Source organism: Phyllobacterium trifolii, from assembly GCF_014192095.1.
GTDB classification, from domain to species: domain Bacteria; phylum Pseudomonadota; class Alphaproteobacteria; order Rhizobiales; family Rhizobiaceae; genus Phyllobacterium; species Phyllobacterium trifolii.
In genome coordinates this window covers 1-57,191 of the sequence record NZ_JACHXN010000016.1, presented here as the reverse complement: position 1 = coordinate 57,191, position 57,191 = coordinate 1, and the positions used below count along the sequence as shown (strand labels likewise).

Genomic DNA, 57,191 nt, shown 5'->3' with positions numbered 1-57,191 from the left:
GAAGCCAGATTGTCTGGTGATCATCGATAGCCCTGATTTTACCCATCGCGTTGCACGCAAGGTGAGGGCGGCTGATCCTTTGATCCCGATCATCAATTACATCAGTCCTTCCGTGTGGGCCTGGAGGCCGGAACGCGCCAAGGCAATGCGCGCCTATATCGATCATGTGCTGGCGATCCTGCCGTTTGAGGTACAGGCTCTGAAGGATCTGGATGGCCCGCCTGCGACCTATGTCGGGCACAGGCTGGTATCGCATGCGCCGTTGCTGGAAGCCGCAAAACAAAATCGCGCGCGCGACGCTAGCCTGGGGGACCGGGCTGAGAAGAACCTTGTTGTGCTGCCGGGTTCTCGGCGCTCCGAAATCATCAGTCTTGCGGAACCATTCGGCGAGACCATCGATCTTTTGGCAAACCGTGGCAATCGCATCAACGTCGTTCTGCCGACGCTGCCGAAGGTCGAGCCACTTGTCCGGCAATTGACTGCAAGCTGGACAGTGAAGCCTCGCATCGTTGTGGGTGAAGCGGAGAGATTGAAAGCCTTCGCCGAGGCCGACGCTGCGCTTGCAGCATCCGGAACTGTTTCGCTGGAACTGGCGCTGGCGCGTATTCCCACAGTCCTTTCCTACAAGCCGGACTGGCTGGCGCGGACATTTATTGCGCCAAGGATCAAGGTATGGAGTGCGGCGCTTCCAAATATCATCGCAGACGAGCCGGTTGTTCCAGAATATTTCAATATTTTTGTCCGATCCGGCCCCATTGCCCGTCAAATCGAGCAATTGCTGGTTCCGGGTCACCGGCGCGCCGCACAGCTTGAAAGTTTCGACAAGGTTGCGAGGCTGATGCAGACCGAGCGTCCCGCAGGGGAGATTGCCGCAGAAAAAGTGCTGGAATTTGCTTCACACAAATGACCAATAAAAAAGCGCCGGGTGGGCGCCTTTTTTTTGACCATATGATGGTGACTATTTGCGATCTTCGACGCTCACATAATCGCGCGGCGTCGCACCTGTGTAAAGCTGGCGCGGGCGGCCAATCTTTTGATGCGGGTCTTCGATCATCTCTTTCCACTGGGCAATCCAGCCGACGGTGCGCGCAACAGCGAACAGCACGGTAAACATGGTGGTGGGGAAGCCAAGCGCCTTCAATGTGATACCGGAATAAAAGTCGACGTTTGGATAAAGCTTCTTTTCGATGAAGTATTCATCGGTTAGCGCAATACGCTCAAGTTCCATGGCAACGTCAAGCAGCGGGTCATCCTTGATGCCGAGTTCGGCGAGCACTTCGCGCGTCGTCTGCTGCATGATCTTCGCGCGCGGATCGTAATTCTTGTAGACGCGATGACCAAAGCCCATCAGGCGGAACGGATCGTTCTTGTCCTTGGCGCGATTGATGAACTCGGGAATGCGATCCATGGTGCCGATCTCACCGAGCATTTGCAGCGCTGCTTCATTGGCGCCGCCATGAGCCGGACCCCAGAGGCAGGCGATACCCGCAGCGATACAAGCGAAGGGGTTAGCGCCCGACGAACCGGCCAGGCGAACTGTGGACGTCGATGCATTCTGCTCGTGATCGGCGTGCAGGATGAAAATGCGATCCATTGCGCGTGCAAGAACCGGATTTGGTACGTAGTCCTCACAGGGAACAGCGAAGCACATGTGAAGGAAGTTCGTCGCGAAATCGAGATTGTTCTTCGGGTAAACGAAAGGCTGACCGATATGATACTTATAAGCCATCGCGGCGAGGGTCGGGATTTTCGCGATCATACGGATCGAAGCAACCATGCGCTGATGCGGATCGGAAATGTCCGTCGAGTCGTGATAAAACGCGGACAGGGCGCCGACGCAGCCGACCATGACGGCCATTGGATGCGCATCGCGGCGGAAACCACTGAAAAAGCGAGACATCTGCTCGTGCACCATAGTGTGCCGGGTTACGCGGAAGTCGAAGTCTGCCTTTTGGCTCTTCGTCGGCAATTCGCCGTAGAGCAAGAGATAGCAGGCTTCTAGAAAATCGCCGTGTTCAGCCAGTTGTTCGATCGGGTAACCCCGATGCAGCAAGATGCCTTCATCGCCATCGATATAGGTGATCTGCGACTCGCAAGCAGCAGTGGACGTGAACCCCGGATCATACGTGAAGGCGCCGGTGTTCTTGTATAATGTCCCAATGTCCACGACATCCGGTCCAATGGTCCCCTTTTTGATTGGCAAGGAGAATTCGTGACCATTCAGGTCGATGTTGACGCTGTTTTCAGACATTGCCGTTCCTTTCTTGCTTCGACTTGCGCTGATCCAGCGCAAAAGCATCTACCTCGAATGAGGCCACAATCTTATCTTGTCAGGCACGACACCGTACTCGAAAGGTACGATGTTGCAATGCAAAAATGCGCTCAAATTTGCGTGCTATTGCCCTTTTGCCTGATCCTCTATGCGGCCAAGGGATTCTTCTCTTCCCAAGACTGCCAATACATCGAAAACACCCGGAGACGTTGCTCTTCCCGTCAAAGCTGCGCGCAAGGGTTGCGCGATTTTACCGAGTTTCAGCCCCGTTTTTTCCGCGTACGCCCGCACTGCAGCATCGAGCGGCTCAGCGCTCCATCCATCAACTGCGGCAAGGTCCGGAAGTACGCCGGAAAGAATGCTCCGACCCTCCTCGTTAAGCAAGGCGTACGCTTTTTCATCCAGTGCAAGCGGCCGCTTTGCGAAAAGATACTTTGCGCTGTCCGCGAGCTCGACCAATGTCTTCGCGCGCTCCTTCAGGCCGGGCATCGCGGCGAGCAATTGCTTTTGCATGTTGTCATCCAAGCGCGACAGCATCTCCGCGCCACCCTCGATCTCCGGCAGGATGTCGATCATGGCATTGACCAGGTCCGCATCATCCGAGATGCGCATGTAGTGGCCGTTGATTGCCTCGAGCTTCTGGAAATCGAAGCGCGATGCGCCTCGGTTGATATCCGAGATTTCAAACCACTGGATCATCTGTTCATCGGACATAATCTCGTCGTCACCATGGCTCCAGCCGAGACGAACGAGATAATTGCGCAACGCTGCGGGCAGATAGCCCATGGCGCGATAAGCCTCCACCCCAAGCGCACCATGCCGCTTCGACAATTTTGCGCCATCCGCGCCATGAATGAGCGGTATGTGGCCCATCACCGGTACATCCCAGCCCATAGCATCGTAGATAACCGTCTGTCGCGCCGCATTGGTCAAATGATCGTCGCCACGAATGATGTGGGTGACCCCCATGTCATGATCATCTACCACGACAGCGTGCATATAGGTCGGATTGCCATCGGAGCGCAGGATGATGAAATCGTCGAGATCCTTGTTGGGGAACCGGACATCGCCCTGAACCTGGTCGCGAACGAGTGTTTCACCCGTCTGAGGCGCCTTGATGCGGATGACCGGCTTGATACCTTCGGGTGCTTCCTTGGGATCGCGATCCCTCCAGCGGCCGTCATACCGCGGTGGGCGGCCTTCAGAACGTGCTTTCTCGCGCATTTCCTCAAGCTCGGCCTGTGAAGCATAGCAATAATAGGCCTTACCCCTGGTGACAAGCTCCTCTGCAACTTCGCGGTGACGGGGCGCGCGCTCATATTGCGACACGGCATCGCCATCCCAATCAAGACCCAGCCATTTTAGACCGTCGAGAATGGCAGTTACGGCTGCTTCCGAAGAGCGTTCCCGATCCGTGTCCTCGATACGCAGCAGCATCTTGCCGCCCGTATGTTTGGCATAAAGCCAATTGAACAGGGCAGTGCGGGCGCCGCCGATATGCAAATAACCGGTCGGAGAGGGTGCGAAACGGGTGACAACGGAAGATGACATAAGTTCTCCAGCAGGTGCCCGGCGTATTAGCCGAACGTCCAATCGAATTGATCTGGCGTTCATGTAGCATAGCACCGCTGCTGTGCAAGGGCACTGGCAGAACCGGAAAGCAAATGGAAGGTCCTGCTACCAGAACAAAGACCAGAGAACAGCAGTTTTTTCTCCGTCCCGACAGCGGCGGTTATGAAATCGCGACTCAAACGCGGACCAGTGATTTAGTCGTTGAAAAGGAGAGCTGGCCTACCAAGTTACGTGGACTTCGCAATTCTGCACGAACGCAACTTCACTCCGTGCCTCTCGCGATTCCCAAGGCATTCAACTGCGAGGTGGATCGCGGCACGTTGTTTCTGTTCTTACCTGTCTTTGCGGGTATCGGTGCGATTTTCTATTTTAACGCAGCTGTCGAACCGAGGCTGAGTGCCATTCTTTCAGGGATGACTTTTCTCGTCGGTTGTCATGCCTTGGCGCAGGCGCGACCCGTGATGCGGCTTGTTCTTTTATTCGCGATCGCACTTGTCGCCGGCATGCTCTTTGGCAAAGTCGAAACGATCCGGGCCGGAACCCGGATGCTTGGCTCGGAAGTCACAACTCGGATGACGGGCCGTGTCAAAGCGATGTCACGAGATGCGCTATTGCCATGACATCGGTGGTAGCCGGGACTGCGAGCTCAATCTTTGCGGCTTATCATTTCAACAATACGGCACCATTCGGCCTTATCGGTAACGCTCTCGCGCTGCCGGTCATTTCAGTTGCTGTCATGCCATTTGCCGTGCTCGGTTTGCTAGCCATGCCATTCGATCTGGATTGGCTACCGTTTACGGTCATGGGACAGGGCATCGAGGTCGTCATCGCTCTTGCAAAAATGGTCGCTTCGCGCTCCCCCAGCGGCAATCTCGGCCTTATGCCGCAAGGCACCTTGATCCTCATGAGCATTGGTCTTGTGATGTTGCTGTTCCTGTCGACGCGTCTTCGGCTGTGCGGCATACCCTTATTGTTAGGTGCGGCCTTGCTGATGATGCGAGTGCAGGAGCCGCAGATCATTGTTTCAGAGGACGGAAAACTGGTCGCATTGCGCAATGATGACGGCAATCTGGCGGTCAATCGAGCATCCGGCAGTGCGTTCACTCTAAACAATTGGCAGCAGGGCTATGGTATAGACGAGGTGGTAAAGCCGTTGAAGGCTGGCGCAATTTCTAAAGAAATGCAGTTTGAATGTATTGAAAACGTTTGTACCGCACGCGAGCCGGGCGGATTGATAATCGCCTATACGGACCAAGCTGCACAGAGGTCATCCGCCTGCCAGGAGGGAGATATCGTTGTTCTGGCATACTCGGCCGGACCCACGACGTGCGAGGACAAGAACATACTCGTACTTACCAAGCGCGATCTTGCACTGCACGGTACCGCAGAGATTAGTTTAAAGTCGCGCGATCCTATTCGCCCATCCAACACAAACAACGAGAATAATCCGCCGGACATCATCCTTGCCGAGGCCAACGCTTCTCGCGCTCGGCGCCTTCAGTCCGCTGCCATCAATTACGCCGTAGGACCACCGGTCCGGCCTTGGAACGCCTATCGAGTGTATTCGCGTGCCGCGCGCAATATCGCAGACTACAAATCCCGCAAGCGTGTGAATGCTGATAGCGGTGAGGCATCAGGCTGCGAAAAGCCGGGCGACTGCTAGTATCGCCGTATCAGACCGACAAGCTTTCCTTGAACCTGAACGCGATCCGGGCCGAAAATCCGCGTCTCATAGGCCGGATTTGCCGCTTCGAGCGCAATTGACGCTCCTTTACGGCGGAACCGCTTCAGCGTCGCCTCTTCGTCGTCGACCAGTGCGACAACGATCTCGCCCGGATTGGCAGTATCACCACGCTTGATCACGACCGTATCGCCATCGAAAATCCCGGCCTCGATCATGGAATCGCCTTTGACTTCGAGCGCGTAGTGTTCGCCGCTCCCTATCATGTCCGGGGGCAGGCCGATCATATGGGTCTGGTTCTGGATTGCGGAAATCGGCACACCAGCGGCGATGCGGCCCATGACCGGGATGCTGACGACCGTCGACGCGCTTATATCGTCGGAGGATCGCGCCTGTGGCCGGGCGGGGGCGACATTTCGGCCAAGGCTTCCCTCGATGACACTTGGCGAGAATTTCCGTTGGGCGTTGAGGCCGGGAGCGATGGAGTCCGGCAGGCGCAAAACCTCCAGCGCTCTTGCACGGTTTGCAAGCCGGCGAATGAAACCGCGCTCTTCGAGGGCAGTGATCAACCGGTGTATGCCGGATTTCGACGCAAGATCCAATGCATCCTTCATCTCGTCGAACGAAGGTGGGATGCCTGTCTCCTTCAAACGCTCGTGGATGAAGAGCAGGAGTTCATGTTGTTTACGCGTGAGCATCGGCGATCCTTTGCGTGGAATCGGAAAAAACAAAACCAGAACAAACACTATCTGTTCCAGTTGTGTTCCACAAGGATTAATATGAGGTGTACGGAAGCCGAGAAACACGGGTTAGCTGTTACTTAGCCGGAATAACCGGGGGGCCGCTGGATTGGCGCAGAATCAGTTCAACCGGCCAAACTTCGTGGATGGTTTCCGGTGGTTCGCCATCGAGCAAGCGGACAAGCATTTCTGCAATCCGGGTACCTGCCGATCTTATCGAAGAACGTGTCGTCGTCATCGCCGGAACCATGTTGCTGGCATTGAGGTAGGGAAAGACGTCATCATGGGCGATGATTGAAACTTCCTTGCCAAGCTGGTAGCCCTTGGCGCGGATCGCCCGGGAAACGCCCAACGCTGTCATCATCGATCCTGCGAGAATGGCGGTTGGATGAGGCTTTAGGGACAGGAAGCGTTGTGTTTCGCGGAAACCGATCTCGTCGGAAAAACAATCATGCACGATAAAATTGGGGTCAATCGAAATGCCGCGTTCCGTCAGCGCATCACGATAGCCTTCCTCGCGGTGCTCGGAGAAGGTGAAACCTTTGAGACCATCGATCATGGCAATGTGCTTGTGGCCAAGATCGAGCAGATGCGACGTTGCTTGATAGAAGGCACCCTTGTTGTCGATATCTAGCCAGGCGTGCGGTGTATCTATGTTTGTCCGCCCGTGAAGCACAAACGGAAATTGCGCTTCTGCAAGCATGGCAACACGTTCATCGACAAGGGAAGGGTGCGAGACAATCATCGCGTCGACGCGCTTGCTGGAAATCAGGCGCTTGTAGGCGGAAATCTCGTCATTGTTGATCAGGGGGGTGATCAGAAAATCGATTTCGTCACGAGAGAGACGCTCTGCAAGGCCGGACAAAAACTCGCTGGTATGCGGGCCGAAACGCTCGCTGCTGTGAATAGGCACGACAATTCCAATCGCGCCGACACGCCCCATTGCCAGGCGGCGCGCATTGGCGTTGGCGCTATAGCCAAACTTGAGGGCGGCCTTGTTAACCCGCTCCCTTGTTGCCTCGTTGACCTCCGGGTAGCCATTGAGTGCGCGGCTGACCGTCGTTTGCGAGAGCCCAAGTTGTTCGGCCAGTTCCTTGAGTTTCATATCAGACGATCCAAGAGTGCTAATTTCAGTTTATCAGACGACGTTTAGAGCCTAACTATAGCGCAATTTCGAAGCGCTTTGGAAGTAATTTCAACTCAAGATGGAAGCGGGTAGAAATAAGATCGCTGTTATCCGCTGGATTCTAACAGACATCGGATATTCCAACTTGACAGCAGGACTGGCCTTTGTCACCTTTTACCCAAAGCGCTTTGGATTTGTATTTTACGTTAATGCTTCAAAGTGTTTGAGGAGGAGTTTTCATAAATTGGAACAGCGCACCGCCAACGCGCGTTGTTCCATCTTGGATTTACGGGAGGAAATCATGAGAGCGAAATCAATCCTTGCGGGCCTTTTGGCTACAACCTTGATCTGTTCGGGCGCGTTCGCCGCCGACCTTTCAATCGTCTCCGGTGATACGGGTAACGGGCGCGAGTTCCTGCGCAAGCAGCTCGATCGTTTCGAAAAGGAAACGGGCAACAAGGTCAAAATTGTCGCCATGCCTGCAAACAGCTCCGACCAGTTTGGACAGTACCGGCTTTGGCTTGCCGCGGGGAATACGGACATCGATGTCTACCGCACGGATGTGATCTGGGCGCCGCAATTGGCCGACCAGTTTCTTGATCTGACTGAGGCCATGAAGGATGTCGTCGATCAACACTTTCCATCGATGATCCAAAGCCAGACGGTTGATGGCAAACTCGTTGCCATGCCGATGTACACGGACGCGCCGGCCTTCTACTACCGCAAGGATCTTCTGGAGAAATACAAGAAGCCGGTTCCCAAAACCTGGGACGAGATGGCTGCGACCGCCAAGGAAATCCAGGAGGGCGAGCGCCAAGCTGGTAACAAGTCGATGTATGGCTTTGTTTTCCAGGGCAACGCCTATGAGGGCCTGACTTGCAACGCGCTCGAATGGATCAAGTCTTCAGGTGGCGGCCAGATTATCGAGCCTGACGGGACGATCTCCATCAACAATCCGGAAGCAGTCGCCGCAGTCGACCGGGCAAAGGGCTGGATCGATACGATTACGCCAAAGGGTGTCCTAGCCTATACGGAAGAGGAGAGCCGCGGCGTCTGGCAGACGGGGAACGCCGTCTTCATGCGCAACTGGCCTTATGCCTATGCGCTGGGCAATGGCCTGGACAGCGCGATCAAGGGCAAGTTCGATGTGACGACCCTCCCAAGCTCGAAAGAGGGGCAGAGTTCTGCCGCGACGTTGGGCGGCTGGAATCTTGCGATCTCGAAATATACAAAATCACCGGAGGAAGCGATCAAACTGGTCAAATTCCTGGCCGCGCCTGAACAACAGAAGGAACGGGCGATCGAAATCGCCAATTTGCCTACGCTGAAGGCTCTCTATGACGACAAGGATATTGCCGCGGCTCAACCGGTAATCACGAACTGGAAGCCGGTATTCGAGACAGCCGTGCCTCGTCCATCCGCACCCACGAAGGTCAAATACAACGAAGTGTCGTCGATGTTCTGGAGCGCGGTCCACGACACCTTGTCCGGCAACGGAACTGCTGCAGATAATCTTGAACTTCTGGAAGCCAAGCTGACGGAACTTCAGGGTGGTAGCTGGTAATCCCTGCCAGTCGACGGCGCGGCGCGATTGGACCTACCATGGACCATCCGCATCGATTGCCTGATCAAACCTGAATGTAACCTTCGCGGGCAGGAATTTGATGACAGCGTCTCCCACTGTACGTTCGGAACTCTTGCGTCAGCGCTCGCGCTCCGCACGATTGTTTCTTCTTCCCATGATTTTGGCTTTGGCGGTTGTTGCGGGCTGGCCGCTGCTCCGAACGATCTATTTTTCCTTTACTGATGCCTCGCTGACCAACATCGATGCGGCCAAGTGGGTAGGCTTCAAGAACTATCTTTCGTGGATACAGCTCAAAAGCGGGCGGACGATTTATTCCGGTCTGCTGGTCGATCCGGCATGGTGGAATGCTGTCTGGAACACGGTTCGCTTCAGCGTTGTCTCGGTGGCGCTGGAGGCCGTTTTTGGAATGATCATAGCTCTCGTCCTCAATGCCGAATTCAAGGGCAGAGGCATCGTTCGAGCGGCTATCCTTATCCCTTGGGCGATCCCGACCATCGTATCGGCCCGCATGTGGGGATGGATGCTGAATGATCAGTTCGGCATCCTCAACGACCTCTTCATGCGCGTGGGGCTGATCGACCATCCGATTGCCTGGACCGCAAGTTCCGATACCGCAATGATCGCTGTGCTGATCGTCGATGTGTGGAAAACTACGCCATTCATGGCGCTTTTGATCCTTGCGGGTCTGCAGACGATCCCGGGTGACATTTATGAAGCGGCGCGTATCGATGGCGTTCATCCGGTCAAGCAGTTCTTTCGGATCACGTTGCCGCTGGTGAAACCAGCGCTGATGGTGGCGATCATTTTCCGGCTGCTCGATGCAATGCGAATCTTCGATCTGATCTATGTGCTGACGCCCAACAGCGCCCAGACCAAGACCATGTCGGTTCTGGCGCGCGAGAATCTGATCGACTTCGATAAGTTCGCCTACGGCTCGGCGCAGTCGACGCTGTTGTTTCTGGTTATAGCGCTCATGACCATGCTGGCGATCTGGATCGGCCGTGTAAAGCTGGACGGAGGAGAGCGCTGATGCCGATGTCCATCATCAAAAACACAGCGTTCTATGCGCTTGTCGCTGTGATCGTTGTTTGCGCGGTTTTCCCGTTTTACTACGCGATCATTACGAGTTTTAGGACCGGCAGTGCGATTTTCACGATCGAATATTGGCCGACTTCGTTCTCCGTAGCGAATTATGTGAACGTTATCGCTTCGGGAAGTTTTGCCCGCAACCTGTTGAATTCCATCATTGTATCGGCGTGCGTCGTGACCCTGTCCCTGCTGATGGCGGTTACGGCCGCCTTTGCCTTGTCCAGGGTTCGGTTTCGCGGGCGGTCGTTGTTGCTTTTGACGATTCTGTCAGTTTCCATGTTCCCGCAGATAGCCGTCCTGGCCGGGCTCTTCGAAGTTATCCGGCTTCTGGGTCTCTATAACACACTCGGCGGCTTGGTTTTTTCCTACATGATCTTCACGTTGCCATTTACGGTATGGGTACTCACGACGTTCATGCGTGATCTGCCCGTCGAGATTGAAGAGGCCGCGATCGTCGATGGCGCCACGCCCTGGGTGATCATAACAAGGGTGTTCCTGCCCCTCATGTGGCCTGCGCTGGTAACGACCGGATTGCTTGCTTTCATCGCGGCCTGGAACGAGTTCCTTTTCGCGTTGACTTTCACGTCCTCGACGGAAACCCGTACCGTGCCGGTCACCATCGCCCTCTTTACCGGCTCAAGCGCGCACGAGGTACCGTGGGGGATCGTCATGGCAGCCTCCGTGATCGTCACGGTGCCGTTGGTCGTCCTCGTCCTCATCTTTCAACGCAAGATTATTTCCGGCCTTACAGCCGGCGGTGTCAAAGGCTAAGGGGCTTCAAATGACTACTATTCGTATGCAAGATCTCCGAAAATCCTTTGGCAAATATGATGTCATCAAGGGTGTGGACCTCGAAATCGAGGCCGGCGAGTTCATGGTTTTCGTTGGCCCGTCGGGTTGCGGAAAATCGACGCTGCTGCGACTTATCGCGGGGCTTGAAGATATCACGTCCGGGACGCTCGCGTTCGATGAGAAGATCGTCAACAGTCTGACGCCGTCCCAGCGCGGTATCGCCATGGTGTTTCAATCCTATGCGCTGTATCCGCATATGACCGTCTATGACAACATGGCATTCGGCCTGAAGTTGGCCAAGGGCAGCGCGGACGACGTCAAGCGGCGAGTGCATAAGGCCGCGGAAATGCTGCAGATTACGGATTATCTCGACCGGCTTCCCAAGCAGCTTTCCGGCGGCCAACGGCAGAGGGTTGCCATCGGCCGGGCAATTGTTCGCGACCCCAAGGTCTTTCTCTTCGATGAGCCGCTGTCCAACCTCGATGCCGCGCTACGTGTCGCAACCCGTCTTGAAATAGCCAAGCTCCACGCCAAAATGCATGAGACGACGATGATCTATGTAACCCACGATCAGGTGGAAGCGATGACGCTGGCAGACCGGATTTGTGTTCTGCGGGATGGCAATGTCGAGCAAGTTGGCACGCCATTGGAGCTTTATGAAAAGCCGCAATCGATCTTTGTTGCCGGCTTCATAGGCTCACCCAAGATGAATTTCCTCACTGAGCAATTCGCGGATGCCTACAAGACCGACATTTTGGGGGTGCGACCGGAACATCTGGAAATCAAGGACAAGGACGGTCTCTGGAAAGGCAAGCTTCTTTTGGCGGAAAACCTTGGATCCGAGAGCTTCCTTTATATCGATATCGGCGCCAAGGAGCCCTTGGTGGTACGGCAGGACGGCTCGGCACACCAACAGCCGGGGGAACTGCTTTGCGTTGCGCCCGTTAACAACAACATCCACCGTTTCGACCAATCAGGCCGCCCGGCGGCAAATTGATAAAACCTCCACACCAAAGATAAGGAAAGACCAATGGCAATTCGCACGCTTATCTGGGGCGAGAACGTCCATGAACAGATCAATAAAACAGTTGCCGAGATCTATCCGGAAGGCATGCACAACCAGATCGCCAAGCTTTTGAAGAGCGATACCAACCTCAGCGTCAAGACCACGACCCTGCAGGAGCCGGAGCATGGCCTGACGGACAAGGTGCTGGAAGAGACCGACGTCCTTGTCTGGTGGGGGCACCGCGCTCATGGCGACGTTGCCGACGAAATAGTCGAGCGTGTGGCCCAGCGGGTCTGGGAAGGGATGGGACTGATCGTTCTGCATTCGGGGCATTTTTCGAAGATTTTCAAAAGATTGATGGGTTCACCCTGCGCTTTGAACTGGCGCGAGGCGGGCGAACGGGAACGTCTCTGGGTCGTTAACCCCGGACATCCTATCGCCAGAGGATTGCCGGCATTTTTCGAGCTGGAAAACGAGGAAATGTACGGCGAACCATTCTCTGTGCCGGAACCATTGGAAACAATATTCGTATCGTGGTTCCAGGGCGGCGAAGTCTTTCGCTCGGGGCTTACCTATCGCAGGGGCGCAGGCAATGTTTTCTACTTCCGTCCGGGACATGAAACCTATCCGACGTATCATGACGAAACTGTGGGGCTAGTGCTGCGCAACGCGGTGAACTGGGCGTATAATCCACCGCGTTTTCCGGATATTACAGAGGCGCCGAATGTGCCGATTGAGAAAGCTTTGGAACCGATCACGGCACGCGGCGGCAGTTTGCACGAGTCCGGCGAGGAAGGCTTTCGTTAATGCGTCTATTAATCCTGGGGACTGGCCACATGGCGAGCGCCCACGCCAGAAACTTTATCGACATTGAAGGTGTCTCGTTTGCCGGTGCGGTTGACGTCGACAAGGGCAGGGCGGAAGCGTTCCGTGACAAATACTCGTTCGAACGGGCGTTCACGTCACTTGAGGATGCGCTTGCCTGGGGAGAGTTCGATGCCGTCGCCAACGTAACCCCTGACAGCGCGCATCATTCCACGACAATGAAATGTCTTGCCGCCGGCAAGCACGTCTTTTGCGAAAAGCCTCTGGCAACCAACTATCACGATGCCATGGAAATGGCCGAGACCGCAGAAAGGGCCAATCTCGTCGGCATGGTCAACCTGACTTACCGCAACGTAGCACAGTTACAAACAGCCCGCAGATTGGTGACAAGCGGTCAGATTGGTAAAATCAGGCATGTCGAGGCGTCCTATCTCCAAAGCTGGCTCGTATCAAAAGTCTGGGGCGATTGGCGCACGGAAAGCCAGTGGCTGTGGCGCTTGTCGAAACAGCATGGGTCCAACGGCACTCTCGGCGATGTAGGCGTCCACATTCTCGATTTTGTCGTCTACGCGACCGATACGGAAATCGACGAGGTTTTCTGCCGTCTAAAAGCCTTTGACAAAGCCGACGGCAACAGGATCGGTGAGTATCAACTCGATGCGAATGACAGTTTCACCATGACGGTGAGCTTCACCAATGGAGCGCTTGGCGTGGTACATTCAAGTCGCTGGGCCACTGGACACGTCAATGAATTGCGTTTGCGTGTCTATGGCGACAAGGGTTCATTTGAAATCCAGCACCGGCATGACGGATCCAAACTCTTCGTTTGCCTTGGCGACGATATCGAGACGGCGACCTGGAAGGAAATCGATGTCGAGCCGGTACCGACCAATTACCAACGCTTTGTCGAAGCCGTGGGGCAGGGTCGAACGCTCGAGCCGTCGTTCCGTCACGCGGCCAAATTGCAGAAGGCAATCGACCTTGCTACCGTCACCGAAGTCGACCGCAAGGAACACCGTCTCGAAGGATCAGCGTAGCATCATCACGCTGCATGCCGATCCCGCCTTGATCGCGGGCGCATGCGGTTCACGGACAATCAGGCCGTTGGCGTCCGCCAGAAACTTCAGCATGGATGAATCCTGCATAACGAAGGGCGTCGCGATCAGTTGTCCGCTATCGTCTTTGGTGATGCGCGCGCGGACATAATCCTGACGCTGGTCGTTGGTGCCCATGTCGGTGCCAAGAACTGCAGAACGGAGATCAGGCGCATGGGGCAAGTCGAGCATGGCGTGGATCAGCGGGATCAGAAATACATGCGCGCAAATCAGGCTCGAGACCGGGTTGCCGGGCAGGCCGAGTATTTTCATGTCCTGCAGGCGGCCAAACATCAATGGCTTGCCTGGGCGCAGCGCAATTTTCCAGAAATCGAGTTCCATGCCCTTGGCAGCGAGCGCAGGCTGAACGAGATCATGGTCTCCGACCGAAGCACCGCCAAGCGTGACCAGGATATCTGCCTTGGCCGCCACAGCCTGATCAAGCGCATCGCTCAAGGCTTCGAGCCGGTCCTCGGCTATACCTAGATCGATCGGCACCCCGCCAGCCTGGCGCACGATCTCGGCCAGTCCATAACTGTTGGAGGCAATGATCTGATCCGGCCGGTAACTCTCACCTGGAGTAACCAATTCGTCGCCAGTCGCGAGAATAGCCACGCGAGGCAGCCGAAACACTCCGAGCGTCGGGTGATTGGCTGCGGCGGCTAGGGCAAGCGCGGCTGAATCTAGAACGCGTCCAGCCTGAAGCAGCAGATCGCCTTCATCGAAGTCCAGACCGGCTCTACGGATATTCCTGCCGAATGTGACGGTTTCTGTGATCTCGACCTGGCGATCTCCCGCAACCGTATTTTCCTGAATCACGACACTGTCCGCACCATCGGGAACCGGCGCTCCGGTGAAGATGCGAACAGCTTCGCCTGCTTTCATAGTGCCGGAAAACGCATGCCCTGCTGCCGATTGCCCAATCAGTTTCAACGTGACTGGAACAGCCGCCACGTCGGCGGCCTGAACAGCGTATCCGTCCATTGCGGAGGCTGCAAAAGGGGGCTGCTGCCGTTTGGCGTGAACATCAGTAGCGAGAACACGACCACCGGCTGCGGCAAGCGGGACAAGCTCTGCTTCGAGTTTCTCTGCGCTGGCGAGAATACGCCTTAGTGCCTCGTCGACTGGAAGAAGTCCTGACATTTATCCCTCGTGCGCTGCTGACCATTCACCGGACTTGCCGCCGGTCTTTTGCAGAAGGCGGATATCCTGGATGACCATTGCCTTGTCTGCTGCCTTCGCCATGTCGTAAATCGTCAGGCATGCAACAGAAACGGCGGTCAGCGCTTCCATCTCCACGCCGGTCTTGCCAGTCAATTTGACTGTTGCGACGACGTGTAGGCCCGGCAAGGCGTCATCGGCCTCGATATCGATGGATATCTTGCTCAAGAGCAGCGGATGACAAAGCGGGATCAGCTCATGGGTCTTTTTCGCCGCCATGATCCCGGCAACACGCGCCGTTCCAATCACGTCGCCTTTGGCAGCATTGCCGGATTTGATAAGCGCCAGCGTTTCCACCCGCATTTTCACCGAGCCTTCGGCAACCGCCACCCGTTCCGTATCAACCTTGGCGCCGACATCGACCATGTGGGCGGCGCCCGTCTCGTCGAGATGCGTAAGCTTGGGTGTTGTCATGCCGCGTCTGTCTGCTCGTCTGCGGTGCCCTGCAATAGTGCTCTCGTGGCCGCCGCCACGTCATCCTGGCGCATGAGGCTTTCGCCGACCAGAAATGTGCCGATGTTGGATTTGGCCAGCCTCTGGCAGTCGGCATGCTTGAACACACCGCTCTCGCTGACCAGAAACTTGCTCGACGGTACCATTCTCGCCAAGCGTTCCGATACGGCCAGGTCCACGTTGAACGTGCGCAGGTCACGATTATTGATGCCGAGCAATGGCGAATTCAATTTCAGCGCACGCTCGAGCTCTGCCTCATCGTGCACTTCTACAAGCACGTCCATATCGAGCGCAACAGCCGCTTCTTCCAACGCACGGGCTACGTCGTCGGTAACGCTTGCCATAATGATAAGTATGCAATCGGCACCCCAGCTGCGCGCTTCATAGACCTGATAGGTATCGAACAGGAAATCCTTGCGCAGGGCAGGTAGTTTGGTCGCCGCACGGGCGGCTTGCAGGAACTCCGGAGCGCCCTGAAAGGACGGCGCGTCGGTCAACACGGAGAGGCACGCGGCTCCTCCGGCCTCATAGGCTTTCGCCAAGGCCGGCGGATCGAAATCCGGACGGATCAGGCCTTTCGAAGGGCTGGCCTTCTTGATCTCGGCGATAAGTGCGAACTGTCCGGCGGCGCGTTTCTTTTGCAGGGCAGCGAGAAAACCACGCGGCGAGTCCTGATCCTTTATCTGTATCTTAAGCTCATCGAGTGTGACGCGCGTCTTGGCAGCAGCGATCTCCTCGCGCTTATAGGCTTCGATCTTGCGAAGAATATCAACCATGGTCAAAGCGCCTCGCTATTGGAAACGTGAACCAGCTTTTTAAGCACATTTCGCGCAGCACCGCTGTCAATCGAATGTGCAGCCATTTCTATGCCAATCTTGAGATCGGCCGCCACACCGGCAATTACAAGCCCTGCACCGGCATTGAACAGGGTAATATCGCGGTAAGCGCCGTGCGCCCCATCCAGTACCGAAAGGAGTGACACTGCATTTTCATCGGCCGTACCACCCTTCAAATCCTGCGGATCCACCAGCCGCAGACCAAAGGATTCCGGATCGATCTCGAAAGTGCGAACTTTTCCGTTTTCCAGCGCCGCCACCTTGGTCACGCCGGCTGTGGTGATCTCGTCCAGACCATCGCCATGCACGACCCATACGGCTTCGGATCCGAGGTTTTTCAGAACATGCGCTATGGGCTCGACCCATTCAGGCGCGAACACGCCGACAAGTTGACGTTTGACGCCTGCCGGATTGGTCAAAGGGCCAAGCAGATTGAAGATGGTGCGTGTGCCGAGTTCGACGCGCGCCGGGCCAACATGTTTCATGGCGGGATGATGCATGGGCGCGAACATGAAGCCGATCCCGGCCTGTTCAATGCAGGTGGCAATCAGTTCAGGGCCAATTTCGATGTTGATGCCAAGAGCAGCAAGTGTATCGGCCGCGCCGGAACGTGATGACAAGGCACGATTGCCGTGCTTGGCGACGGGGACACCAGCACCGGCGGCAACGAATGCGGCGCAGGTGGACACGTTGTAGGAGCCCGACTGATCGCCGCCTGTTCCGACAATATCGATGGCATTCGAAGAGGTATTCACCTTCAGCATCTTGGAGCGCATGGCAGAGACAGCGCCACTTATCTCGTCGATGTTCTCGCCACGCACCCGTAGCGCCATCAACAGGGCACCGATTTGCGCCGGCGTTGCCTGTCCCGACATCATGATGTCGAAGGCCTCGACGGCTTCCTCCTGCGAGAGCGCCTTGCCTGTAGCCGCTATGCCGATGAAACGCTTTAATTCAGCCATTTTCTGTCTGACCTAACGTGCAAGTGCCTGATTGATGACGGTTTGGTTGATGGAAACTGGATATACAGTCTGCAATTGTGCAACGAGCTGGTCGAGCAGATCGTCGGCAATGCGCGAACCGAACGCATCTCGCTCCACGGTCGTCAGGGTTTCCGGTCCGACATTCGCCGGTTCGATCGACTCTGCGACCTTGAAGATGAGTTTCGAGCCGTCGGACGCCGATTCCGTTACACCAACAAGCCCTTCCGGACCATCAAAGACCGATGCAACGCCGCCTTCACCGAGATCGGTATCCTTGCTCTGACGCGTGATGCGGCGTTTCGTATCCTTGGTGAATTTGAATTCGGCCGCGATATCGTCGAGCGATGTGCCGCCGGCGACGCGCTTGCGCACCTCCTCGGCTTTCTCGTTGAGGCGCTTTTCGGCTTCAGCCGCCTTCCATGCAGCGACAACGCGCGGCTTTACTTCATCGAGCGGGCGCTCGCGGGCAGGCGTTACACTGTCGACGTCATACCAGAGATAGCTATTCGTGCCGAGATTGAAGGGTTCGTTGTCGAAACCGACGTCTGCCTGGAAGACTGCTGCCAACTGGTTCTCATCGAACGGCAGATTAGCAATTTCCTTCTCATCCGCACCATGGCCACTGGCGTCAACTGCGTCAATCGTTACGACCTTCAGGTTCTGCTTTGCTGCGGCCTCTGCCATGCTCGCGCCGTCAGCCCGCGCATTCTCATAGCCATCATGCACATCCGCGATCGCGGACGCTGCCTGTGTCAAAGCTATGGTCTCACGAATATCCTTCTCGACTTCGGTGAGGGGCTTGGTGACTTCCGGGTTGATAGCCGATACGCGAACGAGAACCGGCCCAAATGCCCCCTTCAAGACGTCGCTAACACCGTTTGCCTGAAGCGCAAAGATCGGATCGGCAATCGATTGGTCGGGCAGGCCGGTTTTCGGGAATGTACCGAGACGAACGTCATCCATCGTTTTGCCTTCCGACTTGACGATATCGTCGAAGCTGGTCCCGGCCACGATCTTGTCATGTGCGGCTTTTGCTGCATCTTCATTTGCAAACGTCAACTGTTCGATAGTGCGCGTTTCCGGCGTCGAATAGCGCGCAATGTTCTTGTCATATTCAGTCTTGATCTCTTCGGGTGTTACCAAAGCCGGATTGGCGATATCCTTCGGCTCAAGCTTGACATAGCTTACCTTGCGGTATTGCGGCGCGCCGTAAACTTCCTTGTTTGCATCGAAATATGTCTTCAAATCCGCATCGCTGGGATCGGCAATATCGCTCACGAAGCTCTTCGGCATGGCGACGTAATCGATCGTGCGTGACTCGCCCTTGTAAAGAGCAACCGCTTTAAGAAGGGTGTCAGGCGCCTTGACGCCATCGGCAACGGCTTCGACGATCTGCTGACGGCGTGCGACCTGTGCACGGTTGTCGAGATAGCTCTGCGGGCTCATACCAGCATTGCGAAGGACCATATCGAACTGCGCTGGATTGAAGCGGCCATCGGCGCCCTGGAATGCCGGATCTTCAGCGGCGAGCTGTGCCAGGCGATCCTTTGACAGGCCGAGCGACATGGTACGCGCCTGTTCGTCGAGAACCACGCCGGCAACCAATTGCCCCTGCACCTGATGACCAATTCCGATGGCATCCGCCTGCTCGCGCGTGAGGCGCTGACCGAAGCGCTGCGATAGTGCAGCCAGTTGGCGGTCGTAGGCCAAGCGGTAATCGACCGGCGACACTTCGGAATGCCCGGCGCGAATGGCTGCACTGCCGCTTATTGCGCCGAGGATCGTGCTGGAAACACCCCATCCGGCAAAGCTAACCACGAGAAGGCCCATGAGCACTTTTGCCACCCAGGTTTGTGCAACATTGCGGAGAGAGTCGAGCATTAAAAGTCACCGTATCAGTCAAGAGGCTTATTTGAATCCATAGGGGAATAGCGTCATGGAAGGCTTGTGTCGATTGCTTTATCGAGTGAATTTGCTAGTCAGACTGAGAAATTGCCAAAACAATCGCATAAGGAACGCTCAATGACCCCAGATGTCCGTCCGCTCGTTGCTGGTAACTGGAAAATGAATGGTACCGGAGAGTCGCTCGAGGAACTGCGTATCATCGTCAACAGGCCGAATTCCGCGATTGGCGAGAAGATCGACGCGTTGATCTGTGTGCCCGCAACGCTTGTCTTCCGTGCTGCCCAGTCCGTCGAGGGTGAAGCCTTGAGCATAGGGGGGCAAGACTGCCATACGCAGAAGTCAGGCCCGCATACAGGCGATATCTCGGCGGACATGCTGAAAGACGCCGGCGCATCCCATGTCATTGTTGGACATTCCGAACGCCGGGCGGACCATGGCGAAACTGACGATATGGTCAACGCAAAGGCGAGGGGAGCCTGGGAAGCGGGTCTTGTGGCGATCATCTGCATTGGCGAGACAGGAGCGCAGCGCCAGGCAGGCGCTACACTCGACGTGGTTGCTAAACAACTTTCGGGTTCGGTTCCTGATGGTGCCAACGCCGGCAACAGCATTATAGCCTATGAACCCGTATGGGCCATCGGAACGGGTCTGACACCGACCGCCACGGATGTACAGGAAGTGCATACCTTTATCCGTTCGGCGTTGAGTACGCGTTTCGGTGGTGAAGGTGATAGGATGCGTATCCTCTATGGTGGATCAGTGAAGCCAGGCAACGCCGTGGAGCTTCTGGGGGTCGAAAATGTCGACGGCGCACTTGTTGGTGGCGCAAGCTTGAAAGCAGCGGACTTCCTCGCCATCTGTGAGGCTTATCATTCCCTTTGAGTGACGGAAAAACCGCGAAAAGCGCAAGAAAACTGTCACCTGACGGGCTTGGTTGAGAGCAACGGATGCTTGAATGGGGCCGTTCTGCCGGAGGGAATTCGTGGACAAGGTCAAGGGGTTTGGCGAGGCCGATGCCTTTCCATCGGACGATGCCGAAGCTCGAAGGATTTGGCCCGAATTCACCCGGTTCTTCGGGTTTCCGGCTTGCGGCCAACCACTTTGTCAGGCGGCGTCGGACGATGGATAAACATCGGCCTCGCCACCTTCCGCGTGGGTTGCCTCGCCATCCGAGAAACAGAACTGACCCTATTCAAACATCCGTTGCTCTAATGGCCGATACGGTGTAAAGAGCCGCGTCCGACACCTAGAAAGCAGAAAATACCCCATGCAAACCGTCGTCATCGTCATTCATCTTCTGATTGTACTTGCCCTTGTTGGGGTCGTGCTCATGCAGCGCTCCGAGGGTGGCGGTCTTGGAATTGGTGGTGGCTCCGGCTTCATGACGGCTCGAGGTGCTGCAAACGTGCTGACACGGGCGACGGCGATCCTTGCAACGGGTTTCTTTATTACGTCTTTGGCGCTCGGCATTATGGCCCGCTACGGTGAAAATCCGACTGACATTCTCAACCGTATCCCCACGACCACTGGTACTCAGCCCGCAGGCCAGCAGCCTCCGACGAGTGGTGGCATTCTCAACCAGCTGGGTGGCCCTTCGTCCAATAATGCGACGCCGCCTGCCTCCAATGAGCCAGCCCCAGGTTCGGCAGCGCCAAGCACCACTGCACCGGCTGCGCCCGAATCGACGCTACCTGCGCCGAAAGCTCCGGTTACGCCCGCACAACCGGCAAATCCGGTCCCGAATTCGCAGTAATTCGGACCGCTAAATCGTTTGATTGACGGAAGCGCGGGAAATGTGTTGCGCTTCCGCAACCTTTTGATGCGAACAATGAATCTGTGGTATTCTTCACAGCGATTTGCATTGAGAAGAAACTGGTCTTCGGATATCGCGATATCAGATTGGCCTTGGGGCCTCGCAAACGCTGCTGATGGCGTTTTGCAATCTACGCGGGAACTTTAAACTATGCTGTCACGTCGCTCTCTGCTTATAGGAATGTCGCTCCTGGCCTTGTCGGGCCCGGCATCCGCAGAACCAATTATCAAAAAAATTCTGAATCCATTCGGGCTTGGCGGCAATGACAAGGCCGACGCTGATGCCCAAGCGGCAGCCCAGCCGATCGAGGTCGCCGAAGTTCGCAAGCCGGTGCAACCTGCCAAAGCCAAGAACAAATACGGGATCGACCCGAAATTCATGCCGCAGGACGTCGAGTTCACGGGCTACAAGCCGGGCACGATCGTGATCGATCCGAAGGCAAAGTTCCTCTACCTCGTCGAAAGCTCGTACACGGCTCGCCGCTACGGTATTGCAGTCGGCAAGGAGGGCCTTGAATTCAAAGGCACAGCCGTGGTCCAGACGAAACGTGAATGGCCACGATGGATTCCGACCAAAGAGATGATCGAACGTGAACCTGCCCACTACGCCAAATATGAAAACGGCATGGATGGCGGCCCAGGCAATCCGCTCGGCGCGCGCGCACTATACCTGTCGCAGGGCAACAAGGACACGCATATCCGCATTCATGGAACGATCGTGCCGTCGAGCATTGGAAGTTCCGCATCGAACGGTTGCTTCCGTATGGTCAATGACCATGTGATCGATCTTTACAACCGCGTCAGCATTGGCACGGAAGTTATTGTTCTGTAAGAACTATTGTTGAATTTATTGGAACGGCCAGACCTCGCGTCTGGCCGTTTCGTTTGGAATGGAAAATGATTGGGACGGGGAAAACGGCTTTCGGGCCGAATTTTTTTGTGGCCAAATCACTTGCAAAGGACTAACGAGATAAGCCCATGGCCCGATATGTTTTCATCACTGGCGGCGTGGTTTCTTCCCTCGGAAAAGGCATCGCTGCTGCCGCTTTGGCGGCACTCCTCCAGGCTCGTGGATACCGTGTACGGATTCGCAAGCTCGATCCCTATCTCAACGTCGACCCCGGCACGATGTCGCCATACCAGCATGGCGAGGTCTTCGTGACCGATGACGGCGCTGAAACTGACCTCGACCTTGGTCACTATGAGCGCTTCACCGGGCGTCCTGCCAACAAACAGGACAATATCACCACTGGACGGATCTACCGGAACATCATCGAGAAGGAACGCCGCGGAGACTACCTCGGCGCGACTGTTCAGGTGATCCCGCACGTTACCGACGAGATCAAGAATTTCATTGTCGAAGGCAATGAGGACTATGATTTCGTCTTGTGCGAGATTGGCGGTACGGTCGGCGATATCGAAGCGATGCCGTTTCTTGAGGCTATTCGCCAGCTTGGCAATGATTTGCCGCGAGGCACCGCTGTTTATATTCACCTGACCTTGATGCCGTATATTCCGGCAGCAGGGGAACTCAAGACCAAGCCGACGCAGCACTCAGTCAAGGAACTACGGTCAATCGGCATAGCGCCGGATATCCTTTTGATTCGTGCTGATCGCGAGATTCCGGAATCAGAACGTCGCAAACTGTCGCTGTTCTGCAATGTGCGCGCATCTGCCGTCATCCAGGCGCTTGATGTAGATACGATCTACGACGTGCCGATGGCTTACCACAAGGAAGGCCTTGATTCTGAAGTCCTTGCCGCGTTCGGCATCGATCCAGCCCCAAAGCCGCGCATGGAGCGTTGGGACGAGGTCAGCCAGCGTATTCACAATCCGGAAGGCGAAGTGACGATTGCCATCGTCGGCAAATATACGGGTCTCAAGGATGCCTATAAGTCGCTGATCGAAGCGCTTCACCATGGCGGCATGGCCAATAAGGTAAAGGTCAATCTCGACTGGATTGAATCGGAAATTTTCGAGCAGGAAGACCCGGCTCCTTATCTGCAAAAGGTGCATGGCATTCTGGTGCCCGGCGGCTTCGGCGAACGCGGCTCAGAAGGAAAGATTCTGGCAGCGAAATTTGCACGGGAGAAGAAGGTGCCGTATTTCGGTATTTGCTTTGGCATGCAGATGGCGGTGATCGAAGCGGCCAGATCTCTGGCAGGCGTCGAGAAAGCGTCTTCAAGTGAATTCGGTCCGACCAGCGAACCTGTTGTCGGTCTGATGACGGAGTGGCTCAAAGGGAACATGCTGGAGAAGCGTGCGCAGACCGGTGATCTCGGCGGAACGATGCGGCTTGGTGCCTACGAAGCCTTGCTTAAATCCGGTACGCGCATCGCTGATATTTACGGGTCGACCGATATTTCGGAACGTCACCGTCATCGCTACGAAGTAAACATCGATTATAAGGATCGCCTGGAAGAGTGCGGCCTCGTGTTCTCTGGCATGTCGCCGGATGGCGTATTGCCCGAAACGATCGAATATCCCGACCATCCTTGGTTTATCGGCGTTCAATACCACCCGGAATTGAAGTCTCGCCCGTTCGAACCGCATCCGCTGTTTGCTTCGTTCATCAATGCGGCAATGGCGCAGAACCGGCTAGTGTGACAAAAATAGTTGGGGCGATTTGACATGACCATTTCATCTCCCCGCACCCCGCGTCCTATCGATCATCTGGTTCTGCCGACCGCTGATCTTGAAGTCGCGCGCGCCCGTCTAGAACAGCTGGGCTTCATCGTAGCGCCCGTCGGGAAGCACCCATTTGGCACCGAAAATGTCTGCGTTTTCTTCGGCGATGACTGCTTTCTCGAATTTCTGGCAGTCGGCCAGCGTGAGACGTGCGAGGAAGAGGCGCGGAACGGCAATGTCTTTGTCGCCCGCGATCAGGCTTGGCGGTTCCGCAATGGCAATGAAGGCTTTTCTGCTCTTGTCATGGGTACGCATGACACAATTGGTGATCATAAGGCTTTCGTCAAAGCGGGCATTTCCGCCGGCGATATCCTCAATTTCTCGCGTCCGTTCGTAACGCCGGACGGGAAATCGGATGTGGCGGGATTCCGCTTGGCTTTTGCGGCTGATTTGCGCGCGCCAGACGCTTTCTTCTTCACTTGCGAGCGGGTGAACACGCCCAAGGTTGATCGCACATCGCTGCAGATGCACCAGAACGGCGCGGTTGCACTACGCGATGTCATCCTGTCCGAAGTCAATCCGACGGATTTCCAGTATCCACTGCAGGAGATCATCAGCCAGCGCGACGTCAATGCGCACTCATTCGGTATGGATCTGCGTGCCGCGAACGCCAACGTGACAGTGTTGACACCCCAGGGCTTGCGATCGTTCCTCGGTATCGAGGTTTCTGAAACCGAGCGTGGTTTGCGGCTTCAGGCCTTCGTGCTGGCAGTGCGTGACCTCGCTGCGGTTGAAACTTTGCTGACCAGCAACAATATTCCTTTCGAAAAGCGCGGCTCCCGCCTGATTGTGCACAAGGCACCAGGACAGGGTGCTGCCATCGCATTTGAGGCTTCCTGATGTCCCTGAATTCTACGGTTTCCGCCGGCAATGTTGCATTTTCCAACACTGGCCAGTTGTCACTCATCGCTGGGCCTTGCCAGATGGAAAGCCGTCAACACGCATTCGACATGGCCGGTGCGCTGAAGGAACTGACAGGAAAACTCGGGATCGGTCTTGTCTACAAGTCGAGCTTTGACAAAGCGAACCGCACCTCGTTGACGGGGAAGCGTGGATTCGGACTGGAGAACTCGTTGCCGGTATTCGCCGATATCCGGAGTGAGCTCGGTCTGCCAACATTGACTGACGTCCACACGGAAGAGCAATGTATTATCCTTGGCCAAGTGGTCGATGTCCTGCAAATACCGGCTTTCCTTTGCCGGCAGACCGATCTTTTGGTCGCGGCTGCCAACACCGGCAAGATCGTCAATATAAAGAAAGGCCAGTTCCTCGCGCCTTGGGATATGAAGAATGTCATTGCCAAGGTCACAGAAAGCGGCAATCCGAACGTGATGGTCACTGAGCGCGGCGCTTCGTTTGGCTATAACACGCTTGTCTCCGACATGCGCTCCCTGCCCATCATGGCAGGTTTCGGGGCCCCGGTAATTTTCGATGCAACCCATTCGGTGCAGCAGCCGGGCGGGCAGGGTGGCTCAACAGGCGGTCAGCGCGAGTTTGTCGAAACGTTGGCGCGCGCAGCTGTGGCTGTCGGTGTTGCAGGTGTATTCATCGAAACGCATCAGGATCCGGACAATGCGCCGTCGGATGGCCCGAATATGGTGCCACTCGACCAGATGCCGCGGCTTCTCGAAAAGCTTCTGGAATTCGACCGGATTGCCAAGAAGGCTTGAGCCTGCGGCCAAAAAGTTCCTTCGCAGAAAATTAAGTTTTGATGCAACCGTGATGCGGGCTTGCTCATTATCCTCAAAGGTGAAGCAAAAGAGGAGAAGAGCAAATGCCGACTAGTTCAGGACATACGAAAGCTATTCGTGCGTCGCGCGTTATTGGTACGAACGTGTACAATAGCGGCGGCGACAAGATCGGTGAAATCGAAGATGTTATGCTCGACAAGACCACGGACGGCATCATGTTCGCGGTCGTCGGTTTTGGCGGCTTCCTTGGAATTGGCGAGAAATATCATGCCGTGCCGTGGAAGCTTCTAGACTTCGATGAAGCAACGGGCGGGTACGTTGTGCCATTCACCAAGGAACAGTTGGAACAAGCGCCAGCTCATGGCATAACCGAACTGACAGAGAATGACGGTCTGCAGGTTCGCGACAGATCATTCTCGTATTACGATGACGTAGCGGCTTAACAGGCGCTACATCATGGATTGAGGCCGTCATCGACGGCCTTTTTTCTGTTTTGATCCACAATTCGTCTTCGTGGGGATTTTCCTTGTCATGTTCATTCGCTATTCAGTGGCCAGCCCAAGGCTCAATGCTCATTGAAAGGGAATACTCCATGACTGCTATTGTCGATATTATTGGCCGCGAGATTCTGGACAGCCGCGGGAACCCGACTGTTGAGGTCGATGTCGTTCTCGAAGACGGTTCCATGGGCCGCGCCGCCGTCCCCTCAGGTGCCTCGACCGGCGCGCACGAAGCAGTCGAATTGCGCGACGGTGGTACCCGCTATCTCGGCAAGGGTGTTGAAAAGGCTGTCGACGCGGTCAATGGTGAGTTGTTCGATGCTATTGGCGGCATGGAAGCGGAAAACCAGATCCACATCGATCAGACTATGATCGACCTCGATGGTACGCCGAACAAGAGCCGTCTCGGGGCCAACGCGATTCTTGGCGTATCCCTTGCCGTTGCCAAAGCCGCAGCTGAAGCGTCGGGCCTGCCGCTCTATCGCTATCTCGGCGGTCCGAGCGCCCATGTATTGCCTGTGCCGATGATGAACATCATCAACGGCGGTGCACATGCCGACAATCCGATCGACTTTCAGGAATTCATGATCTTGCCGGTCGGCGCGTCTACCTTTGCCGAGGCAGTTCGTTACGGTTCGGAAGTGTTCCACACGTTGAAGAAGCGCCTGAAGGATGCGGGCCACAACACCAATGTCGGTGACGAGGGTGGTTTCGCACCGAATTTGAAGACGGCGCAGCACGCCCTCGATTTCATTATGGAGTCGATCGAGAAGGCGGGTTTCAAGCCAGGCGAAGAAATCGCGCTTGGTCTCGATTGTGCTTCGACCGAATTCTTCAAGGACGATAACTACGTCTATGAGGGCGAGAAGAAATCGCGCGATCCGAAGACCCAAGCGAAATACCTTGCCAAGCTTGTCGGCGATTATCCGATCATCACCATCGAAGACGGGATGGCTGAAGACGATTGGGATGGCTGGAAATATCTGACAGAGCTCGTTGGTAACAAGTGCCAGCTGGTTGGCGATGATTTGTTCGTCACCAATTCGGCCCGCCTGCGCGATGGCATCAAGATGGGCGTCGCGAACTCGATCCTCGTCAAGGTCAACCAGATCGGCACGCTTTCTGAAACATTCGACGCCGTCGATACAGCACATCGTGCTGCCTACACCGCGGTTATGTCGCATCGCTCGGGAGAAACCGAAGATACGACGATCGCCGATCTCGCCGTTGCAACCAATTGCGGACAGATCAAGACCGGCTCGCTCGCCCGGTCAGACCGGGTCGCGAAGTACAACCAACTCATCCGCATCGAGGAAGAGTTGGGACCGCAGGCAAGTTATGCAGGGCGCGGTATCTTCCGCAACGCCTGATTAACTGTCGATCTGCAGCATAATGGCGGGCGCGATGCCCGCCATTTTCGTTTTGTCCTGCGCTCTTGGTAATCGCCTGTTAAGCAAAACATTGTCTTATGGACCGGTAATAAATCGGGCCATCCTGACCTGATTCTTGGGTTTGGGAGTCTATGGAAATGTGGACAAAACAGCGAAGAAAAACCAAGCGGGGGCGCTTGATCGTTCCGTTGCTCTCCACTCTGTTTTTCGCCTATTTCGGTTTTCACGCATACCATGGCGAGTACGGACTCTATTCGACTATCAAGCTTCAAGAGCAGACCCAGTTGCTGCAAGCGCAACTCGACGCCGTCAAGGCAACGCGTTCCGAGCTTGAACGCCAGGTTCAACTTATGCATGATGGTACGATCGAGAAGGATATGCTAGACGAACAGGCCCGCAAGGGGTTGAATGTATCTCGGCCGGACGAAGTCACTATAATGCGTGGCTCCGGCGATTTAGCTATTAACTGAATTCTGGTTAATAGCGCTTTTTCTCTGTATTTTGAACATCTTATTTGCATAGCACTTATTCAATTCTGCATATTGTAAGTTCCGCCCCTGCTGCTATTCTCGTGCGACCAATTCACAGGGAGTGAGATATGGCCACGAGGGCGAAAAAAAGCCCTGCGCGTTCTGCGCAGACCTCCGCTATTAAAGCACCAAAACCAATCCAGTTTACCAAGGAACAAGAATTAGAAGCATACCGGCACATGTTGCTCATCCGCCGCTTTGAAGAAAAGGCCGGTCAGCTCTACGGTATGGGTTTCATCGGTGGTTTCTGCCATCTCTACATCGGTCAGGAAGCTGTCGTCACCGGCATGCAAATGTCGCTGAAGGAAGGTGATCAGGTTATCACCGGCTATCGCGACCATGGCCACATGCTGGCTTGCGGCATGAGTCCGCGCGGTGTCATGGCGGAGTTGACAGGACGGCGCGGCGGCCTTTCCAAGGGGAAGGGCGGCTCGATGCACATGTTCTCCAAGGAGAAACACTTTTACGGCGGACACGGCATCGTGGGTGCTCAGGTTTCGCTCGGTACCGGTCTCGCCTTCGCCAATCGCTATCGTGATAACGGCAATGTTTCGCTGGCTTACTTTGGCGATGGTGCTGCCAATCAGGGCCAGGTTTACGAAAGCTTCAACATGGCTTCGCTGTGGAAGCTGCCGGTCATCTACATCATCGAGAACAATCGTTACGCAATGGGCACATCGGTTTTGCGCGCTTCGGCCGAGACGGATTTTTCCAAGCGCGGTATCTCATTCAATATTCCGGGAATTCAGGTCGACGGTATGGACGTGCGTGCGGTCAATGCTGCAGGTGAAGAGGCCGCAGCCTGGGCACGCTCCGGCAAGGGGCCGATGATTCTTGAAATGCAGACTTACCGGTATCGTGGCCATTCCATGTCGGATCCGGCCAAATACCGTTCCAAGGACGAAGTGCAGAAAATGCGCTCCGACCATGATCCCATAGAGCAGGTGAAACACCGGTTGATCGAAAACGGATGGTCCACTGAGGACGACCTGAAGAAGATCGACAAGGACGTTCGCGATATCGTGGCCGATGCCGCAGATTTCGCCCAGTCCGATCCTGAGCCGGATCCATCCGAGCTTTACACCGACATTCTGCTCTAAGGGAGGCGCTATCATGCCTGTAGAAATTCTGATGCCCGCGCTCTCGCCAACTATGGAAGAGGGCAAACTGTCAAAATGGCTAAAAAAAGAAGGCGACAAGGTTACTTCCGGTGATGTGCTCGCGGAGATCGAGACCGACAAGGCGACGATGGAAGTCGAGGCTGTCGATGAAGGAACGCTTGGCAAGATCCTCGTTCCGGAAGGCACCGACAACGTAAAAGTCAATGCGGTGATTGCTGTTTTGCTTGGTGAAGGTGAAAGCGCCGATGCTGCAAGCGCGCCGAAGGCCGCCAATGCTGAAGCGCCTGCGGAAGAAGCGCCGAAACAGGAAGCTGTGGCGGAAAAGCCTGCTGCGTCCGTTCCTGCCGCGCCGAAGACCGAAGTGGCTGCTGACCCGGATATCCCCGAGGGAACCGAGATGGTGTCCACCACTGTTCGCGAAGCGCTGCGCGACGCGATGGCGGAAGAAATGCGCCGCGACCCCAACGTCTTCATCATGGGCGAGGAAGTCGCTGAATATCAGGGCGCCTACAAGATCACGCAGGGCCTGCTTGACGAGTTCGGTCCGCGCCGCGTTGTTGATACGCCAATCACAGAACACGGTTTCGCCGGCGTTGGTGTTGGTGCCGCGATGACGGGTTTGCGTCCCATCGTTGAATTTATGACCTTCAACTTCGCCATGCAGGCGATCGACCAGATCATCAATTCCGCGGCCAAGACACTTTATATGTCTGGCGGCCAGATGGGCGCACCGATGGTGTTCCGTGGTCCAAGCGGCGCTGCCGCCCGCGTCGCTGCCCAGCACTCGCAATGCTACGCCGCCTGGTACAGCCATATTCCTGGTCTGAAGGTCGTGATGCCATATTCGGCTGCCGATGCGAAGGGTCTGCTCAAGGCTGCCATCCGCGATCCAAATCCGGTAATCTTCCTCGAAAATGAAATACTTTACGGTCACTCGTTCGATGTCCCGAAGCTTGACGATTTCGTTCTCCCGATCGGCAAGGCCCGTATTCACAAGAAGGGCAAGGACGTAACGCTCGTCTCCTTCGGCATCGGCATGAATTACACGGTCAAGGCGGAAGCCGAGCTTGCGAAGATGGGAATCGATGCGGAAATCATCGATCTGCGGACGATCCGGCCGATGGACATTCCAACAGTCATTGAATCGGTAAAGAAGACGGGACGTTGCGTCACGATTGAAGAGGGTTACCCGCAGTCTTCGGTTGGAACGGAAATCGCAACCCGCGTCATGCAGCAGGCCTTCGATTATCTCGATGCACCGATCCTGACAATCGCCGGCAAAGATGTGCCGATGCCTTATGCGGCAAACCTTGAAAAGCTGGCTTTGCCTAATGTTCAGGAAATCATCGACGCCGTCAAAGCCGTGACCTACACCGCCTAAGGGGAGGAACCCGATATGCCGATAAATATCACCATGCCGGCGCTTTCTCCTACGATGGAAGAAGGCAATCTTGCCAAATGGCTGGTCAAGGAAGGGGATAAGGTCACGTCCGGTGATGTCATCGCCGAAATCGAGACCGACAAGGCGACAATGGAAGTCGAAGCGGTTGACGAAGGCACTGTAGCCAAGATCGTTGTCCCTGCCGGTACAGAAGGCGTCAAGGTCAACGCACTGATCGCCATTCTGGCGGGCGAGGGCGAGGACGTCGCGGCAGCTGCCAAAGGTGGCGGTGACGCAGCGGCACCAGCCCAAGCGGAAGCACCGAAAGAAAAGAAGAAGGCTGATGGTGCGCCTGAAGCCCCGAAGGCTGAAGCACCGCAGGTGGCCGCTGCTCCGGCACCGGCAGCAACGTCTGCACCTGCCAAAACCGGTGATCGTCCATTTTCGTCGCCGCTTGCACGGCGAATCGCCAAGGATGCAGGTATTGATCTCGGCGCCGTGACAGGTTCAGGCCCGCATGGCCGGGTGATCAAGAAGGACGTTGAGGCGGCGATTTCCGGTGGTGGAGCCAAAGCTGCTTCCGTTGCGGGAGCCGCGCCAACCGCCGCAGCGCCGGCGGCACCGAAGCCGATGTCTGACGATGCGGTGCTCAAACTGTTCGAGCAAGGCTCTTACGAACTCGTACCGCATGACGGCATGCGCAAGACCATTGCCAAGCGTCTGCTCGAAGCCAAGTCGACGGTTCCACATTTCTACCTGACGGTGGATTGCGAGCTCGATGCGCTTTTGGCTCTTCGCGCGCAGATCAATGCCGCTTCGCCAATGCGCAAAACAGAAAAGGGCGATGTTCCAGCCTACAAGCTCTCCGTCAATGACATGATCATCAAGGCTATGGCGTTAGCGCTGCGCGATGTTCCTGAGGCGAATGTCTCCTGGACGGAAGCCAATATGGTCAAGCACAAGCATTCGGATGTTGGCGTCGCTGTCTCCATTCCCGGAGGCCTGATCACGCCAATCATCCGCAAGGCCGAAGAAAAGACGCTTTCCGCCATTTCAAATGAGATGAAGGATCTTGCCAAGCGCGCGCGCGACCGCAAGTTGAAGCCCGAGGAATATCAGGGTGGAACGACGGCGGTTTCCAATCTCGGCATGTTTGGCGTCAGGGATTTCGCGGCCATCATCAACCCGCCCCACGCAACCATTCTTGCGATCGGTGCGGGCGAAGAACGAGCTGTGGTCAAGAAGGGCGAGATCAAGGTTGCAACCGTTATGTCCGTGACGCTGTCGACTGATCACCGGGCCGTTGACGGCGCCTTGGGTGCAGAGCTTGCCCAGGCGTTCAAACGCCATATCGAAAATCCGATGGGCATGCTGGTCTGAGGGGTACCATGAAAACGGTCCTTTGCTATGGCGACTCGCTGACCTGGGGATACATTCCCGATGGATCGGGTCGCCATGCGCTAAGGGATCGCTGGCCGGAGGTCCTTCAAACTGAGCTCGGGAACGGTGTTCATGTCGTTACCGATGGTTTGAATGGCCGCACGACGGCTTTTGACGACCATTTGTCCGGTTTCGAGCGCAACGGCGCCAAGACGCTGACCACAGTACTTGGCGCGCATTTTCCGCTCGATCTCGTTATCATCATGCTCGGTAGCAATGACATGAAGAGTTTCATTTGCGGCAACGCACAAGGGACCAAACGCGGTATGCAGCGCTTGATCGAGATTGTCCGCACGGCGCCGTATCAGATGAACGCAAAGGTACCGCAGATTCTGATCATGTCACCGCCGGCGCTTACGCCGATTGACGAGCTGGATTTTCAACGAACTTTCGAACAGGGCATCGAACAGTCACGCCTGCTCGCTGCCTTTTACAAGAATGCCGCTGAACTTGCCGATTGTGCGTTTTTCGATGCGAGCTCGGTCGCCAAAACATCGCCATTAGATGGCGTACATCTTGATGCAGAGAATACACGGGCAATCGGTAAAGCCATTGCACCCATCGTTCGAGATATACTCGAGCTTTAAGCAGGAGGACCAAGGTCTTGGCCAATAATTACGACGTGATCATCATTGGTTCGGGCCCGGGCGGCTACGTTACCGCCATCCGCTCCGCACAGCTTGGTTTCAAGACCGCAATCGTCGAGCGTGAACATCTTGGCGGCATCTGCCTGAACTGGGGTTGTATCCCGACCAAGGCCTTGTTGCGCTCGGCAGAGATTTTTCATTATGGCCAGCACGCCAAGGATTACGGCTTGACCATCGAGGGAAAAATTTCTGCCGACGTCAAAGCAGTCGTTCAGCGTTCACGCGGTGTTTCGGGCCGGCTCAACGCCGGCGTCGGATTCCTGATGAAGAAGAACAGGGTCGACGTGATCTGGGGAGAGGCCAAGCTGTCGAAGCCGGGCGAGATCATTGTCTCGAAGACCTTGAAGAAGCCGATGGAGCCGCAACCGCCACTCCCGAAGAACACCTTGGGAGAAGGTACTTATTCGGCTAAGCATATCATTCTCGCCACTGGCGCCCGCCCGCGCGCACTGCCGGGTATCGAGCCGGACGGCAAGCTGATCTGGACCTATTTCGAAGCCATGGTGCCGCCGGAAATGCCGAAATCACTCGTGGTCATGGGATCTGGTGCGATCGGGATCGAATTCGCGTCGTTCTACCGTTCCATGGGCGCAGAGGTGACTGTCGTCGAACTCCTGTCGACCGTGATGCCTGTGGAGGATGCCGAAATCTCCGGGATCGCTCGCAAGCAGTTCGAAAAGCAGGGTATGAAAATTATTACCGACGCCAAGGTGACGAAGGTTGAGAAAGCCGCGAATTCAATCACCGCGCATGTCGAGACCAAAGACGGCAAGGTAGAGAAGATCACTGCGGACCGACTGATTTCCGCAGTTGGTGTTCAGGGTAATATTGAAAATCTCGGGCTCGAGACTTTGGGCGTAAAGACCGATCGTGGTTGCGTCGTCATCGATGGTTACGGGAAGACCAACGTGCCCGGCGTTTACGCCATTGGTGATGTTGCCGGACCACCGATGCTGGCGCATAAGGCCGAGCATGAAGGTGTGATCTGTATCGAGAAGATTGCAAACTTCCCGGGCGTTCATCCCATCGAGAAGGACAAGATTCCAGGCTGCACCTATTGCCAGCCACAGGTTGCGTCCGTTGGTCTTACTGAAGCGAAGGCCAAGGAAAATGGCCGCGAGGTTCGCGTCGGGCGTTTCCCTTTTGCCGCAAACGGCAAGGCGATTGCGCTTGGCGAAGATCAAGGTCTGGTCAAGACCATTTTCGACAAGAAGACCGGCCAGCTGATAGGCGCCCACATGGTCGGTGCGGAAGTCACGGAGCTTATCCAGGGCTTCGTCGTCGCCATGAACCTCGAAACGACCGAAGAAGAATTGATGCACACTGTCTTCCCGCACCCGACTTTGTCGGAAATGATGAAGGAAAGCGTGCTGGATGCCTATGGTCGTGTGTTAAACGCGTAAACAACGAAGGAAACTTGGCCCTTGGTCACCATCAAGGATAGCAGACCCTGGATCAACCTTTCATGGGCGATTCTCAAATGGTCGACCTTGATCGGCCTTGGGCTCGGGTTTGTGCCGTCCGCCTTGAGTCTGGTTTCAGGCAACACCATATCCATTAACGGAACGGCAATCGGCGGTTGGCTTGGTGTCTGGATTGTTACGTTTGCATGCGGGTTGGGTGGTTTTCTTTTCGGTGCTATATGGGCCTTGGTGTTGCGCGCAATTGCCATTGCATCAGGGCGCTAGCGAGGGGAGAGAAGCATATGGATCAGCCAGTTGGTATTATGGGCATGCCCGGTGTCGGTTTCTTTGGAATGCTGCTTATCGGCTTCCTAGCCGGGTATATCGCAGAAAAGGCAACGAACCGTAATCATGGCCTTTTAACCAATATCCTTGTCGGCATCGCCGGTTCTTTCGTTGGTGGTACGCTGGCTGGTCTGCTGGATTTCAATTTCTACGGTTTCTTTGGAAATCTGATCGTTGCGACAGTTGGCGCAATTCTCATCCTGTGGGTTTTCGGCAAAGCCAGGCCCGCAAGCTAGGACTTTTATAATGGTAACGGTACTCGACACGATCGATCAAAAGCGGCGTCTTCGGCATCCCGAAAAGGCGCATCGCCCGGATTCGGAGATTCTGAAGAAACCCGACTGGATCAGAGTCAAGGCTCCCGTGTCGAAAGGCTATTCGGAAACACGTGATATCGTGCGCTCGCACAATCTCGTCACGGTGTGCGAAGAAGCCGGCTGCCCCAATATCGGTGAGTGCTGGGACAAGAAGCACGCAACTTTCATGATCATGGGCGAGATCTGCACCCGTGCCTGTGCGTTCTGCAACGTCGCAACCGGTCTGCCAACTGCGCTTGATCCAAACGAGCCCGAGAATGTCGGCAAGGCCGTTTTGAAGATGGGCTTGCAGCATGTGGTCATCACTTCGGTCGATCGTGACGATCTAGCCGATGGCGGTGCGCAGCATTTTGCCGATGTGATCCATGCCATCCGCCGTATTTCGCCCGGCACGACCATCGAGATTCTGACGCCGGATTTCCTGCGCAAGGAAGGCGCTTTGGAAATTGTCGTGGCGGCCCGTCCTGATGTCTTCAACCACAACCTTGAGACCGTTCCGTCCAATTATCTCAAAGTTCGTCCGGGCGCGCGGTACTTCCACTCGATCCGCCTGTTGCAGCGGGTGAAGGAGCTCGATCCGACGATCTTTACAAAATCCGGCATCATGGTGGGTCTTGGCGAAGAGCGTAACGAAGTGCTGCAACTGATGGATGATCTGCGCTCGGCGGATGTGGATTTTATGACGATCGGCCAGTATCTGCAGCCAACGCGCAAGCATCATGCCGTGCTGAACTATGTAACACCGGACGAATTCAAATCCTATGCAACGATTGCCAAAACCAAGGGCTTCCTGGTGGTTGCGTCCAGCCCACTAACACGTTCATCGCATCATGCCGGTGAAGATTTCGCCAGGCTGAAGGCTGCACGCGAGGCGCTGCACGCAAACCGCGCGTGACCGATGCCGAAATTTGAAACGACCCGCCATGTGAAGCATCGCGCCGAACAGATGTTTGATCTGGTTGCCGATATTGAGACTTATCCGCAGTTTCTGCCGATGTGCGAGAGTCTGAAAGTGCGTTCACGCAAGGAAAGTCATGGCAAGACGTTGCTGATTGCCGACATGACTGTTGGCTATAAGCTGATCCGCGAGACGTTCACCAGTCAGGTTCTTTTGAAGCCGGAAGAAAAAGTCATCATCACCAAATATATAGATGGGCCATTCCGCTATCTCGATAACCGCTGGCAATTCGTCCCGGATGAAAATCCGGAACATTCAGCAGTGAAATTCTATATCGATTATGAATTCAAGAGCCGCACGCTTGGCTTTCTCATGGGGTCGATGTTCGACATAGCCTTCAGGAAATTCACCGAAGCTTTTGAAAAACGAGCGGACTCAATCTACGGCAAGTGAACCGCCACGCTGCCCGGCCCGCATCGCAGGAACGAAACCGCACGCTATCCGTTACGTTATTCGCAAGGAGGTTGTGATGTTAACAACCAAACTGGTCGGTGCGCTATTCGTTGTTTGTGGGCTTTTGTATATGGCGGGAATTGCAGTTTATCGAGGCCAGATGAGCGAACCCCATTCTTCCAATGGTGAGTCCGCCGGTCTTGAACCGCGCCATCGCGGTCTGCGTTTTCTTGGCTTGAAAGCGAATTGGCCGGGCCTCGTGGTTGCTGCAGTGGGCGCCGTAATGCTGTTATTGCCATCGGCCTAGAAGTCTTACAATAACGCCCCCAAAACCATATCAAGCGCAGCATTGACGGCGGCATTGCGGATTGATGCGCGACCGTGATCAACAAACAGGTGGCGCGCTGCGACCGGTGGTTTGTCTTTCAGGGCCAACCCAAACCAGACAAGTCCTATGGGCTTGGCGTCGGAGCCGCCACCGGGACCTGCAATCCCCGTAACCGAGATGGCGATCCCGGCATTTGAATGGCCAAGGGCTCCCGAGGCCATGGCCAAAGCGACTTCCTCAGACACTGCGCCGTGTTTGGCGATCAATTCGGCCGGGACGCCAATCATCTCGTGCTTGGCTTCGTTGGAATAGGTGACGAACCCTCGATCCACGACATCGGAGGACCCACCAATATCTGTCAGCGACGCTGCGATCAAACCACCGGTGCAGGATTCAGCCGTGGCCAGCAGAATGCCGTGACGACGGCAGGCTTCAAGGACTGCAACTGCCTTGGCTTCCGCGATTAGCCCGCTCATTCCGGCAACCCTCCCGGGTATATGACAGATGCCGTCGCAATAGCTGCAATGCCTTCCTTGCGGCCGATGAAACCGAGTTTCTCGTTGGTCGTGGCCTTGATAGAAATGCGATCCACGGAAATTCCCAGCATTTTTGACAACGCTGCGGTCATCGCCTCACGGTGTGGCCCTACTTTCGGGGCCTCGCAGATGAGTGTGACATCCGCATTGGCAATCCGGCCGCCGGCCTCCCTGACAATTTTTACCGCATGTTCCACGAAGATATGCGAAGGAGCGCCCTTCCATTGTGGATCGGACGGCGGAAAATGTGTGCCGATGTCGCCTGCGCCGCGTGTCGCGAGCAGGGCGTCGGTCAAAGCATGGAGGGCAACGTCGGCGTCCGAGTGCCCGGACAGCTTTTGATCATGTTCGATGAATACGCCGGCAAGCATCACACCGTTGCCTGGTTCGAAAGCATGTACATCATAGCCGTTCCCGGTGCGCACGTCCGGAAATGCGGAATACTTTTGCGACAGGCGATCATCGGCCATTTCGATATCCTTTGCCCAGGTCAATTTCGTGTTGTCGACTGATCCTTGAACGATCCGCACCGGCAGGCCATGCCATTCGGCGATGGCCGAATCGTCGGTGAAGTCGGATCGGCCGGCTGTAAATGCTGCGTTATGCGCATCGAGGATCGGCAAATAGGGAAACGCTTGCGGCGTCTGCGCCGCATAGAGGCCCACGCGCGGTACCGTTGCGCTGACCATCGCGTCCGGTCCGGCAGCTTTCAACGTATCCGACACGGCAAGGACTGGCAGGACCCCGATATGCGGGGTCAGATTGAAAATGACCCGCTCCAGTAGATCTGCCGAAATAAAGGGGCGAACACCGTCGTGAATCAACACGTGATCAGGTGTTTTCTCCTTTAGAGCCAGAAGCCCGAGACGTGTCGATTCCTGGCGGGTTGGTCCACCTATCACAGCAGTAACTCGTTCGGCATGATCTCCAAGAGCCAGGGCGAACAGTGCACTGTCTTCCTTGTGGATTACCACCACGACATGGTCGATCAACGGGCAATCAAGAAATGCGCGCATCGTGTGCGCCAGAACGGCCTCTCCGCCAATCTTGCGGTATTGCTTTGGTCCTTCAACGCTTTGGCCTGCGCGTTCACCGCGTCCGGCCGCTACAATGACCGCAGCTACCCGCATTTCCTTATTGTCAGACTTCCCCGGCACGCTTCTCTCCGTTCGATGCAGACTGCGTTACCCTTTGCCAAACGGAAAGACCAGAACTTTAGCAACGCCCGGGTCGAAATCCGGCCATTCACGGTGCGCAATGCCTTGCGAAGAGGCAACGATCTGTCTAAAGGATAGGCTATTACGAAATTGCATACGAAACAGGCAGAATCGCGTGATCGAATTGGATCAACCACTGGATGTCGGCGGGGTACATTTGCGAAACCGCGTGTTTCTGGCGCCGATGTCTGGCGTCTCCGACCTGCCGTTCCGCCAGCTGGCGTGGCAGGCGGGGGCCGGTATGGTGGTATCGGAAATGGTTGCAAGCGCAGAGCTTTGCACGCGCGACCGCGGCAACCTGTTGCGCCTCAGGGGCGATGGATTGGGCACGCACGTTGTGCAGATCGCAGGCCGTGAAACCCGATGGATGGCTGAAGCAGCGCGGATCGCCGAAGGCGAGGGCGCTCATATCGTCGATATCAATATGGGTTGCCCCGCCAAAAAGGTAACAGGCGGCTTGTCAGGCTCGGCACTCATGCGCGATCTCGATCACGCTTTGACACTGATCGAAGCAACGATCGGCGCTGTGCGGGTTCCAGTTACGTTGAAAATGCGGCTTGGCTGGGATGACGCCAGCATCAACGCACCGGAGCTAGCTGTGCGTGCAGAGCAGGCCGGTGTCAAGATGATCACTGTGCACGGCCGCACGCGCTGCCAGTTCTACGAAGGCAAAGCTGATTGGCACGCCATTCGAGCTGTAAAAGACGCAATCTCGATCCCGCTTGTGGCAAATGGCGACGTTCAGAACCGCGCCGATGCAATGGCAATTCTTGAGGCCTCCGGAGCGGATGCGGTCATGGTAGGGCGCGGATCTTACGGCCAACCTTGGCTGCCGGGGATGATTGTTCAAGGAAACGGACCAGATGCCAGACACATGATCGCCGATTATGCAGTCGCGCATTACGAAGCGATGCTCTCGCATTATGGCGAGGCCACGGGTATTCGCCACGCGCGCAAGCATCTTGGCTGGTATCTCGACAAACATGGGTTCGACGCAGGACCACTCGTTCGAGCATCGATCATGACCGAAACCAATCCGCAACAGGTTGCACGACGTCTCCACGCTGCGCTCTCAAATACAGAAGAAATGAGGAAGGTGGCCTGATGACAGCATCGGATAAATCTATGCTGGGAGACCGGTTGGCGGGCATCGTCCTGAATTCGATCCGGCACCCGGTGATCATGCTCGATGATGCAGGTTATATTTCCTATGCCAACGCCGATGCTGAAGCGTTCTTCCGCTCAAGCGCCAACATTTTGAGCCGCAACACGCTCGATATGCTGCTGCCGTTCGGCAGCCCACTGCTGGCGCTGGTCAAGCAAGTGCGCGAAAGCCCATCACCGGTCAACGAATACCGCGTCGATGTCTCGTCACCACGGCTCGGCCAGGACCGGATTGTCGATCTCTATGTCACTCCCGTCAGTGAATCGCCGGGTTCGATCGTCATCCTTTTCAAGGAACGCTCGATGGCGGAAAAACTTGATCGGCAGATGACGCACCGTGGCGCCGCGCGTTCCGTTACCGGCCTCGCGTCCATGCTGGCGCACGAGATCAAGAACCCGCTTTCTGGCATCCGGGGAGCCGCGCAATTGCTTGAGACCGGCCTTTCCGACGATGACCGGGCGCTGACACGATTGATCACCGATGAGACCGACCGGATCGTGTCACTCGTCGATCGTATGGAAGTTTTTTCCGACGAACGCCCGATAGAACGGGAAGCGGTGAACATTCACGTGGTGCTGGATCACGTCAAAGCCATCGCCAAGAATGGTTTTGCCAGCCATATCAAGTTTCACGAGGACTATGATCCGTCGTTGCCTTACGTGTTCGCAAATCGCGATCAGCTCGTTCAGGTGTTCCTCAATCTCGTAAAAAATGCAGCCGAATCCATCGGCGCCAACGAGCCAGGCGAAATCACGCTCTCAACCGCGTTCCGTCCAGGTATCCGCCTGTCGGTTCCAGGTATGCGTACTCGGGTGTCGCTGCCGCTCGAATTTTGCGTTTCGGACACGGGTGCGGGTGTGACGCCCGATATCATGCCACATCTCTTCGATCCGTTCATAACCACAAAGCCGAATGGTTCCGGGCTTGGCCTCGCTTTGGTCGCCAAGATTGTCGGGGACCATGGCGGTGTTATCGAATGCGATTCCGTGCCGCGCAAGACGACGTTCAGAATTCTCATGCCCGCATGGCAGAGCGGTCCGCTCGATGACGACCATGCAGACGACAGTCCATATACGAAGAAAGCAGGGTCCTGATTATGAGTTTGGGCAGTATTCTCGTCGCAGATGACGACGCAGCAATCAGAACGGTCCTCAATCAGGCGCTCTCCCGTGCAGGTTATGACGTCCGCATAACGTCGAATGCAGCTACCTTGTGGCGCTGGATATCGGCGGGCGATGGCGATCTCGTGATCACCGACGTGGTGATGCCCGATGAAAACGCTTTCGATCTTCTACCACGCATCAAAAAATCGCGACCCGATCTGCCCGTCATCGTCATGAGTGCGCAAAACACCTTCATGACTGCCATTCGCGCCTCTGAGGCGGGAGCCTACGAATATTTGCCCAAACCGTTCGATCTGACGGAACTGGTCAGCATTGTTGGACGGGCACTTTCTGAACCGAAGAAAAAACCGGAGAAGTGGGCTTCCGACGAGCAACCCGATACAATGCCGCTGGTCGGCCGCTCGCCAGCGATGCAGGACATTTATCGGGTATTGGCGCGCATGATGCAAACCGATCTGACGGTCATGATTTCCGGGGAGTCGGGCACTGGCAAGGAGCTTGTGGCGAAGGCTCTGCATGAATATGGCCGCCGGCGCAAAGGTCCGTTCGTCGCCATCAATATGGCAGCGATTCCGCGTGACCTTATCGAGTCGGAATTGTTCGGCCATGAGCGCGGGGCTTTCACTGGCGCGCAGAACCGGTCGAGCGGACGCTTCGAACAGGCGGACGGCGGCACGCTGTTCCTCGACGAAATCGGCGATATGCCGATGGAAGCGCAAACGCGGCTTTTGCGTGTTTTGCAGCAGGGCGAATACATGACCGTCGGCGGGCGCACACCGATCAAGACCGATGTGCGCATCGTTGCTGCCACCAATAAGGATCTGCGTACCCTGATCAATCAGGGCCTTTTCCGCGAAGATCTGTACTACCGTCTCAATGTCGTGCCGCTGCGCCTGCCGCCCTTGCGCGAACGCGGCGAAGATATTCCGGATCTCGTACGGCATTTTTTCAAGATGGCAGCGAAAGACGGTCTGCCTGAAAAACGTATCATGGCTGATGGCCTAGATCTTATGCGGCGCTACCCTTGGGCAGGTAACGTGCGCGAATTGGAAAACCTCGTCCGCCGTCTTGCCGCTCTCTACCCCCAGGAAGAGATCAATGCGGACGTCATCGAGGCTGAACTCAAGGCCGACCTGCGGCCAACCGAGCCATCGTCGAATTCAATGGCGGACCAGGATGTAACTATCGGCCAGGCGGTCGAACTGAACATGCAGCGCTACTTCCTTTCCTATGGGGATGACCTGCCACCCGTCGGTCTTTATCAGCGCGTGCTGGAGGAGATGGAGTATCCACTTATCCTTTCTTGCCTGACGGCGACGCATGGGAACCAGATCAAGGCTGCCGAATTGCTGGGACTCAATCGCAACACACTGCGCAAGAAAATCCGCGAACTGGGCGTCAACATCTACAAGAGCACCAAGAGCGAACGCTGAACAGGCGGCATTCGCTTTTTAAGAAATCATTAAGTATTAGCAAATGATTCACCAGTTCTAACAATATCAACAGAAGATAAAATTGTAACTACTGCAACAGAGCCTTTTTAAGGTGAGTATGTGCAGAGTAATCACCAGAAATCTCGTGAATTAAACGCAATCGGTTAGCGCCGAATTGCTATTGGATCATACGGAGGTGCATGGTGTTCAGTTTTGCAGAACGATTGATGTTGTTCAATCAGTACGAAATCTTGAAGAAGCTTGATCCTCAAAAATCGAGCCTCTACGCGCGGCATCAAGAAGTCGTGGAGAAGGGTTTCGAGAGTCTTTATGAGGATCTCGGAATTTCAACGACGACACTGAGCAAGGAAGAGGCCCAGGAAATGGACGACATCCTTGCGCTGTTCCGCGCAATAAAGGCTTCAAGTGGGGGTGCGGCCAGTAACATGCCGGGCAAAACGGAGTTTGTTGGCTTTGGCTCCGGCCAGCCTGACGAGCGTTTCGCTTATGCCGACTTCCTCAGCAACATCCTGAAGTTCCCGCTGGAAGTCTCCAACAGCCCTGACAATCGGCCGGAACTGCAGCTTGAAAAATATCGCACCATGCTGAAGCGCTGGGACGAAATCGGCAGAAAGCGTGAGCTTTCCCCTGACCAGATCGAACATCTGGTCGCTTGATCCACGCAAATATAAATGTTGTGGCCGGCAATGCCGGCCACAATCATTCAGGCTTGACGTTCAACCCAATGAGCCAAGGTAGTCGAGTTTCCCGACAGGCACGCCGTTGTGGCGCAGAATGTTTTGAGCTGTCGTGACATGAAAATAGAAGTTCGGCAGAACAAATTTCTGAATGTAGTCTTCGCCGCTCAACGTTACCCCCATCTTGCCGAATTTCAGCGTGACTTCCTTATCCGCAGTGCCATCAAGCGCTGACGGATCGACGCTTTCTAAAAATGCAACTGTCTTGGCGATGCGTTCGCGCAGCTCGGTAAAATCCGCTTCCTCATCGGGGAATTTTGGAACTTCTACCGACGTCAGGCGGGCGATTACGCCCTTCGATGTGTCACTAGCCCGCTGGATTTGGCCGGAGAACGGCAGCATGTCCGGCGCCAGACGTGCATTGACGAGAACTGCCGGAGCAATTTTCTTCTCCTCTGCGAATGCCTCGGCCTTGTCGATCAACGACGAAAGAACGGAGAAACCACGGACAAACGCCGGAACGGAAATCTTGTGCATGGATAATGACATATGTGTACCCCTTGAAGCATCGCCGGATTTGCGGATAGAGATGAGATAAGAATGGCTTTGGTGACATTGTAGCGTGCCAAGCGCAAATACGTCGTGGCCTTTCTTTTTCAAGGCCACCCGGTCGCTAAATCTTGCGAAGCTTGGGTTCGAAAATTGTGGCGGGACTCTCGTCGGCATGAACTATGCGGTTCCGCCCCTGGTTCTTCGCCGCATAGAGGCACTTGTCAGCAGCAACCAACGCCTCCTCCAGATCCTGTCCAGGTCGGTGGATTGATATCCCGACGCTTACCGTGATGTCGAGATCGCTTATCCGGAGATATTTTGAGATATCCCGAACACCTGTGAGCACCCGATGCGATATCCAATCGGCCTTTCCAAGATCCGCACCCGTCAGGAAAATGGCGAACTCCTCACCGCCGAACCGCGCGGCGAAATCCCACTCACCGATGGTGGAACGGATGAGGATTCCAATCTCCTGCAGCACCCCGTCTCCAACGGCGTGGCCGTACCGGTCATTGATCGACTTGAAATGATCAGCATCGATATAGAGGACTGCACCGGCACTTTTTTCCCGGTCGCACAAGGCAATCTGTTTCTGCGCTTGCATGTAGAATTCGTTACGGTTCGAGAGGCCGGTGAGATCATCTTTGCGCAGAGCGAGGTCGAGTCTCAGTGCGGTTTGCTTGAGACGATAGTTAAGCCCGACGAGAAAAGCGCCGAGCGGGACGCTCACGATAACAACAATGATTGTTGTGACGATGAGCGCCACATCGAGACGATCCAGTCTTACGACCAGGAAGAAAAGAACCGTGAGCAAATCCGAGGCAGCAATCGCCATGCCGACCATGATCGCGACCTGTTTTATAGGTGGCAAGTCACCGAATTTCGTCATCCATAAATCGTAGGTCGTCATTGCCGTCCGCCGAGTGTGTTCTTACTCCATATATCGACAGGACCATAAGGAAAGCTCTTTACGAAGAGTGTAATTTTAACTGTTGTTATTTTTTATCGAATGTTCATCTGAGGCAAATTATTTCAGCCACATGTTTTATAAACGCGCTCGCGGCTGGAACTATCGCAAAAGGATGCAAACTATTTCCTATCAAACAAAACCCATGACGTGATGGGGAATATAGGGCGCTTCTAGCGCAGAAATTTCGTCGTCAGATAATTTTATTTGAAGAGACGCAACAGCATCATCTAGATGTGATGCTTTCGTAGCGCCAACTATAGGCGAAGTAACCTTGGTCAGAACCCAGGAAAGTGCTATTTGTGCGCGTGGCAGCTTCCGTTGCTCTGCTATCTTTGCGACTGCACTTACAACCTTCTTGTCATCATCTTCAGTGCCGGCATAAAGCGTTTTGCCGAATTCATCGGTTTCAGAACGGGCGCTCGTCTCGTCCCAGTCACGCGTGAGCCGGCCGCGGGCGAGGGGGCTCCATGGAATGACGGCAATACCCTCGGCCTTGCACAGCGGTAACATTTCCCGCTCTTCCTCGCGGTAGAGGAGGTTCACGTAGTCTTGCATGGAAACGAAGCGTGTCCATCCTTTCTGACTAGAGGTCGCAAGCATTTGAGCGAACTGCCAGGCATACATGGAAGATGCCCCGATATACCTCGCCTTGCCGGATTTCACGACTTCATGAAGAGCTTCCAATGTTTCTTCGATAGGCGTTTCGTAGTCAAAGCGATGGATCTGGTAGAGGTCGACATAATCAGTGCCCAGCCGGCGCAAGCTTGCATCAATTTCCGCGAAGATGGCCTTGCGGGAAAGGCCTGCGCCATTCGGCCCTTGGCGCATACGACTGTTCACTTTTGTGGCGATGACAACTTCTTCGCGCGTACTGAAATCATTGAGCGCACGGCCCACAATCTCCTCACTGGAGCCGTCTGAATAAACGTTTGCCGTGTCGAAAAAATTTATACCAAGTTCCAGCGCTTGTTTGATGAATGGCCGGCTTTTTTCTTCTGAAAGCGTCCAAGCATGGTTGCCGCGATCAGGCTCACCGTAACTCATGCAGCCGAGACATATACGCGACACTTCCAGGCCGGTGTTTCCGAAACGTACATATTCCATCACAGTTCTCCATATTTAGTCTAAGCACGAACGTTGGAGCCTGTTGCAGGCGGCTCTTGCCAACGCGGCAAATGGACGATGTCTCCACAGTCGTAAGCCGTTTTGTTAATTTTGAAATGCCGATACGAACCTGTAACAACAAATTGACGCGAGGTTGGTCCGACACAGATCTTGCAATTGTGGGTAAGTGTTGAACAATGGCATTGTTTCGCGGCAAAACGTTGCATTTCCGCCACAATGTGTTGCATGAGTGCCACGTGTTGGGAATCACGACAGCAATGCTTTTATCGAATTCGGTCAACCTATCTGGAAATTCGGCAGCTGGCGCAACAAGCGGCGGCATACAGAAGTTTTATTCAAGGGCCGGAATTGCCACGGTTGTTCTCGCACTTCTCACGACGGGTGTCACTTTTCTGATCCTGACCGGAATGACGCCGATCCACCCGGACAGCCAGACTACGTTGCTGCTCACAAGTATCAATGCCGCTCTCATCGCGGCCCTCATGATGCTTATTGGACGTGAAGCCTACCGTATCGCGCGCGCAAGAACACGCGGGAAAGCCGCGTCTCGCCTGCACGTGCGTTTAATCGTGCTGTTTTCGCTCGTCGCCGCCGTGCCGGCAATGATCGTCGCTATTGTCGCGTCCATTACACTCGATCTCGGACTTGACCGCTGGTTCGAGATGCGAAGTACGACCATCGTGAATTCGTCGATCAGCCTCGCCAATTCCTACATCCAGGAAAGTGCACGCAATTTGCAAGGCACGACGCTGGAAATGGTCAATGACCTCGATAGCCAGCGCACGCTTTATAATCTCGATCGCAGCGGATTTACCCGTTTACTCACGCAACAGGCGCTGGGGAGGGGGCTTCTTGGCGCATCACTTGTCAGGTCAAATGGTGAAACCGCTGTGCGCGCCGACATCAAGACCGATATCGCCATACCTGCAGTAGCAAGGTCGGTATTGGAGACTGCATCGGACGGCAAGCCCGTGCTTATTCCGCCAGAACAAACCAATCTTCTCAGTGCAGTCATCATGATGCGTGAAATACCGGGTCTGTTTCTCTATACCGTAAGGCCCGTCGATGCAGACATTCTCAGTTCGAGCCGACTGATGGAGAAACGAACCGCTGACGAGCAAGCATCCGCCGGCGACGGGGTCACCACACAGATCCTTTTTGCGCTGCTCTATTTCGGCCTGACCCTGACGCTGCTCCTATCGGCTATCTGGACTGGCATAGCTGTTGCAGACCGGCTCGTCCGCCCCATTCGGCTGTTGATTGGTGCAGCTGATGATGTGGCAACCGGTAATCTCGATGTCTCGGTTCCCGTACATCGCAATGACGGGGATATTGGTTCGCTTTCGCAGACGTTCAACACAATGGTTCGGCAGTTGGGGACTCAGCGCAGTGATCTCGTTGCCGCCAAAGATCAGATCGATGAGCGGCGACGGTTCTCCGAAGCCGTGCTTTCAGGTGTGACCGCTGGCGTCATCAGTGTGAATGGCGATGGCGTCATAGGCATTGTCAACCGTTCTGCTGAAACGATGCTCTCGCTCGACCCGGCAACCGCGATTGGCAAGAACCTGACTGCGCTCGTTCCGGAGATCGGACTTGTTTTCGAAGTCGCGCATGCAACGGGCCGCTCCGTTTATCGCGAGCAGGTGACCATGTCGCGGCGCGGCAGCGCGCGGACCTTCAACGTCCAGATTACCGTAGAAGACGCTGAATCGATTGATCATTCCTACGTTGTGACCGTGGATGATATCACCGATCTGGTCGAGGCGCAGCGTTCGTCTGCATGGGCTGACGTTGCAAGGCGCATCGCTCACGAGATCAAGAATCCCCTGACGCCGATCCAACTTTCGGCTGAACGCCTGCGCCGCCGCTATAGCAAGGTGATTACCGAAGATCGGGAAGTTTTCGACCAATGTACTGAAACGATCATTCGGCAGGTCGGTGATATAGGCCGCATGGTCGATGAATTTTCTTCCTTCGCACGTATGCCGAAGCCGGAGATCAAAACTATGGATTTGCGCGAGGCTCTGCGCGAGGCATCGTTCCTCGTGGAGGTCAGCCGCAGCGATATCCGTTTCGAGCGCAACTTTGGCAGTACCCCGCTCATCGGTCAGTTTGATAGTCGTTTGATGGGACAGGCTTTCGGAAATGTTATCAAGAACGCCGCTGAATCCGTTGAATCCATTGTGAAAGAGACTCATACGAACGGACACATTCTTGTCAGATCCAGACAGGATGAAGCGGCGATCGTCGTGGAGATACTTGATAATGGCAAAGGCCTGCCGCGCGAACATCGCCAGCGGCTACTCGAGCCCTACATGACGACTCGCGAAAAGGGTACCGGACTTGGTCTTGCCATCGTCAAAAAGATTGTCGAGGACCACGCCGGACATCTCGAATTGCATGACGCGCCGGAAGATTTTTACGGGGGCCGGGGCGCCATGATCCGCATTACTTTTCCAACCACACAGACCGTTACGCCGGTCGAAGCAGAGACCGATAAATCGGCAAAACAGGTGAATTAATATGGCATCTGACATTCTTGTGGTCGACGATGAGGTCGACATCCGTGAACTTGTGGCTGGCATTCTCAGCGACGAAGGCTATGAGGCCCGCGTCGCTTCCGACGCGGATAGCGCGCTCGCTTCGATAGACGACCGCATACCCCGGTTGATTTTCCTTGACATCTGGATGCAGGGCAGCCGCCTGGATGGCTTGGCGCTGCTGGACGAGATCAAGCTGCGGCATCCGGAGATTCCGGTAGTTATGATTTCTGGCCACGGCAATATCGAAACGGCCGTTTCGGCCATTCGCCGCGGTGCTTATGATTTTATCGAGAAGCCTTTCAAGGCTGACCGTTTGATCCTGATTGCCGAGCGGGCATTGGAGACATCGAAGCTGCGCCGCGAGGTTTCCGACCTGCGCAAGCGCTCGAGCGAAAGCTTTGAACTTCTTGGCAGTTCGCTCTCCATGAATCATCTTCGCCAGACCATTGAACGGGTTGCGCCAACCAACAGCCGCATCATGATCACAGGCCCTTCCGGTGCAGGCAAGGAACTGACCGCGCGTGCCATTCATGCCCTGTCGACGCGTTCCAAAGGACCGTTCGTCAATCTGAACGCGGCAACGATCACACCGGAACGAATGGAAGTCGAACTATTTGGCACCGAATCCGATGGTGGTGAGCGCAAGGTCGGCGCCCTGGAAGAAGCGCATGGCGGTATTCTCTATCTGAACGAGATAGCCGACATGCCGCGAGAGACCCAAAACAAGATCCTTCGCGTTTTGGTGGATCAGCAGTTCGAGCGGGTCGGGGGCACCAAGCGGATCAAGGTCGATGTTCGTATTATTTCCTCGACCGCACAGAACCTCGAGGCAATGATTGCCGAGGGACGTTTCCGCGAAGATCTGTTTCATCGGCTCGCCGTCGTTCCGGTCATCGTCCCGCCATTGGCTGACCGGCGGGATGATATCCCTGCGCTTGTCGAGTTCTTTATGGGGCAGATCGCCGATCAGGCGGGTATCAAGCCGCGGAAGATTGGCCCCGATGCGATGGCAGTGCTGCAGTCGCATTCATGGCCGGGCAACATTCGCCAGTTGCGCAACAATATCGAGCGCCTGATCATTCTTGCCCGGGGCGACGATCCTGAATCGGTGATTACCGCTGATCTGCTGCCCGCCGAGATTGGCGATACACTGCCAAAACCACCTACGGAATCGGACCAGCACATCATGGCGCTGCCATTGCGCGAAGCACGCGAGCGGTTTGAGAAGGAATATCTGATCGCCCAGATCAATCGCTTTGGTGGAAACATTTCACGCACGGCCGAATTCGTTGGTATGGAACGGTCAGCACTGCACCGCAAGCTCAAGTCCCTCGGAGTCTGATCAAGGCATCTAGTTTTGGCAGCCCTTCGACGTCCAGCACACCCTTGCTCCCGATTTGCATGAACGTTTAATGCAATGTCGTGGAATATCACCAGAAAGAGAAGCAACCCTATGAAATTGCAACTCCTCCGCAACGCAACGCTGAAACTTGATTATGCTGGAACGACCATCCTGATCGATCCGGATTTCGGGTCGAAGCACAGCCGTCCATCCTTCACCGGCCGCTCACCCAATCCAATGGTCGAACTTCCGGTATCGACGGATGAAATCCTTGCCGGAGTGGAACTTGTTATTGTTTCGCATCTGCATGCGGATCATTTCGACAAGGTCGCGCAGGAGCTCGTTCCCAAACATCTGCCTCTCATTTGCCAACCAGGCGACGAGGAAAAAATCCGGTCATTCGGCTTCACCGATGTTACGCCACTGACAGATAGATTGACATATGAGGGTATTCGTTTAACGCGCCGCGACGGCAATCACGGCTCTGGTCCTGTGCTCGAAAAGATGGGAAACGTCATCGGCCTCACGATCGAGGCAGACGGCGAACCATCGATCTATTGGGCTGGCGATACGATCCTCTATCCGCCCGTGCGCGAAACAATTGCTACATTTGCTCCGGACATTATCATCACCCATTCCTGCGGAGCCAAATGGGACGATCTGCTGATTGTCATGGATGCCGAGCAGACTATCGAGATCTGCCGTATTGCTCCCGAAGATACGAGAATCATTGCGACGCATATGGAAGCATTGGATCACGCGACCGTTTCCCGCGATGATCTGCAGGCCTATGCGAACGCCCATGACATCGCTAAGCATAAGCTGCTTATTCCCAGCGACGGCGAGATTCTCCACCTCTCCGCCCCGAACGCATGAGATCAACAATGCCAAAAACCTTTGCTTTTGTCGGTAACCTGAATCGCAATGCCTTACCCGGTAAGGGAAAGGGCATCAGTGTTTTTCAATTCGATGATGAGACGGGAGATATGACGCTCGCAAGCGAATATCTGGCGATCGACAATCCAGGATATCTGGCGATTGATGAAAAGCGCAAGCGCCTCTACGCTGCTGCGGAAGTTCCGGCGTGGAACGAGAATCTCGCCGCCGCCTTCGACATCGAACCTTCGACCGGTGCGCTGTCCTACATCAATATGCAATCGACCTTGGGTAACACTACCTGTCATCTCGGTTTCGACCAGACCCGCGAAATGATCTTCGCGTCGAACTACACAGTCGCTGAATTGGGTGCGCGGCCGGGTAATGCGATTACTGCCTTTGCGCTACGAGCAGACGGCGGGTTGGAGCCTGCCTTTGCCGCTGCGATCCATGAAGGCCAGAACGCTATTCTGCCGACCGACAGGCGCCAGCACGGCCATTGTGCGGTTGCAAGCCCCGATAATCGGACCGTCTTTGTCTGCGATCTCGGGCTCGACCGGATCATGGCCTATAGGTTGCCGAAGAAAGGCGAGGGCCTGTCCCTTGCCGTAACACCATTTACGCAAATGCCAGAAGGGGCCGGCCCACGCCACATGATTTTTCACCCCAATGGCAAAATTGGCTATGTCATCAACGAGTTGAATAGCACCGTTTCCGTTTTGGATTACAATCCAGAAAACGCGTCACTCACCGTGATCCAGACATTGCCGGCACTGCCGGAGGGCTTCACCGGAACCAATACCTGCGCGGAAATCGCCGTGAGCCCCGACGGTCGGTTCCTCTATGGATCCAACCGTGGTCACAACAGTATTGTCAACTATGCTATCGCAGCTTCGGGTGAAATTGCCTTGATCGGCTGGACACCGTCGCAAGGGATTGGTCCGCGCAATTTCGCAATTGACCCGTCCGGCAAGTTCATGCTGGTCGCCAATCAGAAAGGTGGTGGCATCGCCATCTTCAAACGCGATATTCATACGGGTGCGCTTGAGGATACCGGAAAACGCGTTGCGCTGGAGACGCCCATGCGCATCGTATTCGGTACATTCCACTAAAAAGGAGCCGCGATGTCGCGCATTGCCTATGTAAACGGTCAATATGTCCAGCATTCCGAAGCCGGTATCCACATCGAGGACCGCGGCTATCAGTTCGCTGATGGCGTCTATGAAGTCTGCGAGATAGCACGCGGTAATATCATGGACATGACCCGCCACCTCGACAGGTTGAATCGTTCGCTTTCTGAATTGAAGATTTCCTGGCCAATGGCTCGCAAGGCACTCCAGGTCATTATCAAGGAAGTCGTCCGACGGAACCGGGTTCACGACGGTCTTGTCTATTTGCAGGTCACACGCGGCGTTGCCAGGCGCGATCACGTGTTTCCGTCGCCAGATACACCGCCTGCCGTTGTGGTCACCGCGAAGCGTACCAGCCCTGCCGCATCGGCCGCTCGGGCAGCCAAAGGCATCAAGGTGATAACCACGCAGGAAAACCGCTGGGATCGTGTCGACATCAAGTCCATTGGTTTGTTGCCAAATGTGCTGGCCCGTCAGCAGGCGAAGGATCAAGGCGCTCAGGAGGCGTGGTTCATCGATAGGGATGGTATCGTGAAGGAAGGCGCTGCGACGAATGCCTGGATCGTCACCAAGGATGGCGTTCTGGTCACGCGCCCTGCCGAGACCGGCATTTTGCGCGGTATCACTCGCACCACCATTTTCGACGTGGCAAAAACGTTGGGGCTGCAGATCGAAGAGAGGGGCTTTTCGGTCGATGAAGCAAAGAAGGCCAAGGAAGTTTTCATGACCGCTGCGTCAACAGTTGTCATGCCAATCGTTGCGATTGACGGCGAATCGGTAGCAAATGGCCATCCTGGAACAACTACACTTTCCTTGCGGGAAGCGTTTTTTGACATTGCGGAAAAAACGCCATCCTGTTAACCGGAGAGTGAGGGGACTAACAGAGCGCTATTTTTCACCTCCTGCTGGAGCAAAGAAAGTTTGCTTCCGCCGCAGAATTTTGTATGAGACACGTTTGCTGATCGCATAAAAGGACAAAAACAATGGCTGAACGATCGCAGAATCTTCAGGACCTTTTTCTGAATTCAGTCAGAAAACAGAAGATTTCTCTGACAATATTCCTCATTAATGGTGTAAAACTGACTGGAATTGTTACATCTTTCGACAACTTCTGCGTTCTTTTGCGCCGCGACGGCCATTCACAGCTCGTCTATAAACATGCTATATCGACCATCATGCCGAGCCAGCCCGTGCAGATGTTCGAAGTTGAAGAGAGCGACTGAGACCACATTTGACCAAGGACTTTACGCGCAACGCACAGAAAACTGGTGGGATTGCTGATAACGGCGAAACCGCCAGGGAAGCTACGCGTGCGGTTGTCATCGTGCCAATTTTGCCACAACGCTTCAGTAATAGTGGCAATGGCGAGATTAATCGGTCCCAATTTCAGCATGAGTTCCAGCGCAGCGATGAGGCCAGGCTCGAAGAAGCTGAGGGGCTTGCGCGAGCGATCGACCTCGACATTGTCCATTCGGATATTGTTCAGGTTTCTGCGCCGCGCCCGGCTACATTGCTCGGTACTGGCAAAGTTGCAGCCATCGCCGAAATCGTTGAGGCTTCGCACGCGGAGCTCGTGATCGTCGATCACTCCTTGACGCCGGTACAGCAGCGCAATCTAGAAAAAGAATGGAACGCCAAGGTTCTTGACAGAACAGGGCTCATTCTCGAAATTTTCGGCCGCCGTGCTCAAACAAAAGAGGGCACGCTGCAGGTTGAACTGGCGCACCTGACCTATCAGAAGGGCCGCCTGGTGCGCAGCTGGACCCACCTGGAGCGTCAGCGCGGTGGTGGTGGCTTCCTTGGTGGTCCGGGTGAAACGCAGATCGAGGCCGACAGGCGCGCCCTGCAGGAAAAGATCCTGCGCATCAAGCGGGAGCTTGAGACGGTCGTTCGTACGCGTACGCTGCACCGGGCCAAACGCAAGAAGGTGCCGCATCCGGTTGTTGCCTTGGTTGGCTATACCAACGCTGGAAAATCCACGCTGTTCAATCGCCTGACCGGAGCAGGGGTCGTTGCGGAAGACATGCTCTTCGCGACGCTGGACCCGACGCTGCGGCGCATCAAGCTTGCACATGGCGAAACGATCATTCTCTCGGACACGGTTGGTTTCATTTCCAACTTGCCGACGCATCTTGTCGCCGCGTTCCGCGCGACACTGGAGGAGGTGGTCGAGGCCGATCTCATCCTGCATGTGCGCGATATTTCCGATCCGGACACTGCAGCACAGGCGGAAGATGTGCACGCGATTATGGAAAGCCTCGGCATCGAGCGCGGCGATACGAAGCGCATCATCGAAGTCTGGAACAAGATAGATCTGCTGGACGATGCCGGCCGCGAGGCAGCGCAGCGCTTGAGCGCCGCGGCGATTGGCAATGAGCATCCGATCCCCGTCTCGGCGATCACGGGTGAGGGCGTGGACGCCTTGCTCAAGGAAATCGAGGACCGGATCGCCGGCAAGCTCACCAAGGTCAAGGTCACGTTGCAGCACAACCAGATGCGCCTCATGGACTGGATTTATCAGCATTCCAGCAATGTGAAGCGCAAAGATCTCGATGACGGTTCAATCGCCTTGACGATGGATATGACCGTCAACTCGCAAGCCATGCTCGACGAGAAGATGCTAAGCAGGAACAGCAGGTAAGCGGATTCATTTCGCCGTCTTGGCTTGCTGCCACAGCGCTTCCATTTCTTCGAGCGTTGCGGCGTGGAGAGACTGTTGCTGTTCGGCCAGTTTGCGTTCGATGTAATGGAAGCGTTTGCGGAACTTCTCATTCGTTCCGCGCAAGGCGCTTTCGGGCTCGAGCTTCAGGTGACGGCCGAGATTGACGAGAGCAAAGAGCAGGTCGCCATATTCTTCTTCGGTATCGCGTCGATCGCCGCTAGCGATTGCTTGCTTCAACTCGCCGATTTCCTCCTCGATCTTGTCGAGGATAGGCGCAGCTTCAGACCAGTCAAAACCGACTTTCGCAGCCTTCTGCTGCAGTTTCAGAGCCCGCATCAGCGCTGGGAAGCCATGGGGAATATCGTCGAGAAAACCGTCCGCTTCGGCCAGACCTGGATTGAGCGCGGCGCGCCGTTCGCGGCGCTCGGCTTTTTCCTCGGCCTTGATCTTGTCCCACATGCCTTTGGCCATACCAGCACCGCGGGCAGCTTCTTCGCCGAAAACGTGCGGATGACGGCGGATCATCTTGTGGGTGATGGCCTGAACCACATCGCCAAAATCGAACGCCTTGAGCTCCTCGGCCATGCGAGCGTGGAAGACGACCTGCAGCAGAAGGTCGCCGAGTTCCTCACGCAGATCGTCGATGTCGTTGCGCTCGATGGCATCGATCACTTCGAACGCCTCCTCGAGCGTGTACGGCGCGATGGATTTGAAATCCTGTTCGAGATCCCAGGGGCAGCCCGTTACCGGCGTCCGCAATGCAACCATAATGTCGAGCAAGCGGGTTATGTCGCGTGATGGTTTCATGAGCGTAGAATAGGCCAAGTCATTGGCGGCGAATATGACGAAGCGCTGCCGTTAATTGCTTGTCCACAACGTGCACGCCGGGGGATAGGCCTTCTATAACGATCTTGGCGGAACATAGAGGCAGATCGATCGCCTTGCTTTGGGGTCGGCGCCGACAGTACAGCGATGGAAAAATTGGTCCTTCGACGGTTTGATGCGGCTATCACCGTAGGTGATCAATTCCCCGGTAACGACAACGCGGTAGCCATTTGGCGTTTCCAGGATGGCGCTATCCTTCTCCTGCCAACAGTCGGTCATGCTGCAACATTCAGCACCATAGGCCCAGCCAAGCGGGGCGTCGTGAGCGAACGCGGGAGCTGCGAAGAGCAGGGAAATGATTAGCACCTTGCGTATGGCTGACATCCTCCCGCTCTTGTAGCTTAACGGATTCACGCCGCTTGTAGCGATGACACATACTACACCAATCCGGATAAACCGCTGCTGATCGACTTCGGCGTCACGAACCGTTCGAGCTGGCCGGTGCTTTCGGTTATGACGTTCCACTTGCTGGCATCGAAGTCGATCACGACAAGCGCCGCAGTTGGGTATTTTTGTTGCAATCGGGATAGATTTTGCTGGCTTCCCGTTCTGATCAGTTTGAGAGCAAGCTCATGGAGTCCGGGATTATGTCCGACGACCAGCAACGCCTCAACATCAGGTGGCGTTTCGTGGATGACGTCAAGGATCGCCTTTGCGGAAGCATCGTAGAGGCGCGGCTCGTCGATCTGCATTATGTCCTTCGGGAAAACAGTTCGGATAAGTTCCCATGTTTCCCTGGTGCGACGGGCTTTTGATATCATGGCAAGGTCGGGTAGAAGTCCTTGCTCCACCATGTAGGCGCCCATCAGCGGGCACGCCCGACGGCCACGTTCCGCAAGCGGGCGCGCGTGGTCGTCAACGTTGTCGGGCCTGTCCGACTTGGCATGACGAAGAAGCATTAGCCTGCGCATCATCAGTCTTACCGTATTGGTCGAGATTGCGACTGTCGATCCGAACAGGCAGGGCTGGATGCACTACCAATTTGGGTCCTACGGGATAATATAGAATTGAGATGGGAAGGAAATAAGAAAGGCGTTTTACAGGATGATCGCGGTGGATCGTGATAAGGAGAAGCGAGCGAGCCTCAAGGATGTCGATGTTGCCTCTCCACCGGCTCCGGTCGAAGTCGAACTGAAGTTGCGTGCCTCTCCAGGTTCGCTCGACCGGATTCGAACGTCCCCTGTTATTCTGCAAGATTCCCGGAACAAGGGTACGATACGCCGGTTGGAAACGACGTATTACGATACGGCTGACCATAAGTTGTTTGGCGCCGGTATTTCCCTGCGGGTTCGGCGCAGCGGCAAGTGCCTGGTGCAAACCATCAAGCGAGTGTCCGTCGATGATGCACTGACGCGCGATGAATGGGAAGCGCCGGTCCAGACCTTGGCCCCGGATCTCGGAGCGCTGCCAGTGTCGGAAATCGATGGGATTTTCGACAAAATCGCAGTCAACCAACTCGTGCCGATCTTTATCACCAGAGTGCGCCGGCATCGGGTTACTGTCGATGTGTCTGAGGGGCAGATCGAGGTTGCGTTCGACGATGGCGTGGTAGAGGCCGGATCGCAATGCAAACCGCTATGCGAGGTCGAACTTGAATTGAAACAGGGCAGGGCAGCAGCGCTCTACCAACTCGGCCTCGGCTTGATGGATATTTCGCCGCTGTGCCTTGAAACCCAGAGCAAGTCCGCGCGTGGCTATGCACTCGCGCTTGGTAATGATCCAGTGGCTGTGAAGGCGTCGTCGTCTAGTCTTGATTATCAGGATACCGTGGATGAAGGTATCGCCAAACTCCTGTCGAGCTGCCAACAACAGATACTGGCAAATCTGTCTCCGGCAGAAAATGGCGGCGAAGGCGTCCATCAGTTGCGTGTGGCGTTACGACGTCTGCGAACGGCCTTGTATTTTTTACGGCGCGAGTTTGAGACGCCATCACTGCAGGGACTCGATGGCGAGGCGAGGCGGTTCGCACGAACATTGGGACCAGCACGCAACTGGGATGTTTTTATCGGCTCAACGCTCTCCGATATCGAGAAGACCAATCTGCCGGACATCGACTTCTCCAGCTTGCGCGACGCGAGCGTGCCATTCCGGAATGAGGGCTATAGCATTGTGCGCGATAATATCGCTGACCCGCAAACCAACCGTTTTCTTTTGTCACTGGGGCTCGTTATTCTGCGGAAAAGCTGGAGAAACGAGGTTGCCAGCGAGGATCTGCGGACACTTGCCGAGCCACTAACGAAATTTGCGTCCAACGTCCTTACCCGCATCGAGCGAAAGGTACTCAAGCGCGGGCGGCATTTTCGCCATCTTCGACCTGAAGCGCGGCACAAGCTGCGACTGACCTTGAAGAAACTGCGCTATGCTACAGAGTTCTTTTTGCCACTTTTTGCAAACCGGGCGTCGACCGGAAAATATCTCAAGCAGCTGTCTCGACTGCAGGATGTACTGGGCGAAGCCAATGATATCAGAACTTCGCGAACTCTTCTGTCGAATATCCGGGAACGTGCGGAAAGTCCCGACCTGCATCGAGCCATTGGCGCTGTGATCGGCTGGCAGGGGCATCTCGAAACGACGAGCGCCAGCCGGATGAACAACAGGTGGGGCAAGTTCAAACGAACCGCACAGTTCTGGTAAGTCCAGCGAACCTGCATCTTCGTATTGGGCGAAGCGCCCATGTATGTTGTGGGTGAGACTGTAGATTCCATCTGAAGTGTGTGAGTTCATGGCGAACCGCGACCTGCGACAATGAGAGGCTAGCCCGCCCGCCGCCTCTGTGCGAGCAGTTTTTGCCGGAAGACTTCTGCTGGC

At 55.5% G+C, this 57,191-nt stretch carries 58 protein-coding genes (1 of these 58 running past the window's edge); 41 read left to right on the top strand and 17 right to left on the bottom strand.

Translation table 11 applies throughout. The features are described from left to right. Positions 1-907 carry the 3' portion of a lipid-A-disaccharide synthase gene (gene lpxB / locus FHS21_RS21290; protein WP_112529280.1) on the top strand. Its footprint begins 272 nt before the window's first position, so 907 of the gene's 1,179 nt are visible here — the last part of the coding sequence; its start codon lies beyond the left edge, outside the window; its stop codon occupies positions 905-907. Between the two features lie 51 nt (positions 908-958). Here the strand turns inward: lpxB and gltA are convergent, their stop codons facing one another. Together gltA and gltX are read right to left on the bottom strand one after the other, a co-directional pair. Then, positions 959-2,251: a citrate synthase gene (gene gltA / locus FHS21_RS21285; RefSeq protein WP_112529278.1), complete on the bottom strand. Its 1,293-nt coding sequence runs from the start codon at positions 2,249-2,251 to the stop codon at positions 959-961. A 144-nt stretch (positions 2,252-2,395) separates the two neighbouring features. Continuing rightward, positions 2,396-3,823, bottom strand: a complete 1,428-nt coding sequence (gene gltX, locus FHS21_RS21280; protein WP_112529276.1) for a glutamate--tRNA ligase — start codon at positions 3,821-3,823, stop codon at positions 2,396-2,398. Positions 3,824-3,870: 47 nt separating this feature from the next. On the opposite strand from gltX, the gene FHS21_RS21275 reads away from it, so the two are divergent. Then, a complete protein-coding gene (locus FHS21_RS21275) occupies positions 3,871-4,464 on the top strand; it encodes a hypothetical protein (protein WP_158482226.1) in 594 nt (197 codons plus the stop codon). Beyond that, positions 4,461-5,507 carry a ComEC/Rec2 family competence protein gene (locus tag FHS21_RS21270; protein ID WP_112529272.1) on the top strand — a complete coding sequence of 349 codons (1,047 nt, stop codon included), beginning with the start codon at positions 4,461-4,463 and terminating at the stop codon, positions 5,505-5,507. The genes FHS21_RS21275 and FHS21_RS21270 overlap by 4 nt, the downstream gene beginning before the upstream one ends. Here the strand turns inward: FHS21_RS21270 and lexA are convergent. Together lexA and FHS21_RS21260 are read right to left on the bottom strand one after the other, a co-directional pair. Further along, entirely contained in the window at positions 5,504-6,223 is a 720-nt protein-coding gene (lexA, locus tag FHS21_RS21265) for a transcriptional repressor LexA (RefSeq protein WP_112529405.1), read from the bottom strand. The two genes, FHS21_RS21270 and lexA, sit on opposite strands and share 4 nt — an antisense overlap. 118 nt (positions 6,224-6,341) lie before the next feature. Beyond that, complete coding sequence (locus FHS21_RS21260) at positions 6,342-7,370, bottom strand: substrate-binding domain-containing protein (protein WP_112529270.1); 1,029 nt, start codon at positions 7,368-7,370, stop codon at positions 6,342-6,344. Between the two features lie 322 nt (positions 7,371-7,692). Here FHS21_RS21260 and FHS21_RS21255 point away from each other — a divergent pair, with 322 nt between their 5' ends. From FHS21_RS21255 to FHS21_RS21230, 6 genes are all read left to right on the top strand, one after another. After that, positions 7,693-8,955, top strand: coding sequence for an ABC transporter substrate-binding protein (locus tag FHS21_RS21255; protein ID WP_183663847.1), 1,263 nt, complete (start codon positions 7,693-7,695; stop codon positions 8,953-8,955). A 100-nt stretch (positions 8,956-9,055) separates the two neighbouring features. Then, the gene (locus FHS21_RS21250; RefSeq protein ID WP_112529266.1) at positions 9,056-10,006 is read left to right on the top strand and encodes a carbohydrate ABC transporter permease; all 951 of its coding nucleotides are present in this window, start codon (positions 9,056-9,058) and stop codon (positions 10,004-10,006) included. Continuing rightward, positions 10,006-10,836, top strand: a complete 831-nt coding sequence (locus FHS21_RS21245) for a carbohydrate ABC transporter permease (RefSeq protein WP_112529263.1) — start codon at positions 10,006-10,008, stop codon at positions 10,834-10,836. Before FHS21_RS21250 ends, FHS21_RS21245 begins: the two co-directional genes overlap by 1 nt. Positions 10,837-10,846: 10 nt before the next feature. Next, positions 10,847-11,854, top strand: a complete 1,008-nt coding sequence (locus tag FHS21_RS21240) for an ABC transporter ATP-binding protein (RefSeq protein WP_112529261.1) — start codon at positions 10,847-10,849, stop codon at positions 11,852-11,854. Positions 11,855-11,887: 33 nt separating this feature from the next. After that, positions 11,888-12,670 (top strand): ThuA domain-containing protein, encoded by a 783-nt coding sequence (locus FHS21_RS21235; protein WP_112529259.1) that lies wholly within the window; start codon positions 11,888-11,890, stop codon positions 12,668-12,670. After that, positions 12,670-13,725, top strand: a complete 1,056-nt coding sequence (locus FHS21_RS21230) for a Gfo/Idh/MocA family protein (protein WP_112529257.1) — start codon at positions 12,670-12,672, stop codon at positions 13,723-13,725. Before FHS21_RS21235 ends, FHS21_RS21230 begins: the two co-directional genes overlap by 1 nt. Here the strand turns inward: FHS21_RS21230 and FHS21_RS21225 are convergent. Genes FHS21_RS21225 through FHS21_RS21205 form a run of 5 tightly spaced genes read right to left on the bottom strand, consistent with a single transcriptional unit; the run spans position 13,717 to position 19,156 of the window. Continuing rightward, positions 13,717-14,925, bottom strand: a complete 1,209-nt coding sequence (locus FHS21_RS21225) for a molybdopterin molybdotransferase MoeA (protein WP_112529255.1) — start codon at positions 14,923-14,925, stop codon at positions 13,717-13,719. The genes FHS21_RS21230 and FHS21_RS21225 overlap by 9 nt on opposite strands. Continuing rightward, positions 14,926-15,417: a cyclic pyranopterin monophosphate synthase MoaC gene (gene moaC / locus FHS21_RS21220; RefSeq protein WP_112529253.1), complete on the bottom strand. Its 492-nt coding sequence runs from the start codon at positions 15,415-15,417 to the stop codon at positions 14,926-14,928. Next, a complete protein-coding gene (gene trpC, locus FHS21_RS21215; protein ID WP_112529251.1) occupies positions 15,414-16,232 on the bottom strand; it encodes an indole-3-glycerol phosphate synthase TrpC in 819 nt (272 codons plus the stop codon). The genes moaC and trpC overlap by 4 nt, the downstream gene beginning before the upstream one ends. A 2-nt stretch (positions 16,233-16,234) precedes the next feature. Beyond that, positions 16,235-17,254 (bottom strand): anthranilate phosphoribosyltransferase, encoded by a 1,020-nt coding sequence (gene trpD / locus FHS21_RS21210; protein ID WP_112529249.1) that lies wholly within the window; start codon positions 17,252-17,254, stop codon positions 16,235-16,237. Between the two features lie 12 nt (positions 17,255-17,266). Next, positions 17,267-19,156 carry a SurA N-terminal domain-containing protein gene (locus FHS21_RS21205; RefSeq protein WP_183663845.1) on the bottom strand — a complete coding sequence of 630 codons (1,890 nt, stop codon included), beginning with the start codon at positions 19,154-19,156 and terminating at the stop codon, positions 17,267-17,269. Between the two features lie 141 nt (positions 19,157-19,297). On the opposite strand from FHS21_RS21205, the gene tpiA reads away from it, so the two are divergent. From tpiA to FHS21_RS21105, 20 genes are all read left to right on the top strand, one after another. Next, positions 19,298-20,062 (top strand): triose-phosphate isomerase, encoded by a 765-nt coding sequence (tpiA, locus tag FHS21_RS21200; protein ID WP_183663843.1) that lies wholly within the window; start codon positions 19,298-19,300, stop codon positions 20,060-20,062. 100 nt (positions 20,063-20,162) lie between these two features. Next, positions 20,163-20,309 carry a hypothetical protein gene (locus FHS21_RS21195; protein ID WP_162701907.1) on the top strand — a complete coding sequence of 49 codons (147 nt, stop codon included), beginning with the start codon at positions 20,163-20,165 and terminating at the stop codon, positions 20,307-20,309. Positions 20,310-20,447: 138 nt separating this feature from the next. Then, the gene (secG, locus tag FHS21_RS21190; RefSeq protein WP_112529243.1) at positions 20,448-20,933 is read left to right on the top strand and encodes a preprotein translocase subunit SecG; all 486 of its coding nucleotides are present in this window, start codon (positions 20,448-20,450) and stop codon (positions 20,931-20,933) included. A 210-nt stretch (positions 20,934-21,143) separates the two neighbouring features. Beyond that, on the top strand, positions 21,144-21,824 hold the full coding sequence (locus FHS21_RS21185) for a L,D-transpeptidase (RefSeq protein WP_112529241.1): 681 nt from the start codon (positions 21,144-21,146) through the stop codon (positions 21,822-21,824). Between the two features lie 146 nt (positions 21,825-21,970). Further along, the gene (gene pyrG / locus FHS21_RS21180) at positions 21,971-23,599 is read left to right on the top strand and encodes a CTP synthase (RefSeq protein WP_112529239.1); all 1,629 of its coding nucleotides are present in this window, start codon (positions 21,971-21,973) and stop codon (positions 23,597-23,599) included. 24 nt (positions 23,600-23,623) lie between these two features. Continuing rightward, entirely contained in the window at positions 23,624-24,520 is an 897-nt protein-coding gene (locus tag FHS21_RS21175; protein WP_112551190.1) for a VOC family protein, read from the top strand. Then, positions 24,517-25,350 carry a 3-deoxy-8-phosphooctulonate synthase gene (gene kdsA / locus FHS21_RS21170; RefSeq protein WP_112529235.1) on the top strand — a complete coding sequence of 278 codons (834 nt, stop codon included), beginning with the start codon at positions 24,517-24,519 and terminating at the stop codon, positions 25,348-25,350. The genes FHS21_RS21175 and kdsA overlap by 4 nt, the downstream gene beginning before the upstream one ends. Positions 25,351-25,454: 104 nt before the next feature. Beyond that, the gene (locus tag FHS21_RS21165) at positions 25,455-25,814 is read left to right on the top strand and encodes a PRC-barrel domain-containing protein (protein WP_112529233.1); all 360 of its coding nucleotides are present in this window, start codon (positions 25,455-25,457) and stop codon (positions 25,812-25,814) included. 149 nt (positions 25,815-25,963) lie between these two features. Beyond that, positions 25,964-27,241, top strand: a complete 1,278-nt coding sequence (gene eno / locus FHS21_RS21160) for a phosphopyruvate hydratase (RefSeq protein WP_112529231.1) — start codon at positions 25,964-25,966, stop codon at positions 27,239-27,241. A gap of 158 nt (positions 27,242-27,399) precedes the next feature. Further along, positions 27,400-27,732 carry an FtsB family cell division protein gene (locus FHS21_RS21155; RefSeq protein WP_112529403.1) on the top strand — a complete coding sequence of 111 codons (333 nt, stop codon included), beginning with the start codon at positions 27,400-27,402 and terminating at the stop codon, positions 27,730-27,732. A gap of 128 nt (positions 27,733-27,860) precedes the next feature. Further along, on the top strand, positions 27,861-28,892 hold the full coding sequence (gene pdhA / locus FHS21_RS21150; protein ID WP_112529229.1) for a pyruvate dehydrogenase (acetyl-transferring) E1 component subunit alpha: 1,032 nt from the start codon (positions 27,861-27,863) through the stop codon (positions 28,890-28,892). A 13-nt stretch (positions 28,893-28,905) separates the two neighbouring features. Beyond that, entirely contained in the window at positions 28,906-30,294 is a 1,389-nt protein-coding gene (locus tag FHS21_RS21145) for a pyruvate dehydrogenase complex E1 component subunit beta (protein ID WP_112551192.1), read from the top strand. 15 nt (positions 30,295-30,309) lie between these two features. After that, entirely contained in the window at positions 30,310-31,674 is a 1,365-nt protein-coding gene (locus FHS21_RS21140) for a pyruvate dehydrogenase complex dihydrolipoamide acetyltransferase (protein ID WP_112529225.1), read from the top strand. Positions 31,675-31,682: 8 nt separating this feature from the next. Continuing rightward, positions 31,683-32,321 carry an SGNH/GDSL hydrolase family protein gene (locus FHS21_RS21135; protein WP_112529223.1) on the top strand — a complete coding sequence of 213 codons (639 nt, stop codon included), beginning with the start codon at positions 31,683-31,685 and terminating at the stop codon, positions 32,319-32,321. A gap of 17 nt (positions 32,322-32,338) precedes the next feature. After that, positions 32,339-33,784, top strand: a complete 1,446-nt coding sequence (lpdA, locus tag FHS21_RS21130) for a dihydrolipoyl dehydrogenase (protein WP_112529221.1) — start codon at positions 32,339-32,341, stop codon at positions 33,782-33,784. A 21-nt stretch (positions 33,785-33,805) separates the two neighbouring features. Beyond that, a complete protein-coding gene (locus FHS21_RS21125; protein ID WP_376772172.1) occupies positions 33,806-34,069 on the top strand; it encodes a hypothetical protein in 264 nt (87 codons plus the stop codon). Positions 34,070-34,086: 17 nt separating this feature from the next. Further along, positions 34,087-34,365, top strand: a complete 279-nt coding sequence (locus FHS21_RS21120; protein ID WP_112529219.1) for a GlsB/YeaQ/YmgE family stress response membrane protein — start codon at positions 34,087-34,089, stop codon at positions 34,363-34,365. Positions 34,366-34,375: 10 nt separating this feature from the next. Next, positions 34,376-35,341 carry a lipoyl synthase gene (lipA, locus tag FHS21_RS21115; RefSeq protein WP_112529217.1) on the top strand — a complete coding sequence of 322 codons (966 nt, stop codon included), beginning with the start codon at positions 34,376-34,378 and terminating at the stop codon, positions 35,339-35,341. Positions 35,342-35,344: 3 nt separating this feature from the next. Continuing rightward, positions 35,345-35,797, top strand: coding sequence for a type II toxin-antitoxin system RatA family toxin (locus FHS21_RS21110; protein WP_112529215.1), 453 nt, complete (start codon positions 35,345-35,347; stop codon positions 35,795-35,797). A 76-nt stretch (positions 35,798-35,873) separates the two neighbouring features. Next, a complete protein-coding gene (locus FHS21_RS21105; protein WP_112551193.1) occupies positions 35,874-36,104 on the top strand; it encodes a hypothetical protein in 231 nt (76 codons plus the stop codon). Positions 36,105-36,109: 5 nt separating this feature from the next. On the opposite strand, the gene FHS21_RS21100 is transcribed toward FHS21_RS21105, so the two are convergent. Together FHS21_RS21100 and FHS21_RS21095 are read right to left on the bottom strand one after the other, a co-directional pair. Next, the gene (locus FHS21_RS21100) at positions 36,110-36,601 is read right to left on the bottom strand and encodes a CinA family protein (protein WP_112551194.1); all 492 of its coding nucleotides are present in this window, start codon (positions 36,599-36,601) and stop codon (positions 36,110-36,112) included. Next, positions 36,598-37,791, bottom strand: a complete 1,194-nt coding sequence (locus FHS21_RS21095) for a bifunctional 2-C-methyl-D-erythritol 4-phosphate cytidylyltransferase/2-C-methyl-D-erythritol 2,4-cyclodiphosphate synthase (RefSeq protein WP_112551195.1) — start codon at positions 37,789-37,791, stop codon at positions 36,598-36,600. Before FHS21_RS21095 ends, FHS21_RS21100 begins: the two co-directional genes overlap by 4 nt. A 202-nt stretch (positions 37,792-37,993) precedes the next feature. On the opposite strand from FHS21_RS21095, the gene dusB reads away from it, so the two are divergent. The 4 genes from dusB to FHS21_RS21075 all read left to right on the top strand — a co-directional run bounded on the left by dusB (position 37,994) and on the right by FHS21_RS21075 (position 42,277). Then, a complete protein-coding gene (dusB, locus tag FHS21_RS21090) occupies positions 37,994-38,983 on the top strand; it encodes a tRNA dihydrouridine synthase DusB (RefSeq protein ID WP_183663841.1) in 990 nt (329 codons plus the stop codon). Further along, on the top strand, positions 38,983-40,137 hold the full coding sequence (locus FHS21_RS21085; protein WP_112529205.1) for a two-component system sensor histidine kinase NtrB: 1,155 nt from the start codon (positions 38,983-38,985) through the stop codon (positions 40,135-40,137). The genes dusB and FHS21_RS21085 overlap by 1 nt, the downstream gene beginning before the upstream one ends. Before the next feature lie 2 nt (positions 40,138-40,139). Beyond that, positions 40,140-41,600, top strand: a complete 1,461-nt coding sequence (ntrC, locus tag FHS21_RS21080) for a nitrogen regulation protein NR(I) (protein ID WP_112529203.1) — start codon at positions 40,140-40,142, stop codon at positions 41,598-41,600. A 200-nt stretch (positions 41,601-41,800) separates the two neighbouring features. Continuing rightward, positions 41,801-42,277, top strand: coding sequence for a YfbU family protein (locus FHS21_RS21075; RefSeq protein WP_112529201.1), 477 nt, complete (start codon positions 41,801-41,803; stop codon positions 42,275-42,277). 60 nt (positions 42,278-42,337) lie between these two features. Here the strand turns inward: FHS21_RS21075 and FHS21_RS21070 are convergent, their stop codons facing one another. From FHS21_RS21070 to FHS21_RS21060, 3 genes are all read right to left on the bottom strand, one after another. Beyond that, the gene (locus FHS21_RS21070) at positions 42,338-42,847 is read right to left on the bottom strand and encodes a DUF1993 domain-containing protein (RefSeq protein ID WP_112529199.1); all 510 of its coding nucleotides are present in this window, start codon (positions 42,845-42,847) and stop codon (positions 42,338-42,340) included. Between the two features lie 124 nt (positions 42,848-42,971). Continuing rightward, positions 42,972-43,760, bottom strand: coding sequence for a GGDEF domain-containing protein (locus FHS21_RS21065; protein WP_112529197.1), 789 nt, complete (start codon positions 43,758-43,760; stop codon positions 42,972-42,974). Between the two features lie 189 nt (positions 43,761-43,949). Beyond that, positions 43,950-44,924 carry an aldo/keto reductase gene (locus FHS21_RS21060; RefSeq protein ID WP_112529195.1) on the bottom strand — a complete coding sequence of 325 codons (975 nt, stop codon included), beginning with the start codon at positions 44,922-44,924 and terminating at the stop codon, positions 43,950-43,952. Between the two features lie 278 nt (positions 44,925-45,202). On the opposite strand from FHS21_RS21060, the gene FHS21_RS21055 reads away from it, so the two are divergent. From FHS21_RS21055 to hflX, 7 genes are all read left to right on the top strand, one after another. Next, the gene (locus FHS21_RS21055; RefSeq protein WP_112529399.1) at positions 45,203-47,467 is read left to right on the top strand and encodes a sensor histidine kinase NtrY-like; all 2,265 of its coding nucleotides are present in this window, start codon (positions 45,203-45,205) and stop codon (positions 47,465-47,467) included. 1 nt (position 47,468) lies between these two features. Further along, the gene (gene ntrX, locus FHS21_RS21050) at positions 47,469-48,830 is read left to right on the top strand and encodes a nitrogen assimilation response regulator NtrX (RefSeq protein WP_112529193.1); all 1,362 of its coding nucleotides are present in this window, start codon (positions 47,469-47,471) and stop codon (positions 48,828-48,830) included. 111 nt (positions 48,831-48,941) lie between these two features. Continuing rightward, complete coding sequence (locus tag FHS21_RS21045; protein ID WP_112529191.1) at positions 48,942-49,706, top strand: MBL fold metallo-hydrolase; 765 nt, start codon at positions 48,942-48,944, stop codon at positions 49,704-49,706. An 8-nt stretch (positions 49,707-49,714) separates the two neighbouring features. Then, positions 49,715-50,818, top strand: a complete 1,104-nt coding sequence (locus FHS21_RS21040; protein WP_162701906.1) for a lactonase family protein — start codon at positions 49,715-49,717, stop codon at positions 50,816-50,818. A 12-nt stretch (positions 50,819-50,830) separates the two neighbouring features. Next, the gene (locus tag FHS21_RS21035; RefSeq protein ID WP_112529187.1) at positions 50,831-51,697 is read left to right on the top strand and encodes a D-amino-acid transaminase; all 867 of its coding nucleotides are present in this window, start codon (positions 50,831-50,833) and stop codon (positions 51,695-51,697) included. A 122-nt stretch (positions 51,698-51,819) separates the two neighbouring features. Continuing rightward, positions 51,820-52,059, top strand: coding sequence for an RNA chaperone Hfq (gene hfq, locus FHS21_RS21030; protein WP_008129219.1), 240 nt, complete (start codon positions 51,820-51,822; stop codon positions 52,057-52,059). An 8-nt stretch (positions 52,060-52,067) separates the two neighbouring features. Continuing rightward, positions 52,068-53,477 carry a GTPase HflX gene (gene hflX, locus FHS21_RS21025; RefSeq protein WP_112529185.1) on the top strand — a complete coding sequence of 470 codons (1,410 nt, stop codon included), beginning with the start codon at positions 52,068-52,070 and terminating at the stop codon, positions 53,475-53,477. 6 nt (positions 53,478-53,483) lie between these two features. On the opposite strand, the gene mazG is transcribed toward hflX, so the two are convergent. From mazG to FHS21_RS21010, 3 genes are all read right to left on the bottom strand, one after another. Continuing rightward, positions 53,484-54,305 carry a nucleoside triphosphate pyrophosphohydrolase gene (gene mazG / locus FHS21_RS21020; RefSeq protein WP_112529183.1) on the bottom strand — a complete coding sequence of 274 codons (822 nt, stop codon included), beginning with the start codon at positions 54,303-54,305 and terminating at the stop codon, positions 53,484-53,486. A 93-nt stretch (positions 54,306-54,398) separates the two neighbouring features. Then, on the bottom strand, positions 54,399-54,707 hold the full coding sequence (locus FHS21_RS21015) for a hypothetical protein (RefSeq protein WP_112529182.1): 309 nt from the start codon (positions 54,705-54,707) through the stop codon (positions 54,399-54,401). A gap of 53 nt (positions 54,708-54,760) precedes the next feature. Next, entirely contained in the window at positions 54,761-55,294 is a 534-nt protein-coding gene (locus tag FHS21_RS21010) for a SixA phosphatase family protein (protein WP_112529397.1), read from the bottom strand. A 142-nt stretch (positions 55,295-55,436) separates the two neighbouring features. On the opposite strand from FHS21_RS21010, the gene FHS21_RS21005 reads away from it, so the two are divergent. After that, entirely contained in the window at positions 55,437-57,017 is a 1,581-nt protein-coding gene (locus FHS21_RS21005; protein ID WP_162701905.1) for a CYTH and CHAD domain-containing protein, read from the top strand. The last annotated feature ends 174 nt before the right edge of the window (positions 57,018-57,191 follow it).

Bases quoted from the DNA above. Each gene is read 5' to 3' on its own strand.
- FHS21_RS21230 (WP_112529257.1), top strand. From the start codon at position 12,670: ATGCGTCTATTAATCCTGGGGACTGGCCACATGGCGAGCGCCCACGCC.
- FHS21_RS21270 (WP_112529272.1), top strand. From the start codon at position 4,461: ATGACATCGGTGGTAGCCGGGACTGCGAGCTCAATCTTTGCGGCTTAT.
- eno (WP_112529231.1), top strand. From the start codon at position 25,964: ATGACTGCTATTGTCGATATTATTGGCCGCGAGATTCTGGACAGCCGC.
- FHS21_RS21205 (WP_183663845.1), bottom strand. From the start codon at position 19,156: ATGCTCGACTCTCTCCGCAATGTTGCACAAACCTGGGTGGCAAAAGTG.
- FHS21_RS21240 (WP_112529261.1), top strand. From the start codon at position 10,847: ATGACTACTATTCGTATGCAAGATCTCCGAAAATCCTTTGGCAAATAT.
- FHS21_RS21085 (WP_112529205.1), top strand. From the start codon at position 38,983: ATGACAGCATCGGATAAATCTATGCTGGGAGACCGGTTGGCGGGCATC.
- FHS21_RS21015 (WP_112529182.1), bottom strand. From the start codon at position 54,707: ATGTCAGCCATACGCAAGGTGCTAATCATTTCCCTGCTCTTCGCAGCT.
- moaC (WP_112529253.1), bottom strand. From the start codon at position 15,417: ATGACAACACCCAAGCTTACGCATCTCGACGAGACGGGCGCCGCCCAC.
- FHS21_RS21155 (WP_112529403.1), top strand. From the start codon at position 27,400: ATGTGGACAAAACAGCGAAGAAAAACCAAGCGGGGGCGCTTGATCGTT.
- FHS21_RS21070 (WP_112529199.1), bottom strand. From the start codon at position 42,847: ATGTCATTATCCATGCACAAGATTTCCGTTCCGGCGTTTGTCCGTGGT.
- FHS21_RS21250 (WP_112529266.1), top strand. From the start codon at position 9,056: ATGACAGCGTCTCCCACTGTACGTTCGGAACTCTTGCGTCAGCGCTCG.
- gltA (WP_112529278.1), bottom strand. From the start codon at position 2,251: ATGTCTGAAAACAGCGTCAACATCGACCTGAATGGTCACGAATTCTCC.
- FHS21_RS21185 (WP_112529241.1), top strand. From the start codon at position 21,144: ATGCTGTCACGTCGCTCTCTGCTTATAGGAATGTCGCTCCTGGCCTTG.
- FHS21_RS21110 (WP_112529215.1), top strand. From the start codon at position 35,345: ATGCCGAAATTTGAAACGACCCGCCATGTGAAGCATCGCGCCGAACAG.
- FHS21_RS21105 (WP_112551193.1), top strand. From the start codon at position 35,874: ATGTTAACAACCAAACTGGTCGGTGCGCTATTCGTTGTTTGTGGGCTT.
- gltX (WP_112529276.1), bottom strand. From the start codon at position 3,823: ATGTCATCTTCCGTTGTCACCCGTTTCGCACCCTCTCCGACCGGTTAT.
- hfq (WP_008129219.1), top strand. From the start codon at position 51,820: ATGGCTGAACGATCGCAGAATCTTCAGGACCTTTTTCTGAATTCAGTC.
- FHS21_RS21245 (WP_112529263.1), top strand. From the start codon at position 10,006: ATGCCGATGTCCATCATCAAAAACACAGCGTTCTATGCGCTTGTCGCT.
- FHS21_RS21225 (WP_112529255.1), bottom strand. From the start codon at position 14,925: ATGTCAGGACTTCTTCCAGTCGACGAGGCACTAAGGCGTATTCTCGCC.
- FHS21_RS21255 (WP_183663847.1), top strand. From the start codon at position 7,693: ATGAGAGCGAAATCAATCCTTGCGGGCCTTTTGGCTACAACCTTGATC.
- FHS21_RS21175 (WP_112551190.1), top strand. From the start codon at position 23,624: ATGACCATTTCATCTCCCCGCACCCCGCGTCCTATCGATCATCTGGTT.
- FHS21_RS21040 (WP_162701906.1), top strand. From the start codon at position 49,715: ATGCCAAAAACCTTTGCTTTTGTCGGTAACCTGAATCGCAATGCCTTA.
- pdhA (WP_112529229.1), top strand. From the start codon at position 27,861: ATGGCCACGAGGGCGAAAAAAAGCCCTGCGCGTTCTGCGCAGACCTCC.
- FHS21_RS21145 (WP_112551192.1), top strand. From the start codon at position 28,906: ATGCCTGTAGAAATTCTGATGCCCGCGCTCTCGCCAACTATGGAAGAG.
- FHS21_RS21065 (WP_112529197.1), bottom strand. From the start codon at position 43,760: ATGACGACCTACGATTTATGGATGACGAAATTCGGTGACTTGCCACCT.
- ntrX (WP_112529193.1), top strand. From the start codon at position 47,469: ATGGCATCTGACATTCTTGTGGTCGACGATGAGGTCGACATCCGTGAA.
- secG (WP_112529243.1), top strand. From the start codon at position 20,448: ATGCAAACCGTCGTCATCGTCATTCATCTTCTGATTGTACTTGCCCTT.
- FHS21_RS21165 (WP_112529233.1), top strand. From the start codon at position 25,455: ATGCCGACTAGTTCAGGACATACGAAAGCTATTCGTGCGTCGCGCGTT.
- FHS21_RS21055 (WP_112529399.1), top strand. From the start codon at position 45,203: ATGCTTTTATCGAATTCGGTCAACCTATCTGGAAATTCGGCAGCTGGC.
- mazG (WP_112529183.1), bottom strand. From the start codon at position 54,305: ATGAAACCATCACGCGACATAACCCGCTTGCTCGACATTATGGTTGCA.
- FHS21_RS21235 (WP_112529259.1), top strand. From the start codon at position 11,888: ATGGCAATTCGCACGCTTATCTGGGGCGAGAACGTCCATGAACAGATC.
- FHS21_RS21100 (WP_112551194.1), bottom strand. From the start codon at position 36,601: ATGAGCGGGCTAATCGCGGAAGCCAAGGCAGTTGCAGTCCTTGAAGCC.
- tpiA (WP_183663843.1), top strand. From the start codon at position 19,298: ATGACCCCAGATGTCCGTCCGCTCGTTGCTGGTAACTGGAAAATGAAT.
- FHS21_RS21075 (WP_112529201.1), top strand. From the start codon at position 41,801: ATGGTGTTCAGTTTTGCAGAACGATTGATGTTGTTCAATCAGTACGAA.
- FHS21_RS21140 (WP_112529225.1), top strand. From the start codon at position 30,310: ATGCCGATAAATATCACCATGCCGGCGCTTTCTCCTACGATGGAAGAA.
- lexA (WP_112529405.1), bottom strand. From the start codon at position 6,223: ATGCTCACGCGTAAACAACATGAACTCCTGCTCTTCATCCACGAGCGT.
- FHS21_RS21010 (WP_112529397.1), bottom strand. From the start codon at position 55,294: ATGCGCAGGCTAATGCTTCTTCGTCATGCCAAGTCGGACAGGCCCGAC.
- lipA (WP_112529217.1), top strand. From the start codon at position 34,376: ATGGTAACGGTACTCGACACGATCGATCAAAAGCGGCGTCTTCGGCAT.
- trpC (WP_112529251.1), bottom strand. From the start codon at position 16,232: ATGGTTGATATTCTTCGCAAGATCGAAGCCTATAAGCGCGAGGAGATC.
- FHS21_RS21120 (WP_112529219.1), top strand. From the start codon at position 34,087: ATGGATCAGCCAGTTGGTATTATGGGCATGCCCGGTGTCGGTTTCTTT.
- ntrC (WP_112529203.1), top strand. From the start codon at position 40,140: ATGAGTTTGGGCAGTATTCTCGTCGCAGATGACGACGCAGCAATCAGA.
- trpD (WP_112529249.1), bottom strand. From the start codon at position 17,254: ATGGCTGAATTAAAGCGTTTCATCGGCATAGCGGCTACAGGCAAGGCG.
- FHS21_RS21045 (WP_112529191.1), top strand. From the start codon at position 48,942: ATGAAATTGCAACTCCTCCGCAACGCAACGCTGAAACTTGATTATGCT.
- FHS21_RS21135 (WP_112529223.1), top strand. From the start codon at position 31,683: ATGAAAACGGTCCTTTGCTATGGCGACTCGCTGACCTGGGGATACATT.
- FHS21_RS21260 (WP_112529270.1), bottom strand. From the start codon at position 7,370: ATGAAACTCAAGGAACTGGCCGAACAACTTGGGCTCTCGCAAACGACG.
- FHS21_RS21095 (WP_112551195.1), bottom strand. From the start codon at position 37,791: ATGCGGGTAGCTGCGGTCATTGTAGCGGCCGGACGCGGTGAACGCGCA.
- FHS21_RS21060 (WP_112529195.1), bottom strand. From the start codon at position 44,924: ATGGAATATGTACGTTTCGGAAACACCGGCCTGGAAGTGTCGCGTATA.
- FHS21_RS21035 (WP_112529187.1), top strand. From the start codon at position 50,831: ATGTCGCGCATTGCCTATGTAAACGGTCAATATGTCCAGCATTCCGAA.
- pyrG (WP_112529239.1), top strand. From the start codon at position 21,971: ATGGCCCGATATGTTTTCATCACTGGCGGCGTGGTTTCTTCCCTCGGA.